The sequence below is a fragment of the Anoxybacillus sp. ST4 genome (assembly GCF_019448545.1).
GTDB lineage: Bacteria > Bacillota > Bacilli > Bacillales > Anoxybacillaceae > Anoxybacillus > Anoxybacillus pushchinoensis.
The window spans coordinates 169942-227612 of the sequence record NZ_JAHZOE010000001.1 but is presented as its reverse complement, the minus strand read 5'-3'; the positions used below and the strand labels follow the sequence as shown (position 1 = coordinate 227612).

62 protein-coding genes, 1 pseudogene and 1 riboswitch (2 of these 64 only partly in view) are annotated in these 57671 nt (G+C 43.0%); of the genes and pseudogenes, 55 read left to right on the top strand and 8 right to left on the bottom strand.

The features are described 5' to 3' along the window. The 8 genes and pseudogenes from K1I44_RS01305 to K1I44_RS01270 form a co-directional block, all read left to right on the top strand. Positions 1–1187: the 3' portion of a recombinase family protein gene (locus tag K1I44_RS01305; RefSeq protein WP_219985025.1), read on the top strand. 493 nt of this gene lie to the left of the window's left edge; 1187 of the gene's 1680 nt are visible here — the last part of the coding sequence; its start codon lies off the left edge, out of view; it ends in the stop codon at positions 1185–1187. Between the two features lie 33 nt (positions 1188–1220). Beyond that, positions 1221–1382: pseudogene (locus tag K1I44_RS01300) on the top strand (competence type IV pilus major pilin ComGC); the annotation flags it as partial. Beyond that, positions 1375–1812: a competence type IV pilus minor pilin ComGD gene (comGD, locus tag K1I44_RS01295; protein ID WP_219985024.1), complete on the top strand. Its 438-nt coding sequence runs from the start codon at positions 1375–1377 to the stop codon at positions 1810–1812. The pseudogene K1I44_RS01300 and the gene comGD, both read left to right, overlap by 8 nt. Further along, complete coding sequence (gene comGE / locus K1I44_RS01290) at positions 1796–2104, top strand: competence type IV pilus minor pilin ComGE (protein WP_003394056.1); 309 nt, start codon at positions 1796–1798, stop codon at positions 2102–2104. The genes comGD and comGE overlap by 17 nt, the downstream gene beginning before the upstream one ends. Then, the gene (comGF, locus tag K1I44_RS01285) at positions 2101–2523 is read left to right on the top strand and encodes a competence type IV pilus minor pilin ComGF (RefSeq protein WP_003394059.1); all 423 of its coding nucleotides are present in this window, start codon (positions 2101–2103) and stop codon (positions 2521–2523) included. Before comGE ends, comGF begins: the two co-directional genes overlap by 4 nt. Beyond that, the gene (comGG, locus tag K1I44_RS01280; protein ID WP_003394062.1) at positions 2495–2911 is read left to right on the top strand and encodes a competence type IV pilus minor pilin ComGG; all 417 of its coding nucleotides are present in this window, start codon (positions 2495–2497) and stop codon (positions 2909–2911) included. The genes comGF and comGG overlap by 29 nt, the downstream gene beginning before the upstream one ends. Before the next feature lie 13 nt (positions 2912–2924). Then, positions 2925–3431 (top strand): shikimate kinase, encoded by a 507-nt coding sequence (locus tag K1I44_RS01275; protein ID WP_219985023.1) that lies wholly within the window; start codon positions 2925–2927, stop codon positions 3429–3431. Positions 3432–3457: 26 nt separating this feature from the next. Beyond that, positions 3458–3646, top strand: a complete 189-nt coding sequence (locus K1I44_RS01270; protein WP_003394067.1) for a YqzE family protein — start codon at positions 3458–3460, stop codon at positions 3644–3646. Between the two features lie 14 nt (positions 3647–3660). Here K1I44_RS01270 and K1I44_RS01265 read toward each other — a convergent pair whose 3' ends face one another. Together K1I44_RS01265 and K1I44_RS01260 are read right to left on the bottom strand one after the other, a co-directional pair. Next, positions 3661–4431, bottom strand: coding sequence for a YqhG family protein (locus K1I44_RS01265; RefSeq protein ID WP_219985022.1), 771 nt, complete (start codon positions 4429–4431; stop codon positions 3661–3663). Beyond that, entirely contained in the window at positions 4418–6070 is a 1653-nt protein-coding gene (locus K1I44_RS01260; protein WP_219985021.1) for a DEAD/DEAH box helicase, read from the bottom strand. Before K1I44_RS01260 ends, K1I44_RS01265 begins: the two co-directional genes overlap by 14 nt. A gap of 187 nt (positions 6071–6257) precedes the next feature. Continuing rightward, a riboswitch (glycine riboswitch) is annotated at positions 6258–6346 on the top strand. 141 nt (positions 6347–6487) lie between these two features. Between K1I44_RS01260 and gcvT the strand changes: the two genes are divergently transcribed. Genes gcvT through gcvPB form a run of 3 tightly spaced genes read left to right on the top strand, consistent with a single transcriptional unit; the run spans position 6488 to position 10393 of the window. After that, positions 6488–7582 (top strand): glycine cleavage system aminomethyltransferase GcvT, encoded by a 1095-nt coding sequence (gcvT, locus tag K1I44_RS01255; RefSeq protein WP_003394073.1) that lies wholly within the window; start codon positions 6488–6490, stop codon positions 7580–7582. Positions 7583–7599: 17 nt separating this feature from the next. Continuing rightward, entirely contained in the window at positions 7600–8946 is a 1347-nt protein-coding gene (gcvPA, locus tag K1I44_RS01250) for an aminomethyl-transferring glycine dehydrogenase subunit GcvPA (protein WP_003394075.1), read from the top strand. Continuing rightward, positions 8939–10393 carry an aminomethyl-transferring glycine dehydrogenase subunit GcvPB gene (gene gcvPB / locus K1I44_RS01245; protein WP_003394077.1) on the top strand — a complete coding sequence of 485 codons (1455 nt, stop codon included), beginning with the start codon at positions 8939–8941 and terminating at the stop codon, positions 10391–10393. Before gcvPA ends, gcvPB begins: the two co-directional genes overlap by 8 nt. A gap of 26 nt (positions 10394–10419) precedes the next feature. On the opposite strand, the gene K1I44_RS01240 is transcribed toward gcvPB, so the two are convergent. Continuing rightward, on the bottom strand, positions 10420–10791 hold the full coding sequence (locus K1I44_RS01240) for a rhodanese-like domain-containing protein (RefSeq protein WP_219985020.1): 372 nt from the start codon (positions 10789–10791) through the stop codon (positions 10420–10422). A 127-nt stretch (positions 10792–10918) separates the two neighbouring features. On the opposite strand from K1I44_RS01240, the gene K1I44_RS01235 reads away from it, so the two are divergent. From K1I44_RS01235 to K1I44_RS01215, 5 genes are all read left to right on the top strand, one after another. Continuing rightward, entirely contained in the window at positions 10919–11755 is an 837-nt protein-coding gene (locus tag K1I44_RS01235) for a lipoate--protein ligase family protein (RefSeq protein ID WP_219985019.1), read from the top strand. Positions 11756–11915: 160 nt separating this feature from the next. Further along, positions 11916–14477 (top strand): vitamin B12-dependent ribonucleotide reductase, encoded by a 2562-nt coding sequence (locus tag K1I44_RS01230; RefSeq protein ID WP_219985018.1) that lies wholly within the window; start codon positions 11916–11918, stop codon positions 14475–14477. 108 nt (positions 14478–14585) lie between these two features. Further along, positions 14586–15611 (top strand): spore photoproduct lyase, encoded by a 1026-nt coding sequence (splB, locus tag K1I44_RS01225; RefSeq protein ID WP_219985017.1) that lies wholly within the window; start codon positions 14586–14588, stop codon positions 15609–15611. A gap of 68 nt (positions 15612–15679) precedes the next feature. Beyond that, entirely contained in the window at positions 15680–16108 is a 429-nt protein-coding gene (gene mntR / locus K1I44_RS01220) for a transcriptional regulator MntR (RefSeq protein WP_003394093.1), read from the top strand. A 74-nt stretch (positions 16109–16182) separates the two neighbouring features. Then, the gene (locus K1I44_RS01215) at positions 16183–17061 is read left to right on the top strand and encodes a patatin-like phospholipase family protein (RefSeq protein WP_003394095.1); all 879 of its coding nucleotides are present in this window, start codon (positions 16183–16185) and stop codon (positions 17059–17061) included. Positions 17062–17084: 23 nt separating this feature from the next. Here K1I44_RS01215 and K1I44_RS01210 read toward each other — a convergent pair whose 3' ends face one another. Further along, on the bottom strand, positions 17085–17426 hold the full coding sequence (locus K1I44_RS01210; protein ID WP_219985016.1) for an SA1362 family protein: 342 nt from the start codon (positions 17424–17426) through the stop codon (positions 17085–17087). 20 nt (positions 17427–17446) lie between these two features. Further along, on the bottom strand, positions 17447–18376 hold the full coding sequence (locus K1I44_RS01205) for a DUF1385 domain-containing protein (protein WP_219985015.1): 930 nt from the start codon (positions 18374–18376) through the stop codon (positions 17447–17449). A 115-nt stretch (positions 18377–18491) separates the two neighbouring features. Between K1I44_RS01205 and K1I44_RS01200 the strand changes: the two genes are divergently transcribed. From K1I44_RS01200 to efp, 4 genes are read left to right on the top strand one after another with little or no spacing between them, the layout of a single operon-like run. Beyond that, complete coding sequence (locus K1I44_RS01200) at positions 18492–19055, top strand: YqhR family membrane protein (RefSeq protein ID WP_219985014.1); 564 nt, start codon at positions 18492–18494, stop codon at positions 19053–19055. A 37-nt stretch (positions 19056–19092) separates the two neighbouring features. After that, positions 19093–19542, top strand: a complete 450-nt coding sequence (gene aroQ, locus K1I44_RS01195; protein WP_219985013.1) for a type II 3-dehydroquinate dehydratase — start codon at positions 19093–19095, stop codon at positions 19540–19542. Then, positions 19542–20603: a M24 family metallopeptidase gene (locus tag K1I44_RS01190; RefSeq protein ID WP_003394105.1), complete on the top strand. Its 1062-nt coding sequence runs from the start codon at positions 19542–19544 to the stop codon at positions 20601–20603. Before aroQ ends, K1I44_RS01190 begins: the two co-directional genes overlap by 1 nt. Before the next feature lie 19 nt (positions 20604–20622). Beyond that, positions 20623–21180: an elongation factor P gene (gene efp / locus K1I44_RS01185; protein WP_219985012.1), complete on the top strand. Its 558-nt coding sequence runs from the start codon at positions 20623–20625 to the stop codon at positions 21178–21180. A gap of 42 nt (positions 21181–21222) precedes the next feature. On the opposite strand, the gene K1I44_RS01180 is transcribed toward efp, so the two are convergent. Next, on the bottom strand, positions 21223–21738 hold the full coding sequence (locus tag K1I44_RS01180; protein WP_077428740.1) for a GNAT family N-acetyltransferase: 516 nt from the start codon (positions 21736–21738) through the stop codon (positions 21223–21225). A 217-nt stretch (positions 21739–21955) separates the two neighbouring features. Between K1I44_RS01180 and K1I44_RS01175 the strand changes: the two genes are divergently transcribed. The 23 genes from K1I44_RS01175 (at position 21956) to spo0A (ending at position 41098) form a co-directional block, all read left to right on the top strand. Then, positions 21956–22228, top strand: coding sequence for a YqhV family protein (locus tag K1I44_RS01175; RefSeq protein ID WP_004889585.1), 273 nt, complete (start codon positions 21956–21958; stop codon positions 22226–22228). Between the two features lie 12 nt (positions 22229–22240). Then, positions 22241–23164, top strand: a complete 924-nt coding sequence (gene spoIIIAA, locus K1I44_RS01170; RefSeq protein ID WP_219985011.1) for a stage III sporulation protein AA — start codon at positions 22241–22243, stop codon at positions 23162–23164. Beyond that, complete coding sequence (gene spoIIIAB / locus K1I44_RS01165) at positions 23165–23677, top strand: stage III sporulation protein SpoIIIAB (protein WP_003394114.1); 513 nt, start codon at positions 23165–23167, stop codon at positions 23675–23677. 15 nt (positions 23678–23692) lie between these two features. After that, a complete protein-coding gene (gene spoIIIAC / locus K1I44_RS01160) occupies positions 23693–23899 on the top strand; it encodes a stage III sporulation protein AC (RefSeq protein WP_003394116.1) in 207 nt (68 codons plus the stop codon). A 6-nt stretch (positions 23900–23905) separates the two neighbouring features. Next, the gene (gene spoIIIAD / locus K1I44_RS01155; protein WP_171335196.1) at positions 23906–24307 is read left to right on the top strand and encodes a stage III sporulation protein AD; all 402 of its coding nucleotides are present in this window, start codon (positions 23906–23908) and stop codon (positions 24305–24307) included. Positions 24308–24311: 4 nt separating this feature from the next. Beyond that, positions 24312–25472 (top strand): stage III sporulation protein AE, encoded by a 1161-nt coding sequence (spoIIIAE, locus tag K1I44_RS01150; RefSeq protein WP_003394121.1) that lies wholly within the window; start codon positions 24312–24314, stop codon positions 25470–25472. A 15-nt stretch (positions 25473–25487) separates the two neighbouring features. Further along, entirely contained in the window at positions 25488–26057 is a 570-nt protein-coding gene (gene spoIIIAF / locus K1I44_RS01145; protein ID WP_003394123.1) for a stage III sporulation protein AF, read from the top strand. Between the two features lie 6 nt (positions 26058–26063). After that, on the top strand, positions 26064–26630 hold the full coding sequence (gene spoIIIAG / locus K1I44_RS01140; protein WP_003394126.1) for a stage III sporulation protein AG: 567 nt from the start codon (positions 26064–26066) through the stop codon (positions 26628–26630). Positions 26631–26642: 12 nt separating this feature from the next. Beyond that, positions 26643–27197 (top strand): SpoIIIAH-like family protein, encoded by a 555-nt coding sequence (locus tag K1I44_RS01135; protein WP_003394134.1) that lies wholly within the window; start codon positions 26643–26645, stop codon positions 27195–27197. Positions 27198–27387: 190 nt separating this feature from the next. Then, complete coding sequence (gene accB / locus K1I44_RS01130; RefSeq protein WP_003394135.1) at positions 27388–27879, top strand: acetyl-CoA carboxylase biotin carboxyl carrier protein; 492 nt, start codon at positions 27388–27390, stop codon at positions 27877–27879. Positions 27880–27892: 13 nt separating this feature from the next. Continuing rightward, complete coding sequence (accC, locus tag K1I44_RS01125; RefSeq protein WP_003394136.1) at positions 27893–29245, top strand: acetyl-CoA carboxylase biotin carboxylase subunit; 1353 nt, start codon at positions 27893–27895, stop codon at positions 29243–29245. A 22-nt stretch (positions 29246–29267) separates the two neighbouring features. After that, positions 29268–29663, top strand: a complete 396-nt coding sequence (locus tag K1I44_RS01120) for an Asp23/Gls24 family envelope stress response protein (protein ID WP_003394137.1) — start codon at positions 29268–29270, stop codon at positions 29661–29663. Between the two features lie 122 nt (positions 29664–29785). Continuing rightward, on the top strand, positions 29786–30172 hold the full coding sequence (gene nusB / locus K1I44_RS01115; RefSeq protein WP_003394138.1) for a transcription antitermination factor NusB: 387 nt from the start codon (positions 29786–29788) through the stop codon (positions 30170–30172). A 23-nt stretch (positions 30173–30195) separates the two neighbouring features. Next, a complete protein-coding gene (gene folD / locus K1I44_RS01110; protein ID WP_003394139.1) occupies positions 30196–31047 on the top strand; it encodes a bifunctional methylenetetrahydrofolate dehydrogenase/methenyltetrahydrofolate cyclohydrolase FolD in 852 nt (283 codons plus the stop codon). 23 nt (positions 31048–31070) lie between these two features. Further along, positions 31071–32411 (top strand): exodeoxyribonuclease VII large subunit, encoded by a 1341-nt coding sequence (gene xseA / locus K1I44_RS01105; protein ID WP_219985124.1) that lies wholly within the window; start codon positions 31071–31073, stop codon positions 32409–32411. Then, positions 32408–32620, top strand: a complete 213-nt coding sequence (locus tag K1I44_RS01100) for an exodeoxyribonuclease VII small subunit (RefSeq protein WP_003394142.1) — start codon at positions 32408–32410, stop codon at positions 32618–32620. The genes xseA and K1I44_RS01100 overlap by 4 nt, the downstream gene beginning before the upstream one ends. 9 nt (positions 32621–32629) lie before the next feature. Continuing rightward, on the top strand, positions 32630–33502 hold the full coding sequence (locus K1I44_RS01095) for a polyprenyl synthetase family protein (RefSeq protein WP_219985123.1): 873 nt from the start codon (positions 32630–32632) through the stop codon (positions 33500–33502). Between the two features lie 172 nt (positions 33503–33674). Then, entirely contained in the window at positions 33675–35567 is a 1893-nt protein-coding gene (gene dxs, locus K1I44_RS01090; RefSeq protein WP_219985122.1) for a 1-deoxy-D-xylulose-5-phosphate synthase, read from the top strand. Between the two features lie 3 nt (positions 35568–35570). Further along, positions 35571–36413: a TlyA family RNA methyltransferase gene (locus K1I44_RS01085; RefSeq protein WP_219985010.1), complete on the top strand. Its 843-nt coding sequence runs from the start codon at positions 35571–35573 to the stop codon at positions 36411–36413. A gap of 93 nt (positions 36414–36506) precedes the next feature. Next, the gene (gene ahrC / locus K1I44_RS01080) at positions 36507–36956 is read left to right on the top strand and encodes a transcriptional regulator AhrC/ArgR (RefSeq protein WP_003394146.1); all 450 of its coding nucleotides are present in this window, start codon (positions 36507–36509) and stop codon (positions 36954–36956) included. An 18-nt stretch (positions 36957–36974) separates the two neighbouring features. Then, the gene (gene recN / locus K1I44_RS01075) at positions 36975–38705 is read left to right on the top strand and encodes a DNA repair protein RecN (protein WP_003394147.1); all 1731 of its coding nucleotides are present in this window, start codon (positions 36975–36977) and stop codon (positions 38703–38705) included. Between the two features lie 114 nt (positions 38706–38819). Next, positions 38820–40097 (top strand): SpoIVB peptidase, encoded by a 1278-nt coding sequence (gene spoIVB, locus K1I44_RS01070; protein ID WP_219985009.1) that lies wholly within the window; start codon positions 38820–38822, stop codon positions 40095–40097. Between the two features lie 218 nt (positions 40098–40315). Next, positions 40316–41098 (top strand): sporulation transcription factor Spo0A, encoded by a 783-nt coding sequence (spo0A, locus tag K1I44_RS01065; protein WP_003394150.1) that lies wholly within the window; start codon positions 40316–40318, stop codon positions 41096–41098. 19 nt (positions 41099–41117) lie between these two features. On the opposite strand, the gene K1I44_RS01060 is transcribed toward spo0A, so the two are convergent. After that, a complete protein-coding gene (locus tag K1I44_RS01060) occupies positions 41118–41264 on the bottom strand; it encodes a YycC family protein (protein WP_003394152.1) in 147 nt (48 codons plus the stop codon). A 55-nt stretch (positions 41265–41319) separates the two neighbouring features. Between K1I44_RS01060 and K1I44_RS01055 the strand changes: the two genes are divergently transcribed. Continuing rightward, positions 41320–42054 (top strand): glycerophosphodiester phosphodiesterase, encoded by a 735-nt coding sequence (locus K1I44_RS01055; protein ID WP_219985008.1) that lies wholly within the window; start codon positions 41320–41322, stop codon positions 42052–42054. Here K1I44_RS01055 and K1I44_RS01050 read toward each other — a convergent pair. Further along, positions 42046–42300 (bottom strand): DUF2627 domain-containing protein, encoded by a 255-nt coding sequence (locus tag K1I44_RS01050; protein ID WP_003394167.1) that lies wholly within the window; start codon positions 42298–42300, stop codon positions 42046–42048. The genes K1I44_RS01055 and K1I44_RS01050 overlap by 9 nt on opposite strands. Before the next feature lie 124 nt (positions 42301–42424). On the opposite strand from K1I44_RS01050, the gene K1I44_RS01045 reads away from it, so the two are divergent. From K1I44_RS01045 to meaB, 11 genes are all read left to right on the top strand, one after another. Continuing rightward, positions 42425–44491, top strand: coding sequence for a sigma 54-interacting transcriptional regulator (locus K1I44_RS01045; protein WP_219985007.1), 2067 nt, complete (start codon positions 42425–42427; stop codon positions 44489–44491). Positions 44492–44618: 127 nt separating this feature from the next. Next, a complete protein-coding gene (yqiS, locus tag K1I44_RS01040; protein WP_003394182.1) occupies positions 44619–45521 on the top strand; it encodes a phosphate butyryltransferase in 903 nt (300 codons plus the stop codon). Between the two features lie 16 nt (positions 45522–45537). Continuing rightward, a complete protein-coding gene (gene bcd, locus K1I44_RS01035; RefSeq protein ID WP_003394188.1) occupies positions 45538–46641 on the top strand; it encodes a branched-chain amino acid dehydrogenase in 1104 nt (367 codons plus the stop codon). Positions 46642–46707: 66 nt separating this feature from the next. After that, the gene (gene buk, locus K1I44_RS01030) at positions 46708–47808 is read left to right on the top strand and encodes a butyrate kinase (RefSeq protein ID WP_003394189.1); all 1101 of its coding nucleotides are present in this window, start codon (positions 46708–46710) and stop codon (positions 47806–47808) included. A 12-nt stretch (positions 47809–47820) separates the two neighbouring features. Continuing rightward, entirely contained in the window at positions 47821–49242 is a 1422-nt protein-coding gene (gene lpdA / locus K1I44_RS01025; protein WP_219985006.1) for a dihydrolipoyl dehydrogenase, read from the top strand. Positions 49243–49256: 14 nt separating this feature from the next. Beyond that, complete coding sequence (locus K1I44_RS01020) at positions 49257–50255, top strand: thiamine pyrophosphate-dependent dehydrogenase E1 component subunit alpha (protein ID WP_003394191.1); 999 nt, start codon at positions 49257–49259, stop codon at positions 50253–50255. Positions 50256–50257: 2 nt separating this feature from the next. Continuing rightward, on the top strand, positions 50258–51241 hold the full coding sequence (locus tag K1I44_RS01015) for an alpha-ketoacid dehydrogenase subunit beta (protein ID WP_003394199.1): 984 nt from the start codon (positions 50258–50260) through the stop codon (positions 51239–51241). A 12-nt stretch (positions 51242–51253) separates the two neighbouring features. Next, entirely contained in the window at positions 51254–52564 is a 1311-nt protein-coding gene (locus K1I44_RS01010; protein WP_219985005.1) for a dihydrolipoamide acetyltransferase family protein, read from the top strand. A 154-nt stretch (positions 52565–52718) separates the two neighbouring features. Beyond that, complete coding sequence (locus K1I44_RS01005; RefSeq protein ID WP_219985121.1) at positions 52719–54710, top strand: methylmalonyl-CoA mutase family protein; 1992 nt, start codon at positions 52719–52721, stop codon at positions 54708–54710. Beyond that, entirely contained in the window at positions 54688–56877 is a 2190-nt protein-coding gene (gene scpA, locus K1I44_RS01000) for a methylmalonyl-CoA mutase (protein WP_219985004.1), read from the top strand. Before K1I44_RS01005 ends, scpA begins: the two co-directional genes overlap by 23 nt. Then, positions 56874–57671: the 5' portion of a methylmalonyl Co-A mutase-associated GTPase MeaB gene (gene meaB / locus K1I44_RS00995; protein ID WP_003394208.1), read on the top strand. Its footprint extends 276 nt past the window's final position; only the first 798 of its 1074 coding nucleotides appear in the window; the start codon lies at positions 56874–56876; the stop codon falls past the right edge of the window. Before scpA ends, meaB begins: the two co-directional genes overlap by 4 nt.

Here is a 57671-nt window from a genome sequence, read left to right as displayed (position 1 = left end):
GAAAATATGTCATGCCTGTGCCACTTTTCGGATATGAGTATGATGCAGATAAAGGCAAATATGTAGTCAATGAGGAAGAAGCAGAAATAGTGAAAGAAATATTCAAAATGTATACAGAGCAAAACGTTGGTACAAGAACAATTGCACACGAATTAAATCAAAGAGGGATTAAGACAAGAAGAGGGAAAAAATGGGATGGTACAGCAGTCAAAAGATTATTGATCAACGAAAAATATATAGGACAAGTGATTCTTAATCGATATACAAAACCAGATGTGACGTATTTAGGAAGAAAAATCGAACGAAATCCATCGGAATGGATTATTTTCGATAATGCAATACCACCAATCATCGACAAAGAAACATTTGAAAAAGCGCAAGAAATTCTTGAACAACGTGTTCGAGAGCTGCCGGACGGTACTAAAAAAGGTTCGAAAATCGTAAAAAATATATTTCACAAAAAACTAATATGTGCGAAATGTGGGGCGTATTTTACAAGGGTAACATCAACAAAAGAAAGGAAAAAGCTAAATACAAAAATCGTGGAATGTAATTATTTTTGCCGAAATCGGAGAATACGAGGTATATGCGATATGAAAGGGATTTCGCATAATACACTTGAGCGCGAAATAATGAAATTCTCTAAAGAAAAAATTATGCGCGATATGATAGCAAAAAGAGATAAGGAAGAGCAACTATATGAAATGCTCATGAAAATTCAGCGTAGAAAACGAGAAAATATTGAAAAAGAACGGCAACGTATTCAAAATCAAATCAACGATGTTAATAATCAGATAAATGTACTGCTTGATTCATTTATCAACCGCAATGAAACAAACGAACTTGTTATAGCTGCAACTCAAAGAAAAATTGAGCAACTAGAACAAAAACGACAAGAGTTAGAACAAGAAAAAGCGCGATATGATATATATCATATTGAACAAGAAGAATTACGCATCCAACGTAGTTACGAGAAAATTCAAGAAATGTATAAAAAAGAAACATATACTTTTGAAGAGTTGCTCAGTTTGATTTCAAAAATTAAGGTATATGAAGAAACGGATGAAGGAAGAGAGTTAGAATTTTTCTTCAACCTTCCAACTATGCTTGCATATGTTCTTGAAGATGAAGTTGAGGATGTTGAAACCGAAATAATGTTACACAGCTGGAAAATTAAAATTAAGTGATTTTTAAAAAAAAGGTTGCTATTCAAGACAATTATAAAGATGGTTCAGTCCCAAGTGAAAGCATACGAAATGGAACACGGTTCAATTCCGACAGTGCAACAGCTAGTAGATGGAAAATATATCGAAAGCGACCGTTGTCCAAATGGAAAAGCGATCGTTATTACGAGTGAAGGGAACGTTTTACAAAGTGAATGAACGAGGGTTTACGTTAATCGAAATGTTAATCGTTCTTTTTATTGTGACAACGATCATGGCTTTTACCGTTCCACCACTTCAACAAACAGTGGCCGAGCGACAGTTACAATATTTTTTAGAACAGTTTAGCAACGACATGCTATATGCACAACAATATGCGATGAGTCGGAAAAAGACGGTCACGATCATATTTCACTTCGACACATGCCGCTATCAAGTGAAAGAAGGAGGGACATTTGGGAAGGAATTGCTCGTTCGCTCCTTCCCATCCCCTTTTCAATTTCAACTCGCTACATTATCTCCGCCGCTAATGTATTATCCGAATGGTCATATCAATAAAGCAGGAACATTGCTTGTTGCATACGGAAATAAAAGGTATAAAATCGTTTTTCAATTAGGGAAAGGACGATTGTATGCACAAAAATTGTAACGGTTTTACGTTTTTTGAGCTGCTCGTTTCACTTAGTCTGTGGGGCGGTTTGATCGCGATCATCGTCGCTAATTGGACAATTATTATGGTAGAGCGAGAAAATAAAAAGATAGAAACAATTGCGAATCAAATTTTATATGAGGCAATGATGAATGGACAAGTTGACAATGAAACAGCTATTGTCCGGGAAAACCATACATTTTCGCTGTTTACGCGATCGAATGAACGGTGCATCCGTTGGGAAGATAGGTTGAAACGAACAAAAGAAAGATGTGAGCCGTTGTTGCAATGAAGAAAAGAGAAAAAGGTTTCACGTTAATTGAAGTATTGATGTCGCTAGCAGCTTTTTTTATTATTTTATCTTTATTGGTCACATTATTTCATTTAGCATCGAATCATACGATAAAACACGGAAAGTTTCACTACTTTGAATGGCTTGTTTTTATTCAGCAAGCGAAAATGGAAGTAAGGGAATCGAGAGACGTTCGTATATACGGGACGGCCATTCAATTCGATAAATGGACAGGAGAACGCGTGACGTATGAAAAGTATGGAACTCTCATTCGTCGCCGCGTAAACGCCACAGGTCATGAAATTATGCTTCAATTTATTCAGCATGTACGTTACGAAAAAGAGCAGGGGGGGATTCGTATTCACGTGCTAACAGATAAGGGGGATTCGTATGAGGCGTTTATTCCGTTTTTTCGCTAACGTCGAAAATGAACGAGGTGTTATTTTTCCATTTACTATTATGTGCGCATTATTGATCAGCGCTCTTTTTCTTCATTCTGTCGCATTGTACAATACAGAAATACAGTTTTTCGAAGAAGAAAAAAAGTGGTATGAAGCAGATTATTTGATGAAACAGACGCTTTCTCATATGAAACAAACGCTTGCAAATGCACCGGAAAACGTGTCATCATTAAGCAAAACGGTATCATTTTCGTACGGTCAAGCGACATATACAGCAAAAAGAGGTAGTGAAGTTGTTTGGCTTGTCACTATATCATGTGTGACGAATGCGCAATTTCGTTATGACGTCCAATGTCAATTTGATGCATCCACAAACGACATAACTGAATGGAAAGAATTGTATTAGTGAGGGAGAGAAGATGAGAGCGATTTATTTAACAGGATTCATGGGAGCAGGGAAGACGACGGTTGGAAGACGATTAGGGGAAGTATTAGGTGTCCCGGTCATTGATACAGATACGTACATCGAACAGCAAACTGGCAAGACGATTGCCCAAATTTTTTCGGAAGAAGGGGAAGGAACATTTCGGGCGTATGAACGGGAAATATTAAGACAGTTGCCAACAGAACATGTGATTGTTACGACAGGCGGTGGAATTGTCATTCAGGAAGAAAATCGTCAGTTTATGCGCGCCCATGGTATTGTCATTTACTTGCATTGTGAATTACATGAACTGTTTCGTCGTCTAGCTGATGATGCTACGCGGCCATTGATCATGAAAAATAAGCAGGAACAAATAAAAAAGTTATTTGAACAAAGACTCCCTTGGTATAAGGAAGCGCATATGACGATTGATACAACAAATCGCACGGTAGATGATATTGTACAAAGCATTGTGTTCATGCTTAAAACGCCTCATTTTTGACGATACTAGCGTTGAGGTGATGAGCGATGGCCGGAAACGACTACGTCAAATTTATGACGGAACAAGTTGTACGGTATTTAGATCAACCGAAGGAAGAACGGAAAAGAAAAAGACAGGAAAAAAAACAGTTAAAAAAACAACAAAAGCAGCCGTTCTTATATCGTTGGTTCGGTGTCATTCCATATGCAGTTATGCTTTTATTTAAGCGGAAATAAGGCTATGTTTAGCCTTATTTCGCTTCCAAATAAAATAGGCCACCGTTAATGATAGAAATGTGAATGTTCGGCTCATATCTTTGGCGCAACGCTTCTTTCTCGCTTTCATATTCTTCTCTTTTTTCCTCTACACCTTCGTAAAAGTGTTGCAATAGCGCTAAATCTTCTTCCCAGCGCGCCCGCGCTTCGTTTGCCCACTCATGCGTTTCTGATGTAATGATGCGCTCGATGTACGCCTCAAGTCGCGCAAGGCCATGAATCGGTTTAATGAGCGGAGAAATCGTAAAGCAATAATCAGGTACAGTGGCGGCCCATTTTTTTTCTTTTAACACATCATAAAACGCCTCAACGATCGTTCCGCTAATAAGATGAATAGCTAACGACAATAAACGATCTTGTTTCCGATCGCATTCATATGAGATGAGTACGTTCACGTGAAGCCAAGGATGAAGCGCAACGGATCGTCCGCTTACTCGTTCGTAAAGGCGAACGAAACGACCATTCATTTTAGCGACAGAAAAAATTTGATGAAGGCGTGGGGAGCCGAAATGAATGTACTCCCCTTTCTCATGCGTAGATTGTTTTGTGATGAGCGATAGTTGCAACGGTTCGCCACTCGCGCCAATTCGTTCGACGTAATGCCAATAAAACGGGCGATTCATTAATTGTTTGTCCATGTCGACAGTCAATTGAACGCGTATATGCCCATCGCTGCGCTCTAAAACGGGACAATGGGTAGCCGCGAAAAAACGTTCGAGAAATGATTGAATATCATGTTGCTGCATGGGCGCTATCCTCCATATTTGTTAAAATTTCCACGACATTTTGCATTTTTATTTTAAGTTCCCCTTCGCTTTTCGACTGGGCAATGATCCGCTCGACATGATTTGAGAACGATGGAGATGTTAGTTTCATTAAAATATCGTCTAGTTCGCCAACGACCCGTTCAAACAAACGAATTTTTTCATATAGCAGCATAAATACATGTTCTTCGACCGTATGGCGCACGACGAAATTGTAAATGTTCACATCTTTTGTTTGACCGAGACGATGAACGCGTCCGATTCGTTGTTCAAGACGCATGGGATTCCACGGCAAATCGTAGTTAATGACATGATTACAAAACTGTAAGTTAATCCCCTCCCCACCAGCTTCTGTGGCGATAAGCACTTGTGCGCGATGTTGGAATAGCTCTTTCATCCAATCTTTTTTACTTCGTTTAAACCCACCGCGAAACGGTACGGAAGAAATGCCGTGTTGTTTGAAAAACCATTGTAAATACAATTGTGTTGCTCGATATTCCGTAAACACAATGACTTTATCATTTATTTTTTGAATGAGTTCAAGCGCTTTTTTTGCTTTTGTATGTTCCGCGATACCGTTCATCTTTTGTAGTAATGTACCGATCGTTGCTTCTATGTCAGGTTGTCGTTCAAGCATTCCTTTTAACGTACAAAAAAGCGCTTCTTTACTGCTGCATATTTCACGCAGCAAAGTGATGTGTGATAACGATGCATCTGAAAAAAGAGGTTGTGCGCGTTTTAATTGTTGAATGGCCTCATATACGTTTCGCTCCGCTTCGGAAAAATCGATAAAAACTGTTTCAACATGCCGTTTTGTCCATTCAATTCCCGTATCATGACGACGATGACGAATCATCACTTTGCGAATAAGCTCTTTCAAATGAGCATCATCATGTAGCGTACGCAATTTTCCGTATCTTTTTTGAAATTGTTCAGCATTTCCTAAATGTCCTGGTTTCAGGAGAGAAACGAGGTGGAAAATTTCTTCAACACGGTTTTGAATCGGTGTTGCCGTTAACAATAAGCAAAATTTCTTTTTCAATCCTTGAACGAATTCATAGTTTTTCGTTTTATTGTTTTTTAATTTATGCGCTTCATCAATAATGACAATATCATAAGCTTGTTCGTAAATGATTTCTCGATGGGGGCTTTTTTTCGCTGTATCAATCGATGAAACGACGACGTCGCATTGCTCCCATACGTAACTTTTCTTTTGGGCAACGGCAGGAATAAAAAATTTTTCGTTTAATTCTTGCACCCACTGTGAAACGAGTGAAGCAGGAACGAGAATAAGCGCTTTTTTTACAAGACCGCGAATCATATATTCTTTTAAAATTAATCCGGCTTCAATTGTTTTTCCGAGTCCGACTTCATCAGCTAAAATGGCTTTCCCGTTCATTTCTTCGACAACTTGGCGCGCCACTTCATATTGATGAGGTAAAATTGTCATATGCGGCAAATGTTTTGGAGCTTGTAGCCCATCAAACTGAGGAATAGCTAAAGCCTCGGCAGCTTCGCGTGCCAGTTCGTACAATTCCCAGTTTGCCCACGGACCATCGCGTTCCATGCGCGTAATAAATTCATCCTTCCAACTTCTCTCCCAATGTATTGTAACGTTCATAATTATCCCTCATTTTCCGAACATTTTTTGTTTGAATTTCGTTTAATTTACGTATTTTATTTATAAAAAGATGTTGCGACAAACGAGAAGTTATAAGATAATAAAAAACGTAAGAAAGTTTGTAAAATTATTTTATTTATACGTTTACGTGTAGTTTGGCACAAGGAAGACAATTGTATACAGGCGGATGACAACAAGGGGAGAGACTACGGGATGTAGCGCCGAAGGAGCAAGTGGAAACACGAATCTCTCAGGCAAAAGAACTCTTGTTTGACGCGGCTCTGGAGAGCGTTCACGCATGTGAACCACCCACGAGGACACCTATGCATATAGGGAAACTTTCAGGTGAAAGGACAGAGACTACCATATGACAATATGGGGGTCGTCTGTCTTTTTTTATGAACAAGGAGGGAGCATATGTTAAAAAGAACGCCGTTATTTCCTTTGTATGTAGAGCATGGCGCAAAAACGATTGATTTCGGTGGTTGGGAATTGCCGGTGCAGTTTTCAAGCATTAAAGAAGAACATGAGGCAGTAAGAACGAGAGCAGGATTATTTGACGTGTCACATATGGGCGAATTTGAAGTGAAGGGGAAGGATAGTCTTCCTTTTTTACAAAAAATGATGACAAATGATGTTGCCAAATTAACGGACGGTCGCGCCCAATATACGCTCATGTGTTATGAAGATGGCGGAACGGTTGATGATTTGTTGATTTATAAAAAGGCGGACGATCATTATCTCCTTGTAGTGAATGCTGCAAATATTGAAAAAGATTTTGCATGGCTTCAGGAGCATGTATTTGGTGATGTGGAAGTCGTCAACGTTTCCGACGATATCGCACAATTAGCGCTTCAAGGACCGCTTGCTGAGAAAGTATTACAAACATTAACAGCTACTGATTTGTCTGCAATGAAATTTTTCTCTTTTGCTGATGGTATACGTGTTGCTGGGGTTGAAGCGCTCGTATCGCGGACAGGATATACAGGGGAAGATGGATTTGAGATATATTGTCGGGCAGAAGATGCGCAAACCGTTTGGCGTACCATTTTAGAGGCAGGAAGAGAAGAAGGTGTAATTCCGTGCGGACTTGGTGCGCGTGATACGCTTCGCTTTGAAGCATGCTTACCGCTTTATGGACAAGAGTTGGCAAGTGACATTACGCCGATTGAAGCTGGGCTTGGATTTGCGGTCAAAACGAATAAAGACGTCGACTTTTTCGGAAAAGAAGTATTGAAGAAACAAAAGGAAGAAGGAACGGCACGCAAGCTCGTCGGTATTGAAATGATTGACAAAGGCATTCCGCGTCACGGATATGCGGTATATGTAAACGGAGAACAAGTTGGGGTCGTGACGACAGGAACGCAATCGCCAACGTTGAAAAAAAATATCGGTTTAGCACTGCTTTCAACAACATATACCGCGCTTCATACAGAAGTGGAAGTCGATATTCGCGGAAAACGATTAAAAGCGAAAGTGGTGGCGACACCGTTTTATAAGCGCACAAAATAATGTGAGGAGAGAGAGTCATGCTTCATCGTTATTTGCCAATGACGGAAGAAGATAAACAACAAATGCTACAAACGATCGGGGTACAGTCCATTGATGAACTGTTTGCAGATATCCCTGAAAGCGTCCGTTTTCAAGGGGAGTATAACATTAAGCGAGCCAAATCAGAGCCGGAGTTAATGAAAGAACTCATGGCGCTTGCTGCGAAAAACGTCGATATTAAGACGCATCCTTCATTTTTAGGTGCAGGGGTGTACGATCACTATATTCCAACGATCGTTGATCACGTTATTTCACGTTCAGAATTTTATACTGCGTATACACCGTATCAACCGGAAATTTCGCAAGGTGAGCTACAAGCTATTTTTGAATTTCAAACGATGATTTGTGAGCTGACGGGTATGGATGTCGCGAATTCATCGATGTATGATGGCGGAACGGCGCTAGCTGAAGCTGCGCTATTAAGCGCCGCGCATACGAAAAAGAAAAAAGTGTTGTTATCTAGCGCAGTGCATCCAGAATATCGCGAGGTTGTGAAAACATACGCCAAAGGTCCGGGGCTAGAAGTGGTAGAAATTCCGTATGAAAACGGTGTGACAAATATTAGAGTGCTACAAGAAGCGATGGATGAAGATGTGGCATGTGTCATCGTACAATATCCGAACTTTTTTGGACAAATTGAACCGTTAAAGGATATTGAGCCAATCGCTCATGCACATAAAGGAATGTTTGTTGTCGCAAGCAATCCGCTTGCTCTAGGAATATTGACACCACCTGGTCAGTTCGGGGCAGACATCGTTGTTGGCGATGCACAAGTCTTTGGCATTCCAACGCAATTTGGCGGTCCGCATTGCGGTTATTTTGCAGTAAAATCGGCGCTCATGCGCAAAATTCCAGGACGTCTCGTCGGACAAACGACAGATGAAGAAGGCCGCCGTGGTTTTGTGTTGACGTTACAAGCGCGCGAACAACACATTCGCCGCGATAAAGCAACATCAAATATTTGCTCTAACCAAGCGTTAAATGCGCTTGCTGCATCGGTAGCCATGACCGCCCTCGGCAAACGTGGCGTCAAAGAAATGGCGACGATGAACATTCAAAAAGCGCACTATGCGAAAGAAGCATTCGTAAACGCTGGTTTTCATGTCGTGTTTTCAGGGCCGTTTTTCAATGAGTTTGTCGTCCGTCTAAACAAACCGGTAGCAGAAGTAAATAAAAAGCTATTGGAGAAAGGAATCATCGGAGGCTATGACCTTGGTCGTGATTATGCGGAACTGCAACATTGTATGTTAATTGCGGTAACGGAATTGCGGACGAAAGAAGAAATTGACACGCTTGTAAAAGAATTGGGGGATTATCATGCATAAAGACCAACCGCTTATTTTTGAGTTAAGCAAGCCGGGACGCATAGGGTACAGCTTGCCCGAGCTAGATGTACCGGCGATCGACGTCGCACAAGTGATTCCAAACGATTACATTCGCCAAGAAGCAGCAGACCTCCCAGAAGTATCAGAGCTTGACATTATGCGCCATTATACAGCGTTATCCAAACGCAATCATGGAGTCGATTCTGGCTTCTATCCGCTTGGGTCTTGTACGATGAAATATAACCCGAAAATAAACGAAAATGTTGCCCGTTTTGCTGGATTTGCCCACATTCATCCGCTTCAGCCGGAAGAAACGGTACAAGGGGCACTTGAATTAATGTACGACTTACAGGAACATTTGAAAGAAATTACCGGTATGGATGCGGTGACGTTGCAACCAGCAGCTGGCGCGCACGGCGAATGGACAGGGCTTATGATGATTCGTGCTTATCATGAAGCAAACGGTGATTACAACCGAACGAAAGTCATCGTCCCTGATACAGCCCATGGAACAAACCCTGCTTCAGCAACGGTGGCGGGATTTGAAACGGTCACGGTCAAATCGACAGAAGAAGGGCTCGTTGATTTAGACGATTTACGTCGCGTTGTCGGCCCGGATACAGCAGCACTCATGCTTACAAACCCAAACACGCTCGGATTATTTGAAGAAAACATTTTAGAAATGGCAGAAATCGTGCATGCTGCAGGTGGAAAGTTGTACTATGACGGTGCGAATTTAAACGCCGTGTTAAGTAAAGCAAGACCGGGGGACATGGGTTTTGATGTCGTGCATTTAAACCTTCATAAAACATTTACCGGTCCGCATGGTGGTGGCGGTCCCGGTTCAGGTCCAGTTGGTGTGAAGGCTGAGCTCATTCCATTTTTACCAAAGCCAACAGTCGAAAAAGGAGAAAACGGCTACTATTTCGACTATGACAGACCGCAAGCGATCGGACGTGTGAAGCCGTTTTATGGAAACTTTGGCATTAACGTTCGCGCCTATACGTACATTCGCTCGATGGGCCCAGACGGCTTAAAGGCTGTAACAGAATATGCGGTATTAAACGCAAACTACATGATGCGCCGCTTAGCGGAATATTACGATTTGCCATACAACCGTCATTGCAAACATGAATTTGTCTTGTCAGGCAAGCGACAAAAGAAATTAGGAGTGCGCACGCTTGATATCGCCAAGCGTTTGCTTGATTTCGGATATCATCCGCCGACGATTTACTTCCCGTTGATCGTCGAAGAGTGCATGATGATCGAGCCGACAGAAACCGAGTCTAAAGAAACGCTCGATGCCTTCATTGATGCGATGATTCAAATCGCAAAAGAAGCGGAGGAAACGCCGGAAATCGTTCAAGAAGCGCCTCATACAACGGTTGTGAAACGTCTAGATGAAACAACTGCTGCTCGCAAGCCCATTTTACGCTATCAAAAATGAGGTGCCAAGCATTTTTGCTTGGCACCTTATTTTTTCTTCACTTTTCCTGTCCACATTTTGAAGCCACCTTTTAAGTGGTATAAGTCACGATATCCTTTTCGGTATAGCATTTGGGCAGCGCGGCCACTGCGGAGTCCGCTTTGGCAATATAAATAAATCGGTTGATCTTTACGCAATTCCTTCATGCGGAAACGAAGCTGTGAAAACGGAATATTGCGCGCCCCTAAAATATGACCAGCAGCATATTCATCTGGTTCACGCACGTCGATGAGTTGTGCTTTTCGGTAGCCGGCCCGAAATTCTTCTTCCGTAAGCGTCGTAACAATTTTCTTTTGGTAAAAGTATGTAATGACCGCGTACACAATAATTGCTCCGAGAATAATAAGAACCGTTGTCATGATGCCCCTCCTTTTTTTCATCGTTGCCACGTCTATTATATAAATGTTTTGGACAAGAAGCAAAGCATTTTCCATTGACTTATGACGTTTGGTACACTATAAAATGATAGAGGAAAGGGTGGGGTAGATGGAAAAAGAAGTATGGCGATTCATTGACTCAGGCAATTGTTCCCCGGCGTTTAACATGGCGCTTGATGAGGCGCTATTGGAATGGCATAGTGAAGGGAAAATTCCACCGACGATCCGTTTTTACGGTTGGAATCCACCGACGCTTTCAATTGGATATTTTCAAAAAGTTGAAAAAGAAATCGATATGGAAGCAGTAAAGACGTATGGACTTGGCTTTGTCAGACGGCCAACAGGTGGACGGGGCGTGCTTCACGATCGAGAGTTGACGTATAGTGTGATTGTGTCAGAGGCGCATCCAGCCATGCCGCAAACGGTGACGGAGGCGTATCGCGTCATTTCGCAAGGCATTTTAGAAGGTTTTCGCTTTTTGGGCCTTGATGCGTATTTTGCTGTACCGAAGACAGAAGAAGAAAAAGCGGATTTGAAAAACCCACGTTCGGCCGTTTGCTTCGATGCGCCTTCTTGGTATGAGCTCGTCGTCGAAGGAAGAAAAGTGGCAGGGAGCGCACAAACGCGACAAAAAGGCGTCATTTTACAGCATGGCTCCATTTTATTGGATTTAGACGAGGAGATGCTGTTTCGTTTGTTTAAATATCCGAATGAGCGGGTTAAAGAGAGAGTGCGACAAAATTTTAAACATAAGGCGGTCGCCATCAACGAGTTAACGGGGCGCAACGTGACAATCGATGAGGCGAAAGAAGCATTTTTTAAAGGTTTTGAAAAAGGTTTGAACATTCAGCTTGAGCGGTACGAATTAACCGATGATGAGCTTTCTTACGTTCAGCAATTGGCAAGGAATAAATATGAAACGGATGAATGGAATTTTAAACGGTAAATTTTCCTCTTGACAAACAAAAAAACACTTGACTTAATTATCAATATGTAGTATGTGTTTTGTAAAAAATCATACTACATATTGATTTTTTTATTGATTCTTGTTGTCGATATATGGTAGTTTAATGTAGTAAGATTATGTTGGTAGAGGAGAGGTAAACATGACGGTTGCGTTTTCTGAAAAAATGATGGTGAATGTGGACAAGTTGAACGAAGACATTCGCCTGTTTCCGCAAGTGCACCCGATTACTCCTGAGATGCACATTACATATAAAGGTGTGTCACGTTTAGTTATGCTCGATCGTTATTCGTTCAAGGATACGGAAAAGTTGACGTTAAGCGTCGGTGATTTTGTCGTTTTGACGGTAAAGGAAGATCCGAAGTTTCCGGCGCGTGGTCTTGGATTTATTGTCGAGCTTGACTGGGAAAAGAAAAAGGCGCATGTACTTGTTGAGGAAGAGTATCGCCATGTGTTGGAAGGAGAAGAGGCGAAAACAGGGATCGTTGTTCGCTCCCTCGATGTCATTGAAAAGCCGTTAGAAATTTATTATGAACAAATTGCGAAGCGGAACGCAACCGGGCTCGCTGCGGTGGAACAAACAGAAGAAAAGCGGCAAGAGTGGTTTGAAAAATTTTATGAACAGCTCGTCAACCTTCATTTTGTTCCAGCTGGTCGCGTATTGTACGGTGCAGGTTCTGGAACAGAAGTGACGTACTTTAACTGTTATGTTATGCCATTTGTGAAAGATTCGCGCGAAGGCATTTCTGAGCATCGCAAACAGGTGATGGAAATCATGAGCCGGGGCGGTGGTGTAGGAACGAACGGTTCTACCCTTCGTCCACGTAACACACTCGCGCGCGGAGTGAACGGAAAATCGTCCGGGTCCGTATCATGGCTTGACGACATCGCAAAATTAACCCATCTTGTCGAACAAGGTGGTAGTCGCAGGGGCGCACAAATGATTATGTTAGCCGATTGGCATCCGGACATTATTGAATTCATCATTTCCAAAATGCAAAATCCGCGCATTTTACGCTATTTACTTGAAAATACGGAAGACGAAGGCATTCAAAAAGCAGCGAAAGAAAAATTAAAATTTACGCCACTTACTGAACAAGAACGCGCAATGTATCAAGGGATTGTTAATTATAAAAACATCCCGGGTTACGGCGGTTTCACGGAAAAAATCATTAAAGATGCGGAAGAAAAGTTGCGCACAGGTGGCACGTATAGCGTCCACAATCCAGACTTTTTAACAGGAGCGAACATTTCTGTTTGTTTAACGAAAGAGTTTATGGAAGCGGTAGAGAAAGATGAAGAGTATGAATTGCGCTTTCCAGATGTTGAGACGTATTCGGAAGAAGAAATGCGCATCTACAACGAAAAATGGCATGAAGTCGGCGATGTGCGCGAATGGGAGAAAATGGGCTATCGCGTTCGTGTTTACCGGAAAATTCGTGCGCGCGAGCTATGGAAACTCATTAACATTTGCGCAACGTATTCTGCCGAACCAGGTATTTTCTTTATCGACAACGCCAACGACATGACGAATGCAAGAGCGTACGGGCAAAAAGTAGTCGCAACAAATCCGTGTGGTGAGCAGCCCCTCGCACCTTATTCTGTGTGCAATTTAGCCGCGATTAATTTGGCAAATATGGTCGATAAAGAAAAGAAGGTCGTTGATTATGAAAAATTAAAGCGTACGGTTGAAGTTGGCGTCCGTATGCAAGATAACGTTATTGACGCAACCCCGTATTTCCTTGAAGAAAATAAAAAGCAAGCGCTTGGGGAGCGTCGCATCGGTCTTGGCGTCATGGGACTAGCTGACTTACTTATTTATTGTGAAAAAGAGTATGGCTCCAAAGAAGGTAATCAGTTAGTTGATGAGCTGTTTAAAACGATTGCAACAACGGCATATCGGGCGTCGATTGAACTTGCCAAAGAGAAAGGAAGTTTTCCGTTTTTAGTTGGCGAAACAGAAGAAGAAACGATGAAGTTGCGCGAAGCGTTTATTCACACCGGTTATATGAAAAACATGCCGGAAGATATTCGCCAAGATATTTTAAAATACGGTATTCGTAACTCGCATTTATTAACGGTCGCTCCGACCGGGTCCACAGGGACGATGGTTGGCGTGTCCACAGGGCTAGAACCATATTTTTCGTTTTCTTATTATCGAAGTGGTCGTCTTGGTAAGTTTATTGAGGTAAAAGCGGATATCGTCCAAGAATATTTGGACAAACATCCAGAAGCAGATCCAAATAACTTGCCGCATTGGTTTGTGACAGCGATGGATTTATCGCCAGAAGCTCATGCAGACGTGCAATGCATCATCCAACGCTGGGTTGATTCTAGCCTCTCGAAAACAGTGAATGCCCCGCGAGGCTATACGGTTGAGCAAGTACAAAAGGTGTATGAGCGGTTATGGCGAGGCGGTGCAAAGGGCGGCACAGTTTATGTCGATGGTAGCCGTGACGCGCAAGTATTGACATTAAAAGCAGAAGAAAATGTGGTCGAGGAGCAGCTTGAATTAATTCCAGAAGAGCCGAAAAAACGAGCGGTGGCGCTTGTTGAAACGATTCCAGATTTGCGCGCAACGGACGTGACGATTGGATCGGAAGTTGGCAACATTTGTCCGGTGTGCCGCGAAGGAACAGTTGAAGAAATTGGTGGTTGCAACACATGCACAAGTTGCGGCGCTCAATTAAAATGCGGCTTGTAATGTAAAAAAGGGACGGAAAAATCCGTTCCTTTTTCTCTTATGCCGGATAACAAAAATTGCATTTCATCACCTCATAACAATCAACCATACTAACATTGAGGTGATTGGATGAAGCCATTTATTCCACAGCTTGTTTATTTTGAACGTGAGGCGCTTGACTACCCTCTTGGGCGAGAACTAAAGGAAAAATTTCAAAGGATGAATATTGACATTCGCGAAACAACATCCCACAATCAAGTGCGCGGCATCCCAGGGGATACAGAGCTTCAACAATATCGCAATGCCAAATCAACACTCGTTGTCGGCGTCAGGCGTACCCTGAAGTTTGATACGTCCAAGCCATCAGCAGAATACGCCATTCCCCTCGCGACAGGCTGTATGGGTCATTGCCATTACTGTTATTTACAAACGACGCTTGGAAGTAAACCATACATTCGCGTATACGTAAATCTTGATGATATTTTTGCCCAAGCGAAAAAATATATTGACGAGCGTGCTCCAGAAATTACGCGCTTTGAAGCAGCATGTACATCAGATATTGTCGGCATCGACCATTTGACGCATGCGTTAAAACAAGCGATCGAATTCATTGGAGAGACGGAATACGGTCGGCTTCGTTTTGTCACAAAATATGAACACGTCGACCATTTGCTTGATGCGAAGCATAACGGAAAAACGCGCTTTCGCTTTAGCGTCAATTCCCGTTATGTCATCCAAAACTTTGAACCAGGAACGTCTTCATTTGATGCGCGGCTAGAGGCAGCGCGAAAAGTCGCCCATGCCGGTTATCCGCTCGGTTTTATCGTTGCTCCCATTTATATGCATGACGGGTGGGAAGAAGGGTATTTTGAGCTATTTGAGCGGTTGCATACGCATTTACAAGGCATTGACCGAACGAATTTAACGTTTGAATTAATTCAACATCGCTTCACCAAGCCTGCGAAAGCAGTCATTCAAAAAAGGTACCCGAAAACGAAGCTAGATCTTGATGAGACGAAACGAAAATATAAATGGGGGCGATATGGCATCGGAAAGTATGTATATATAGATGAAGACGCAACAAGATTGCATGACACGATCCAATCTTGTATTGAACAATTTTTTCCTGAAGCAACAATTGAATATTTTACGTAAATAGTTGTCATGCTTGGTAAACATGTTATAATCATAATGATTGCGATGTTTGTTTAGGAGGGGAACGTATGCCAACACCAAGCATGGAAGATTATATTGAACAAATTTATATATTAATTGAAGAAAAAGGGTACGCCCGTGTATCAGATATTGCCGAAGCGTTATCTGTTCATCCCTCCTCTGTGACAAAAATGGTTCAAAAACTTGATAAAGATGAATATTTAGTATATGAAAAATACAGAGGGCTTGTATTAACGCCAAAAGGTAAAAAAATTGGCAAGCGGCTCGTGTATCGTCACGAATTGCTCGAGCAATTTATGCGTCTTATCGGTGTAGCTGAAGAAAATATTTACCGCGATGTCGAGGGAATTGAACATCATTTAAGTTGGAATGCGATCGATCGCATTGGCGATTTAGTACAATATTTTGAGGAAGACGAATCACGTCTTGAAGCGCTTCGCAACATTCAAAAACAAAACGAGCAAGAACAGGCATGACGCTTGTTCTTTTTTGTTTTTTTATGCTCAATGTGCTCCTTTTCTCATACATATATGGCGAGGGGGGGAGGAGCGTGGAAATTGATGGCGTATTTTCTGGTGGCGGAGTAAAAGGATTTGCTTTAATTGGAGCATATGAAGCCATTGAAGAAAAAGGATTTCGTTTTAAGCGGCTCGCCGGTACGAGCGCTGGGGCACTCATTGCTTCGTTTATTGCGGCTGGATTTACAAGTAAAGAAATATTAAAGATGATGGAAGAGATGAATTTAACAGATTTTCTTGATGAGCGACAGACGATCATTCCTTATGCCTGGTTAAAATGGCTTCTTCTTTATTGGAAAATGGGGCTTTATAAAGGGGAAAAACTTGAGCAGTGGGTAGCCGAACAGCTTAGTAAAAAAGGGGTGTACACGTTTGCTGATTTGCCCCATGAACGATTGCGTGTTGTCGCTTCGGATTTAACGAACGGAACGATACTTATTTTGCCGGATGATTTACCGAAGTACGGCATTGATCCTCTTCGTTTCCCAGTCGCAAAGGCAGTAAGAATGAGCGTTGGCATTCCTTACTTTTTTGAACCTGTGCGACTAAAGACAGAAGAAGGAAAGCATATTGTCGTAGATGGTGGATTGTTAAGCAATTTTCCGATTTTCTTATTTGACGAAGAGCGAAAAAAAAGACCCGTTCTCGGCATAAAATTGAGCGCAAGGCAAGGACAAAAAGCAAAGAAGAAAATTGATAATGCGATTGAATTGTATGAAGCGTTGTTTCAAACGATGCGCGAGGCACACGATGAACGATATATTTCACGCCGTCATGAAAAAAACATTATTTTTCTTCCTGTAAAACATGTTGTCGCAACAGATTTTTCGATGACAGATGAAGAAAAAAAGAAGCTCATTTCGTTTGGAAAAGAGCGGACGGAACAATTTTTAAAAACATGGACGTATTAAACGTATGAAAGAAAAAAATCGGGTTAAAAAGAGGCCCGATTTTTTTTCTTTCCCTTTTTGCCTTCAATTACTGTTAAATGGGTGGCGTGCTTTTTCTTTAAAGCGGTTGGGCGCGGTTGTTTTTTCGACGTCGGCTTCGTTTTTTGATGGTGGAGTTTTTTCGATTGTTTAACCGCTTTTTGATATGAATGATCGAAACGCTGTCTTTGTATCCATTTGTATATGGCGTAAAAAACAGCTACGATGAGCACGATGATCATCGCTTGTTTCAACAATCGAATCGGATCGTTCCATAAACGATAAGTCAAGCCAAATATAGCTAATACAATAAGCAAAGTAATAAGTGGGAATGGGCGCCGACGCAATCGATCCACCTCCTTTATCGTTACACCACTTCTTCTTGCTGTTTCGTCGCTTCTCCCTCTAATTCAAGCAACCGTTGAAATGATGCGATCGCCACTTCTACTTGATCATCAGTCGGTTCTTTCGTGGTGAGTAGTTGCAACCATAAACCCGGATAACCGAGCCAACGTAATACAGGAATATGCCGCAATGCATTTGTTGCTTGTAGCACTTCAAAGGATAGCCCTAGCACGACAGGAATGAGTGCTAATCGGTTCAATACTCGCACCCAAAGCGGCTCTGTTGGCACGAACATGTAAACGAATACGCCGATGAAAACGGTGAATAAAATGAAGCTACTGCCGCAACGATAATGAAGGCGCGATTGTTGTTGTACATGTTCAACGGTCAGCGGCAAACCATGCTCGTAGGCATTAATTACTTTATGTTCTGCTCCGTGATATTGAAACAGTCGTTTTACAAGTGGCGTGAGCGAAATAAAGTAAATATAACCTAGAAGTAAAAGAAGTTTAAAAAACCCTTCAACAAGAATTTGAGCCATATTCGATGAAAAAATCGGTCTCGTTAACTCAGCTAAAAATACAGGAATAAGTGTGAAAATAAATTTCCCAAATAGGAACGATAAAACACCGATTAGCGCCACGCCTAAAATCATCGTCCATTTCGATGGCGATTCCGCTTGCAAAGTTTCATCTTCATGTGGATCAAGATCATATCGTTCACTTGAAAACTGCAAATGTTTTGACCCGTTTGCGCTTGCTTGAATAATCGCAAAAATGCCGCGAAGAAACGGAATTTTTTTCAATGAAGCAAGCGTCTTGTTTGTTTGGCGCGGAACGTGAAAATATTCTATCGACCCGTCTTTTCGACGAATAGCTGTGACGGAATGATTGCGCCCTGCAAACATCACACCTTCAATGACTGCTTGCCCGCCGTATACGTTTTTGTTCATGAGAAGACACCAACCTATTTTCTTTTTTCTTATATTCTACAAGAAAACGATAAAAACCTCTAGGTCGATGTATCGTTTGTATTTGTATTGTTGCCAAAAATGAGAAACAATACACATGAGATCCAACATTTTGGACAAGATAAAAACGGAGGTGATTGATGTGCAAACAAAAACGAAACGAGACGCACAACTCGAACAAAATAAAAGGGAAAAGCCAATGCCTGTGCTAGCAAAAGTCGCGTTGATCGGCTTCATTGGAGGTGTGTTTTGGGGCTTTCTCGCATATTGTGCTTATTTTTTTCATTTTACAGAAGTGGCGCCAAATTTCATTTTGCAGCCATGGGCAGTCGGTGATTGGAAAAACGGGGCGCTCGGTCAGACGATTGCCATATTGTGTATCGGACTCGCTTCCGTCATCGCTGCATTTGCATATTACGCCTTTTTAAAAAATAAGCAAGGCATTTGGCCAGGCGTCGCTTTCGGTCTCGCACTATGGGTTCTCGTATTTTACGTACTGAATCCTATATTCCCACAATTAAAAGCTGTGCCGCAACTTGAACGAAACACCGTTGTAACAATGGTATGCTTTTACATTTTATATGGTGTATTCATCGGATATTCCATTTCTTTTGAAGTGGCGGAGATGAGGCGACAAAAACAGGCTCATGTGGTAAAATAACCTCATATATGTTACAAGCAAAGGGGGGAGAGGGGGAATGATTCGATTCCTCCTTTTAAACGGTCCAAACTTAAACCGTCTCGGCATGAGAGAGCCGCACATTTACGGACATACGACACTTGCGCAACTAGAAAAACAGTTAACGGAATTTGCAGGTGAATACGGGGCGGAATTAACGTGTTACCAAAGCAATTATGAAGGGGCGTTAATTGACCAAATTCATCGGGCGGAATCGTTATATGACGGCATTATTTTTAATCCAGGAGCGTTTACGCATTATAGCTACGCGTTGCGCGACGCCATTGCGAGCGTGAGAACGCCCGTTATTGAAGTACATATTTCAAACATTCATGCGCGGGAACCGTTTCGTCACCACTCTGTCATCGCTCCTGTGACGGTGGGACAAATTGTCGGACTTGGTGTGAGCGGATACCGATTGGCGATTTTAGCGTTGCTCGATATGGTTGAAGGGAAGGGGAAATCATAGTGGAACAATTGAAAAAACTTCGTGAACAATTTTCAGCGTATGGGATTGACGGTTTTCTTATTACAAACGAATATAACCGTCGCTATATGACAAATTTTACAGGTACAGCAGGCGTTGCTTTAATTAGCGAAACAGATGCGGTATTTATTACGGACTTTCGCTATGTCGAACAGGCGATGCGCCAAATTGAAGGATATGAAATTGTCCAACATACGCAAACGCTTATTGAAGAAGTAGCAAAACAAGTGGAGCGATTAGGTATTAAAAAGCTCGGTTTTGAACAAGATGACATGTCGTATGCGACGTTTTCATCATATGCAAAAACAGTAAAAGCAACGCTCGTTCCGGTTTCCGGTGCGGTTGAAAAGTTACGCTTGATTAAGTCGGAAGCAGAGATTAAGATATTAAAGGAAGCAGCCGAGATTGCCGATGCCGCCTTTCGTCATATTCTTGATTTTATTCGCCCGGGTGTGCGCGAAATGGACGTGGCGAATGAGCTAGAGTTTTTTATGCGCAAACAAGGGGCAACGAGTTCATCGTTCGATATTATCGTTGCATCTGGTGTGCGTTCAGCGTTGCCTCATGGGGTGGCAACAAATAAAGTCATTGAAAAAGGCGAGCTCGTCACGCTCGATTTTGGCGCATATTACAATGGGTATTGCTCGGACATTACGAGAACGATCGCAGTTGGGGATGTAAGCGACGAGCTAAAGCGTATATATGACGTCGTGTTGCAAGCGCAGCTTCGCGGTGTTGAACATATTCGTCCAGGAATGACAGGCCGAGAGGCAGATGCGCTTACGCGCGATTACATTTCTGCTTGCGGATTCGGTGAATATTTTGGTCATTCAACAGGCCATGGGCTCGGTATGGAAGTACATGAAATGCCGGCGCTGTCGATGCGTTCGGATACTGTGCTAGAGCCGGGGATGGTTGTGACGGTTGAACCGGGTATTTACATAGCAGGATTAGGCGGTGTTCGCATTGAAGATGACATCGTCATTACAGAAAACGGCAATGAACGGCTCACTCTTTCGCCAAAAGAACTGATCATTTTATAGACGGTAGGAGGAAATGAACATGATTTCAGTAAACGATTTTCGCACAGGTTTAACGATTGAAGTAGATGGTGACATTTGGCGTGTCATCGAGTTCCAACATGTGAAACCAGGAAAAGGGGCGGCGTTCGTTCGTTCCAAACTTCGTAACTTGCGTACAGGAACGATCCAAGAGAAAACATTCCGCGCAGGTGAGAAAGTAAGCAAAGCACAAATTGACAATCGCAAAATGCAATATTTATATGCAAACGGCGATCAGCACGTGTTCATGGATATGGAATCATATGAGCAAATTGAGCTTCCGGCTAAACAAATTGAGCATGAATTGAAGTTTTTAAAAGAAAACATGGAAGTGTTCATTATGATGTACCAAGGCGAAACGATTGGTGTCGAATTGCCAAACACAGTTGAGTTAAAAGTTGTTGAAACAGAGCCAGGTATTAAAGGTGATACAGCATCAGGTGGTTCTAAACCAGCAACGTTAGAGACAGGTCTTGTCGTTCAAGTACCGTTCTTCGTCAACGAAGGCGATGTATTAATTATTAACACAACAGACGGCACATACGTATCACGTGCGTAATGGAAAATTGTAAAAATTGAGAAATTCAGCTTGTTGGCTTTGTCAACAAGCTGAATTTTGTATATGGGATTTTTTAAGTTTTAGCACCATTTGAATTGTTTTTAACGTATGACCATTAAATTCCTCAACAAACTCTTTCACAACTTCAAAACCTTTAGCTTCATAAAAGGTCTTTCCGATTTGATTATCTTTTTCTACATTTACATAAATTTTATTTATACCGTCTATGTCTTGTATTCCTTTTTGCAACAAAGCTGAACCGATTCCTTTGCCTTGGTGTTCTGGATGAACATAAATAGCCCATAACTCCACATTTCCATCTTCTCTTACTGAAGAAAAGTTAGCAAACCCCACAATGTTATTTTCTACTTCAGCTACAAAAAGAGTAGAGTATTGTAATCGTTGTTTCATGCGCTCGTCACTGTAAGCTGATTTTAAAAAATTTTCTTGCACATCCGAAGGGATAACACCCTCATATGTAGCATTCCAAGTTATTTTCGCTATATATTGAACTTGTTTTATATCTTCTCGTTTCATTTTGCGAATGACGTATGCCATCTTGATTATTCCTTTCATTTGTTATTTAGCATATCGCTTGATGCTTCACCATGAATCTTTCCAAATGGTTATGAGCAATCCCTTCTTTTTGTATAAAAATTGTATACATATCCTTCTCATCTGTAAACATCTTTCTCTATAAATTTTCCTCTCTATACTTCTGAATTGTCTCATTTCTGCATACGTTGTACTAGCACTGTTGTACAAGGAGGATGCGATGAAAACTGATGCAACGGTTTGGACGATGGCAGGGTTACGTTTTTTATCTGCAGCGATTGAGTTAAGCGCAGCGATCGTTATGTTGTCGTTCAACGACGTAAAAAAGGCGCTTGCGGTCAACACATTGCTTGCGGTTGTCGGTCCGACGATTTTTTTCGTTGTCATGATGATTGGGCTTGTGGCAGTAGCGAATGAGCTATCATTATTTAAACTCGCATGGATCGGCGCTGGAGTTGTATGTATATTGATCGGTATTTATGTCGTGAAATGAGGGGGGAAGAGAATGCAAGCAGTGTTGAATATATTGCCTAAAACGCTTGTTGATGCCATTCAATCGTTTTCCATTTTTCCCCAGTCTACGATTGAAGAAATTCGCATTCGTATTCATCGGCCGCTGGAAGTCATTGCTGGTGGGAGGTCGTACATATGTCCGCATGTTGTACAAACGGAAGAAGGTGTCGAACTATTAAATAAACTAAGTCAATATTCTCTTTACACAATCGGGGAAGAGTTAAAAAAAGGCTACATCACGATTCAAGGTGGGCATCGCGTTGGTTTAGCCGGAAAAGTGATTGTAGAAGACGGAAAAGTAAAAGCGATTCGACATATTACGTCATTTAACATCCGAATGGCCCGTCAACAAATCGGCATAGCTGAGCCACTTCTTCCTTACTTATACGACGGACGATGGATGAATACGATCATCATTGGCGCACCGCAAACAGGAAAAACAACACTCCTTCGCGATATTGCACGCATCGTCAGTAGCGGAGTGACAGAGCAGCATATTGCTCCTCGAAAAGTTGGCATTGTCGATGAACGATCAGAAATTGCTGGGTGTGTCAAAGGCATTCCGCAATTTACATTCGGATGCCGTGTCGATGTGCTCGATGCGTGTCCAAAGGCAGAAGGGATGATGATGATGATTCGTTCCATGAGCCCGGACGTTCTTGTTGTTGATGAAATTGGGAGCGAAGCAGATTGTATCGCGATTTTAGAAGCGGTTCATGCAGGAGTGGGCTTATTTATGACAGCGCACGGTCGACATATAGACGATATAATGAAGCGCCCGTCATTGCGCCCGATTATGGAACAAGCTGTGTTTGAGCGCTTTGTGGAATTAACAAATGTCGGTCTCCCCGGAACAATTCAAGCGATTCGCGATCGTAGCGGGTGCGACATATACCGAGAGATGAGCGTGATGTAAATGAAATGGATCGGAGCTGTGTGCATTATATTAGCGACAACATGGTCAGGGTTTGAAGCGTCCCGCCTTTTGCGTGAGCGTACAAGGCAATTACGCCAATTAAAAATGGCGTTGCAATCGCTTGAGGCGGAAATTATGTACGGACATACGCCGTTAACGGAAGCGGCTATACGACTTTCACAACAACTATCACGACCGCTGTCATGGTTATTTGAAACATTTGCACAAAAGTTACAAGAAGGAACGATGAGCGCCCGTCAAGCATGGGAAGAAAGTTTACAGGAAGTATGGAAAATGACTGCATTGAAAGAAGGCGAGCTCGAAATTATGAGACAGTTTGGCGAGACGCTCGGACAATACGATCATGAAATTCAACAAAATTATATTCGTTTAACGATGGTTCATTTAGAGAGAGAAGAAGGGGATGCGATTGAAAAACAACAACGCTACGAAAAAATGATGAAAAGTTTAGGTGTATTAACGGGCATTCTCATCGTGCTTTTACTCATATAGAGGAGGACATTCAAAATGGGTGTTGACGTCGATTTAATTTTCCGCATTGCTGGAGTAGGCATAGTCGTTGCGCTGTTGCATACGATTTTAGAAGGATTCGGAAAAAAGGAATATGCTCAATGGGTGACATTATTAGGTTTTATTTACATTTTGTTTTTAGTCATTTCGATCGTTCAAGATTTATTTCAAAAAATTAAATCGGTTTTTTTGTTTCAAAGTTAGGAGGGAATACCCATTGATATTTTACAAATTGTCGGGCTTGGATTAATTGCGACGTTTTTAGTAACGATTTTAAACGAACATAAATCGAACATTTCTCTTTTGTTGACCGTATTTGTCGGGACCGTTATTTTTTTATTTTTACTTGATCGCATTCAAGATATTTTTCGTATGGTTCAGACGTTAGCAAACGAAGCGCGCGTTCAAACCGTATACGTCGAGACGATTTTAAAAATTATCGGTATCGCTTACATTGCTGAATTTGGCGCACAAATTTCAAAAGATGCCGGACAAGGGGCGATTGCTGGGAAAATTGAACTTGGTGGAAAAATTTTAATTTTAGCGATGGCCATTCCGATTTTGACTGCTCTCATTGAAACGATTTTAAGTTTTCTTCCGATGAAGGGGTGATGATATGAGGCGCGCTCCAATTTTATTTTTCTTTCTCTTTTTTTTCTTGCCTTGTATTGTACAAGCATCACCAACGACGAATGAGCTAGTGAAACGACAAGCGGAACAAGTGGGCGTAGAGTCGATTAAACAATATTGGGACCATATTGTTCAACAGTATGGAGGATTGTTGCCAGAAAGTCAAAAAGGTTCTTTTTGGCAGTTTATAAATGGGGAGAAAGAGCTGTCGCTAAGCGAATGGTTGCGAGCGTTTATCAAATTTTTATTGTACGAGCTTATGGCGAATGGAAAGTTGCTTGGCACGCTTATTTTATTGACGGTGTTTAGCCTGTTTTTACAGTCGCTACAAAACGCTTTTTCACATCATGCTGTCAGTAAAGTCGCACATGCGGTTGTTTATATGGTACTTATGATTATCGCGTTAAATAGTTTTCATGTTGCCGTGACATACGCAAAGGAAGCTATTCAGACGATGACAAGTTTTATGATCGCTCTTTTGCCCATTTTACTTGCGCTTATGGCGTCGTCAGGTGGCATTGTATCCGTAGCTTTTTTTCATCCGATCGTCTTGTTTTTTATGAATATGACAGGAACGATGATTGAACATTTTTCGTTACCACTTTTGTTTTTAGCGACAATTTTAAGCATCGTCAGTTTATTAAGTGAACATTATAAAGCGACCAAATTGGCAGATTTGTTGCGCAACATTAGCATCGGTTCGCTCGGTATGATGCTTACCATTTTTTTTGGCGTGCTGTCTGTTAAAGGTACTACGACAGCAATTGCCGACGGGGTTGCTATACGGGCAGCAAAATTTGTGACAGGAAACTTTATACCTATTATCGGACGAATGTTTACCGATGCGGCAGACACAGTCGTAACAGCTTCTGTCTTATTAAAAAATACAGTCGGTTTGTTTGGTGTTGTGTTACTGCTTCTTATCGCAGCGTTTCCGGCAATCAAAATTTTAGTCATCGCTCTTATTTATCAACTAGCTGCAGCGATATTACAACCGTTAGGTGGAGGCATCGTCATTTCCTGCTTGAGCGTGATGAGTAAAAGCATCATGTATGTGCTCGTGGCGCTCATGATCGTATCGCTTATGTTTTTCTTAAGTATGACCGTTATCATTGCAGCAGGAAATTTAACGATGATGGTTCGTTGAGAGGAGAATGGGACTGTGGGACTATTGACTGAATGGATTTCGCACATCATTACATTTATTTTGCTCGCTGTCGTCATTGAACTTATTTTGCCAAACGGTTCATTCCAAAAGTATGTCAAAATGGTCGTCGGTTTGTTATTTATTTTCATCTTGTTTTCTCCGCTTTTTCGGTTATTTCACGGAGATGTAGATACGTGGCTTGCTTCCATTCAGCAACAACCAAACGAAACGTTTGAAAATGACATAGAAAAAAAGAAAAAAGAAATACAAGCCTCACAACGTGCATATATTTTAGAACAAATGGCTGTCCAGCTGAAAAACATAGCGGCTGAGGAGTTGATGCGCACATATGGTTTAATCGTTACAGACATTTCATTCACGATCGGGGAGTCGGAACAAAATCCCCCTCCGATTGAGTCAATTACGGTTGAGTTAGCCGAGGAAGCAGCTTCTGTCGTAAAGCCGATTCGCATTCAATCGACGACGCCACCGACAGATCGACATGATGACATCGCTCGCTTTTTAGCAAACATGTGGGAAGTTGACCCGCAAATGATTACAGTTCATCTCGAGAGGAGGGAGTAAGGAGGGGTGAAACAATGGATTGAAAAAAACGGCCTCATCGCGCTTACTTTAGTAGTTGGCTTGTCATTTATGCTATTTGGCAACGTGTTCAAATTTCCATCGTCAAAAGAAGTGCCGCAGGAACGAGCTGAAACAGTATTTCGTCAAACCGATGAAGAGAAAAAACTAAAACAAATTGCAGATTACGAAGAACGGTATGAACAGCAATTAAAGGAAGCGCTTGAAGCCATTGTTGGAGTAGGCGAAGTGAAAGTAATCGTGAATGTCGATGCTACAGAGCAAAACGTACTTGAAAAAAATGCTACCGTTCAGAAAAAGCGAACAATAGAGGAAGATAAAGAAGGCGGGAAGCGTCAAATTGAAGATGAGGCAACAGATGAAAAAATCGTCATCGTGCGCAAAGGAGACGAAGAAAAGCCGCTTATTTTACAAACGAAAAAACCCGAAATTCGCGGGGTGCTTGTCGTTGCTAAAGGAGCCGATCAAGTGCAAGTGAAAAAATGGATTGTAGAAGCGGTGACGAGAACGTTAAACGTTCCGAGCCATCGCGTTGCTGTTTTACCAAAAAAATAAGGGGGAACACATATGTTGAAAAAGCAAACCGTTTGGTTATTAACGATGTTTAGTTTAGTTGTCGTGCTATCGGTGTACTATGTCACGAGTCCACAACTTACAGAGCAAGTAGCATTTGAACAAAAATCAGAAGAAAAAGATTTAAAGCCGACAGATGAAGCGATGAAAGGAGAAACGGCAACCGAAGAAGAAGTGACGGTTGAACAAAGCAACACGGCAAGCGACGATTTATTTACAGCTCTTCGTCTAGAAATTGAAGATGAGCGAAGCAAGCTGCGCCAAGAGTTGAATGCTATTGTCGCTTCCAATAACGTCTCCGCTGAGGAAAAAAGTAAAGCAATTGATCAGTTGCAACAGCTATCGAATGTTGCAGAAAAAGAAGCTGTGCTCGAAACGTTAATTAAATCAAAAGGATACGACGACGCACTCGTTCGCGTCCATGAAAATCAAGTGCATATTACTGTAAAGGCAAAAGAACATTCGAAAAAGGCAGCGAATGAAATCATTCAGCTCGTTCAAAGCGAACTCGGTCGCGTGCAAGACGTAGCTGTTCGATTCCAAAAATAACCGGATATCCGGTTATTTTTTTTCGGTTGAAAACTGATTTTATAATACTATATAATAATAATTGTTTTTATGACCAGATATAAATTTTCTAACATTTTCTTATCATTTTATTGAATAATGGAAAAGGTGTGTCGTATCATGGTATTGTATAATCTTTTTCTACAAATGATGGGGCGAGGGGTGTAAGTCGATGTTGAAAATTCAAGAAATTCGCGAATTAATCCGATTAGTAAACGAGTCAAACATTGTGGAGTTTGTATACGAGCACGATGGCTCCAAAATTAAAATGAAAAAAGCTGGAGCAGCTGAACAAGTCGTCGTTGCTCCACCGAAAGTAGACGTGCCGCCGGCAGCTGTTGTTCAACAACCAACACCAGTTGTCGAAAAAGTAGAAGTGAAAGAGGAAGTGAAGCAAGAAAAGCCGGCTGTTTCAACAGAAAATTTACATACCATTACGTCGCCGATGGTCGGTACGTTTTATGCGGCGCCATCGCCAGATGCAGCACCGTACGTAAAAGTCGGCGACAAAGTGAAGAAAGATACGATTGTATGTATCGTTGAGGCGATGAAATTATTTAACGAAATTGAAGCGGAAGTGGACGGGGAAATTGTAGAAGTGCTTGTGAAAAACGGCCAGCTCGTCGAGTATGGACAACCTTTATTCCTTGTGAAGCCTGAATAAAGGAGCGATGGTCATGATAAAAAAATTGTTAATTGCCAACCGTGGAGAAATTGCAGTTCGGATCATTCGGGCGTGCAAGGAGCTTGGCATCGAGACGGTCGCCGTATTTTCGGAAGCCGATCGTGAGGCGCTTCATGTACAATTGGCGGACGAAGCCTATTGTATCGGTCCGAAAACGTCTAAAGATAGCTACTTAAACTTCACAAACATCATGAGCGTAGCGACGTTAACTCAATGTGATGCGATTCATCCAGGATATGGATTTTTAGCTGAAAATGCTGATTTTGCTGAGCTATGTAGAGAATGTAACATCACATTTGTCGGACCGAGTCCGGAAGCGATTACAAAAATGGGGACAAAGGATGTTGCACGCGAAACGATGAGGCAAGCTGGGGTACCGATCGTTCCTGGGTCACAAGGAATTATCGAAAGCGTCGATGAAGCGATTGCACTAGCGAATGAAATCGGGTATCCTGTTATTATTAAGGCAACAGCAGGTGGTGGCGGAAAAGGCATTCGTGTCGCTCGAAATGAACAAGAGCTTATGAAAGGAATTACGATCACACAACAAGAAGCAGCAACTGCGTTCGGAAATCCAGGCGTATATATCGAAAAGTATATTGAAGATTTTCGACATGTGGAAATTCAAGTGCTCGCAGACACATACGGAAACGTCATTCATCTCGGCGAGCGCGATTGTACGATTCAACGCCGTTTACAAAAGCTGTTAGAAGAAACTCCATCTCCTGTGCTCGATGAACATATGCGTCAGCAAATGGGAGAAGCAGCGGTGAAAGCAGCACAAGCTGTTCAGTACACAGGCGCAGGGACGGTGGAATTTATTTACGATTATCGCAACCGTCAGTTTTATTTTATGGAGATGAACACGCGCATTCAAGTTGAGCATCCTGTAACAGAAATGGTAACAGGCGTTGATTTAATTAAAGAGCAAATTCGCGTCGCATCAGGCGAAAAGCTATCGTTGAAGCAAGAAGACGTTACTTTCAACGGTTGGTCGATTGAATGTCGCATCAATGCCGAAAACCCTTCGAAAAACTTTATGCCATCAGCAGGAAAAATACAGATGTATTTGCCGCCGGGTGGGTTTGGTGTGCGTGTCGATTCTGCTGTTTATCCGGGCTATACGATTCCGCCATATTACGATTCGATGATCGCAAAGCTTATCGTTCATGCGCCGACGCGCGAGGAAGCGATCGCTCGGATGAAGCGTGCCTTAAGTGAATTTGTCATCGAGGGAGTTCATACGACGATTCCGTTTCATTTAAAATTGCTTGAACACGAAAAATTTGTTGAAGGAAACTTTAATACAAAGTTTTTAGAAACATACGATGTAATGAACTCTTAAACGATAAAGGAGGGGATTCGTTATGTCTGAGCATGTATTAGAGATGGAAAATGGACATAACAGTTTAGGTAGAGTAGAGATTGCGCCGGAAGTGATTGAAGTCATCGCCGGTATTGCAGCTTCTGAAATTGAAGGAGTTGCACAAATGCGCGGCAACTTTGCGGCAGGTGTCGTTGAAAAATTAGGTAAAAAAAATCATGGAAAAGGTGTAAAGGTCGACTTAACAGATCGTGGCATCATCATCGATATTTATTGTGTGATGAATTTTGGCGTATCGATCCCAACTGTCTCACAAAAAATTCAAGAAAACGTTCGGCAAGCATTGTTGACGATGACAGGATTAGAGACAGCTGAAGTGAACGTTCATGTTGTCGGTGTTCAGTTTGAAACACCAAAAGTGGAGGCGGAAGTCGAGTAAAAGAAAAAGGGCAATCTCGTTTAGGAGATCGCCCTTTTTCGCTGTATGAGTGTTTTCTTTTATCGAAATATGGTATGATCATGATATGATTTTCGACAATATGATTAGAAAGGGTTTTGGTCATGAAACGGCATACAGCAAGAGAAAAAGCGTTGCAAGCATTGTTTCAAATTGACGTTGGAGGCATTGATCCACATGCAGCGATTGCAAACGTCGTTGAAGCAGAAACGGATCCATTTATGGAAATGATCGTTTTAGGTGTTGTTGAACATCAAAAAGAAATTGATGACTTATTGCGTCAACATTTAGAAAAATGGACGTTAGAACGCGTTGCAAACGTTGATCGTTCCATTTTACGAATGGCTGTATTCGAAATGAAATATATGGATGACATCCCGTTAAGTGTAAGTATGGATGAAGCTATTGAATTAGCAAAAGTGTTTGGTGATGAAAAATCAAGTCGCTTTATTAACGGCGTACTTGCAAAAATAAAAGAAGCATTGTCTTAAACAAATAAGGGGGAGAAGGGTTTATGGCAGCACAAATCATTAGCGGTTTTGAATTAGCGAAAGAAAAGCGAGCGCAATTAGCAAAAGAAGTGGAAAAGTTAAAACAAGCAGGCATTGAGCCGACATTATCCGTCATTCTTGTCGGAGATCATCCTGCTTCTCAATCGTATGTGAAAGCGAAACAAAAAGCATGTGAAGAAATTGGGATTCGCTCGATTTTACTTACGTTTCCAGCTGACATATGTGAGTCGTTTTTGCTAGAGCAAATTGCTCGTTTGAATGAAGATCGCTCGGTACACGGTATTTTAGTACAATTGCCGCTACCAAAACAAATTGATGAATTGCACGTCATTGAGGCGATTGCGCCTGAGAAAGATGTTGACGGTTTTCATCCGTTAAACATTGGACGAATGATGACGGGACAACGGACGTTTTTACCTTGCACACCGTATGGTATTTTATATATGGTTCAATCTTTGCAAGTTGACATTGCAGGAAAACATGTTGTTGTTGTCGGACGAAGCAATATTGTCGGTAAACCGGTCGGACAACTGTTTTTGCGCGAACATGCGACAGTGACATATTGCCATTCACGCACAAACGATTTAGCAGCGATTACGAGCCAAGCCGATATTTTAATCGTTGCTGTCGGAAAGCCGAAGCTCATTACGTCTCAACATGTGAAAGAAGGAGCAATTGTCATCGACGTTGGTGTTAATCGATTAGAAAATGGAAAGTTATGCGGAGATGTCGATTTTGATGATGTAAAAGAAGTAGCTAGCTATATTACTCCTGTGCCAAAAGGAGTTGGGCCGATGACCATTACGATGCTGTTAAACAACACGATTCAAGCAGCTCGTGAACAACACCAATAAGCGAGGTTTTTTCTGTGGCACAAATGAAGTATGTAACGGTTGCGGCGTTAACGAAATACATTAAGCGAAAATTTGAAGTCGACCCACATTTACAAGATTTATGGATTAAAGGGGAAATCTCGAACTTTACATACCACTCGCGTGGGCACATGTACTTTACTTTAAAAGACGAACAAGCGCGCATTCAAGCTGTCATGTTTGCCGGGTATAATCGTCAATTAACGTTTAAACCGGAGAATGGGATGACTGTACTTGTGCGCGGCGAAATTTCCGTATACGAACCGAGCGGCGCGTATCAAGTATACGTAAAAGAAATGCAGCCGGATGGCATTGGTGCGCTTTACTTAGCGTATGAGCAGCTAAAAAAGAAATTGGAACAAGAAGGATTATTTGCTGAGGCGCATAAAAAGCCGATCCCGAAATTCCCACAACATATTGGCGTTGTTACATCGCCGACGGGAGCGGCCATCCGCGATATTTTAACGACGATTCGCCGGCGTTATCCGTTAGCGAAAGTTATTTTATTCCCAACGCTCGTTCAAGGTGAACAAGCTCCGCTATCGATTGTTCAATCCATTCAAAAAGCGAATGAAATGGGGAACGTTGACGTGCTTATCGTCGGACGTGGTGGGGGATCAATTGAGGAACTTTGGGCGTTCAATGAAGAAATCGTGGCGCGGGCAATTTTTGCTTCTCGTATTCCGATTATTTCTGCTGTTGGACATGAGACAGATTATACGATCGCTGATTTTGTTGCTGATTTGCGTGCACCGACGCCAACCGGAGCAGCTGAGCTTGCTGTTCCGCATATAGCTGATTTGCTCTCGCGTGTGTCCGATCAACAAGCTCGCCTTATTCGAGCGATGAAAGAGCGCGTAAATGCGGAGCAAAAGCGATTGCAATCATTGCGTTCCGCGTACGCCTTTCGCTATCCGAAACGACTTTATGAACAAAAAGAGCAACAGCTCGACACGCTCGTTGACCGCCTGCGTCGACAAATGAACGATATGTTAAAGCAAAAAGGGAACCAACTTCAACAAGTACAGTTGACGTTGTTTGCCCATCATCCGCAGTCAAGAATCGAAAAAGCTGCGGATCGCTTGCGTACGCTAGAGCATACCATTGTTCGTAACATGAACGATGTGATGAAACAAAAAGCATGGTTGCTCACTACAAAACTAGCGAAACTTGATGCACTCAGTCCGCTAAAAATTATGGAACGCGGATATAGTTTAGCTTACGATGAGCAACAAACGCTCATTAAGACGGTACAACAATTGCAAGAAGGGGACCGTATTCACATTCGTTTTCAAGACGGACGGGCACATTGCGTTGTTTCGAATATTGAGGAGGGGAATATATGACGTTTGAAGAAGCGATGAACAAGCTCGAGGAAATTGTACAAAAGCTCGAAGAAGGGGACGTTCCACTTGAAGAGGCGATCCACTTTTTTCAAGAAGGTATGAAATTGTCGAAGTTTTGTCACGATAAACTACAGCAAGTGGAAAAGCAAATGGAATTCATTTTGAAAGAAGATGGGCAACTTGAACCGTTTATGGTGCAGGAGGAGTAAAAGTTGAAAATACAATCGCTATTGCGACAATATAAAGCGCAAATTGAACAACAGCTCCCGGCATATATTGAGCCGTTGCAAGCACCTGAAACAATAAAAGAAGCGATGTTGTATTCATTGCAAGCAGGGGGAAAGCGCATTCGTCCCCTTTTGTTGCTTGCCACGTTACACGCATTTCGTAAGCCGGTGGACATCGGCATTTCCGTTGCCTGTGCGCTCGAAATGATCCATACGTACTCGCTCATTCATGATGATTTGCCGAGTATGGATAACGACGATTTACGCCGCGGCAAACCGACGAATCATAAAGTGTTTGGGGAAGCGAATGCGATTTTAGCAGGCGATGCGTTGCTCACGTATGCTTTTCAAGTGATAGCAGATGATAAAAACACTTCGCCCGATGTCAAAGTTCGACTCATTTCGGAGTTGGCAAAAGCGGCTGGACCTGAAGGAATGGTTGGTGGGCAAGTCGCTGATTTAGAAGGGGAAGGGAAAACGATTAGCTTGCAACAATTGGAATATATTCATCGTCATAAAACAGGAAAACTGTTGCAATACAGCATTCGAGCAGGTGCGATACTAGGTGGGGCAACGGAACAACAATTAACGTTGTTAACGGCCTTTGCCGATCATCTCGGATTGGCGTTTCAAATTCGCGATGACATATTAGACATTGAAGGGGAAGAACAAAAAATTGGGAAAAAAGTAGGAAGCGATGTCGAAAATGATAAATCGACTTATCCAGCGCTGTTGACGCTTGACGGGGCAAAGCGTAAACTACGCGATCATATGACGGAGGCACGCACACTTCTTGAACAAACAGAACTCGACGCGTCGCTGTTACATTACATTTGCGACCTCATTGAAACGCGCGATCATTAATATCATTGAGGAAATAAACAACATGTGGTATAGTGGAAAAGAAATGTTAGCCGTTCACACGTTTGTGTAAGCGGCTCTTTTTTGCGTGTAAACATGTTTGCCTGTATAATTAAAACTACAAAAAACCTGTATTATATCAGTTGTTTAGCCTATATGAAAGAGAGTGGTCGCATTGGATCTTGAAGCGATTCAAAACCCGAAATTTTTAAAACGAATGTCGAATGAACAGTTAATTCAATTAAGTGAACAAATTAGACAGTTTCTCATTGAAAAATTATCAAAAACAGGAGGACATATTGGTCCGAACCTCGGTGTTGTTGAATTGACGATTGCGCTTCATAAAGTATTCGACAGCCCGAAAGATAAGCTCATTTGGGATGTCGGCCATCAATCGTACGTGCATAAAATTTTAACCGGTCGGGCGAATCAATTCGATACGTTGCGTCAATATAAAGGATTATGTGGCTTCCCAAAACGAAGTGAAAGCGAACATGATGTATGGGAGACAGGACATAGTTCGACATCATTGTCGGCTGCGATGGGAATGGCCATTGCACGCGATTTAAAAGGAACGAATGAACATATTGTTCCAATCATTGGAGATGGTGCGCTTACAGGTGGAATGGCATTGGAAGCGTTAAACCATATCGGACACGAGAAAAAAGATATGATCGTCATTTTAAACGACAATGAAATGTCGATTGCCCCAAACGTTGGTGCATTGCATAATGTACTTGGGCGGTTGCGAACAGCCGGGAAATACCATTGGGTAAAAGATGAACTAGAGATGTTATTAAAGAAAATCCCAGCTGTCGGTGGAAAGCTTGCTGCAACTGCAGAACGAGTCAAAGATAGCATTAAGTATTTGCTCGTTTCAGGTGTATTTTTTGAAGAGCTAGGATTTACGTACTTTGGACCGGTGGATGGCCATAACTTTGAAGATTTGTTTGAAAACTTACATTATGCGAAAAAGACGAAAGGTCCTGTTCTCGTTCATGTGATAACGAAAAAAGGAAAAGGATATCACCCAGCAGAAAACGATAAAGTCGGAACGTGGCATGGCACAGGACCTTATAAAATTGAGACGGGGGATTTCATCCAATCAAAGCCATCTGCTCCATCGTGGAGTGCACTTGTTAGTGAAACCGTTCGTAAATTGGCGCGCGAGGATCGCCGCATTGTCGCGATTACCCCAGCAATGCCGGTCGGATCGAAGCTCGAAGGGTTTGCTAGCGAATTTCCTGAGCGCATGTACGACGTTGGAATTGCAGAACAACATGCGGCAACGATGGCTGCTGGTTTAGCGACGCAAGGAATGAAGCCGTTTTTAGCGATTTATTCAACGTTTTTACAGCGGGCGTATGACCAAGTTGTCCACGATATTTGTCGCCAAAACTTAAACGTATTTCTCGGCATTGACCGTGCAGGGCTTGTTGGGGCTGATGGTGAAACGCATCAAGGGGTGTTTGACATCGCATTTTTGCGCCACATTCCAAACATCGTATTAATGATGCCGAAAGATGAAAATGAAGGGCAGCATATGGTATATACAGCGATTCAATACGATGCGGGACCGATTGCGATGCGTTTTCCGCGCGGCAACGGTCTTGGCGTCCCGATGGATGAGCAATTGAAAACTATCCCAATCGGCACGTGGGAAGTGTTGCGGGAAGGGACGGATGTCGCTATTTTAACGTTTGGTACGACGATTCCGATGGCGCTTCAAGCAGCCGAACGTCTTGCGCATGACGGCATTTCTGTGCAGGTGGTCAATGCTCGCTTTATTAAGCCGCTTGATGAACATATGTTGCATACATTGCTGAAAAAAAGTATGCCGCTACTTACAATTGAAGAAGCTGTGCTTCAAGGTGGGTTTGGAAGCGCTGTGCTTGAATTTGCCCATGATCACGGCTACCATGGAGCAGTCATGGATCGAATGGGCATTCCGGATCGTTTTATTGAGCACGGGAATGTGTCGCAACTTTTAGAAGAAATTGGGTTGACGACAGAACATGTGATGGAGCGCATTTGTTTATTAACTCCGAAAAAAAGAAAAAGGGCATGAGAGATGAAAGGGAAGAAAGAACGTTTAGATGTACTACTTGTAGAGCGTGGGTTGGCTGAAACGCGCGAAAAAGCAAAGCGGACGATTATGGCTGGGCTCGTTTATTCAAACGAAATGCGGCTTGACAAGCCAGGGGAAAAAGTCCCCGTTGACATTCCGCTTACGGTAAAAGGAAATGCATTGCCATATGTCAGTCGAGGGGGACTGAAATTAGAAAAGGCGTTACGTGCATTTTCGCTTCAAGTAAAGGATAAAATGATGATCGATATTGGCGCATCAACAGGTGGATTTACGGACTGTGCGCTGCAAAATGGAGTGAAGTTGTCGTACGCTCTTGATGTTGGCTACAACCAATTGGCGTGGAAATTACGACAAGATGAGCGGGTTGTTGTGATGGAGCGGACGAACTTTCGCTACGTGACACCGAGCGATTTCCACGTCGGTTTACCAAATTTCGCGACGATCGATGTATCGTTTATTTCTTTGAAGCTTATTTTTCCTGTGTTAAAGACGATTTTAGTGCCTCATAGCGATGTCGTTGCGTTAGTCAAACCACAGTTTGAGGCTGGAAAAGATTTAGTTGGGAAAAAGGGCATCGTTCGTGATGCGCGCGTTCACGTACAAGTGCTTGAAACGATCATCGCATTCGCTCAACAAGAAGGATACGACGTGATGGGGCTCACGAACTCCCCTATTACAGGCGGCGATGGAAACATTGAGTTTTTACTTCATTTACGTTGGGAAGGAAAAGAAAAAGGAGAAAATTGTTTAACTGTTTCTCCGGAAGAAGTTGTTCAGGTGGCGCATGCTGAACTGAAAGAAAATAAAGAACATGCAGGGGAATAACAGACGGTTATTCCCTCTTGTTTGCCCACGAATCGTTCGGTAACATAGAAGTATAAATATGCAAATGTTATACACACGAGAGAGGTGTTTTCGTTGAATAAAGGACAACGTCATATTAAAATTCGTGAAATTATTTCCAATCATGATATTGAAACGCAAGATGAGCTTGTTGATATGTTGCGAAAAGAAGGATTTAACGTGACACAGGCGACTGTATCCCGAGATATTAAAGAACTTCATTTAGTGAAAGTTCCGATGATGGATGGCCGATATAAATATAGCTTACCGGCGGATCAACGGTTTAATCCGCTACAGAAATTGAAGCGAGCACTGATGGATGCATTCGTAAAAATTGATGGGGCTGGCCATTTGCTTGTGATGAAAACGTTGCCGGGCAATGCGCATGCTATCGGAGTGTTGCTGGATCATTTAGAGTGGAATGAAATTGTTGGAACGATTTGTGGGGATGATACGTGTTTAATTATTTGTCGCACGCCCGAAGATACAGAAGTCATTTCGAAACGATTATTGGACATGCTGTAATAAAGGTGTGAGTCGAACATGTTAGCAGAGTTATCTATTAAAAATTTTGCCATTATTGAATCGCTCTCGCTCTCATTCGAAAAAGGATTAACCGTTTTAACAGGAGAAACAGGGGCGGGGAAATCAATTATTATTGACGCTATTCATTTATTGATCGGTGGGCGCGGTTCAGCGGAGTTTGTTCGATATGGGGAGGCGAAAGCAGAAATTGAAGGACTTTTTCTGCTTGAACAAGACGACCATCCGTGCTACAACAAATGCGCTGAACTTGGCATCGATATAAGCGACGGCATGATTGTGCTTCGCCGTGAAATTACGGAGAGCGGGAAAAGTATTTGTCGCATTAACGGGAAGTTAGTAACGATTGCAACGTTACGTGAAGTCGGTGCAACACTTGTTGACATTCACGGACAACATGAACATCAAGAACTGCTCGATGAGAGTAAACATTTGCGATTATTAGATGAATATGGTGGAGAACGTATCCGAGAGGCGTTGGAAGAGTATGGAGCATTGTATGCGGCGTACGAGCGGGTGAAACGCCAGTTGCAGAAGTTGAACGAAAATGAACAACAAATGGCTCATCGGTTAGATTTGTTAACATTTCAGCTAGATGAAATTCAAAAAGCGCAGCTACAGCCAGATGAAGATGAACAGCTAATGGAAGAGAGACGTAAAATCGTTAACTTCCAAAAAATATATGAAGCGCTGCAAAGCAGTTATGAGGCGCTTTACGGGGAACAGCGCGGCCTTGATTGGATCGGTTTGGCGATGAACCATTTAGATCATGTCAGCGACTTGGACGCATCGCTAAAACAAGCGCAAGAAGTCGTATCGAACTGTTATTACTTATTGGAAGAAGTTGCTCATCAACTACGTGGGCAGTTAGACGGGCTAGAATATGATCCACTTCGACTTGATGAAATCGAAAGCCGTTTAAATGAGATTAACCATTTAAAACGCAAGTACGGTAAAACAGTGCGCGATATTTTAGAATATGCGGCAAAAGTGGAAGAAGAAATTGAAACCATTCAACATCGCGACGATCATATTCATAAATTGCAAGCTGAACTTCAATCGATTACTGCCGATTTGTTAGTTGAAGCAAAGCATATTAGCGAGTTGCGCATGCAATATGCTAAGCAGCTCATTGATAATATTCATCAAGAGCTGAAAGATTTATACATGGAAAAGACGACATTTGATGTCGTCTTTCGCAAGCGTCAAGGGGCATACGATGATCCGTTAGTGGATGGGGTTCCTGTCAAATTGCATGCAAGTGGCATAGATGAAGTTGAATTTTACATTTCGACGAATCCTGGTGAACCGTTAAAGCCGCTTGCTAAAGTTGCGTCAGGTGGGGAACTGTCGCGCATCATGCTCGCTTTAAAAAGCATTTTCTCAAAACATCAAGGTGTTACTTCCATTATTTTTGATGAAGTGGATACGGGTGTGAGCGGACGAGTAGCTCAAGCGATTGCAGAAAAAATTTATCGCGTCGCACGTCATTCACAAGTGCTTTGCATTTCGCATTTGCCCCAAGTTGCGGCGATGGCAGATACGCATTTATTCATCGCTAAAGAAACGGTCGATGGACGGACGAAAACGACCGTTGAAGCATTAAATGAAGAAGAAAAAATTAACGAAATTAGCCGCATGATTTCGGGAGTAGAAATTACCCAACTGACGAAACAGCACGCTCATGAGTTGTTACAACTAGCGGAAAAAATCAAAAATGAAACAGCATAAATACCAACATTGGCATTGTTTTTTCATTTCATTCGGTTATATTTCGATTGTTTCAGGCAACATTAAATAGTGTAGGATTCGGTGTGTACGTAGGAACGAGGAGAGTGAAGACATTTGGATTTTGACAAATTAAGAAAAGGAATAGGTGCATTTCTCCTTGTTTCTTTTATCGTTCTCAGTATGGCAACGCCATTTCAAAAATATGTAAAAATTCCGAAACAACTTGTTTTATTTCACGGGCAAACGGCTCATGTGCCTGCGTTTGGCCCCGTTCAAGCTGTAACAACGAATGCGGTTCATGTTCAACAAAAAGAAAAGTTAGCAATTAGCGGAGAACATGTCGGAGAAAGTGATGTTATACTGCAAATGGCAGGATTTCCGATTAAACAAGTCAATGTAAAAGTATTGCCAGACTTCAAAGTCGTTCCAGGTGGTCAATCGATTGGCGTGAAGCTGAATACGGTTGGTGTTCTCGTCGTGGGCCATCACTTAGTCGAAACGGAACAAGGGAAGCAGTCGCCGGGCGAAACGGCCGGCATCCAAGTTGGAGATGCGATTACGCACATCAACGGGAAAAAAATCGAAAAGATGACGGACGTGTCCCCGTTCATCGAAGAAGCGGGAAAGACAGGGAAGCCGTTGCGACTGACTGTTGCGCGTGATCGTCATACGTTTGAAACGACGCTCACTCCGTTAAAAGATAAACAAGACGAAGCATACCGCATCGGATTGTATATTCGTGACTCAGCAGCAGGAATCGGCACGATGACGTTTTATGATCCGAAATCAAACATATATGGCGCACTCGGTCATGTCATTTCTGATATGGACACGAGAAAGCCGATCGTCGTTCGCAACGGAACGATTGTTAAATCAACGGTAACAGCCATTGATAAAGGAAGAAATGGTAGCCCGGGTGAAAAGCTAGCGAGGTTTTCAAGTGATAAACAAGTCATCGGTGACATTAAAACGAACAGTCCGTTTGGTATTTTCGGCAAGCTCTCGAAACCGATTCAAAATGGCATTTTTGATGAACCAATGCCGATTGCACTATCAACAGATGTAAAAAAAGGGCCTGCAAAAATATTGACCGTTGTTGAAAAAGATCGTGTGGAGGCGTTTGATGTTGAAATCGTCAGCGTAACACCACAGAAATTTCCTGCTACAAAAGGAATGATTATTAAAGTGACCGATCCTCGTTTGTTAGAAAAAACGGGCGGTATCGTTCAAGGAATGAGCGGAAGTCCAATCATTCAAGACGGAAAATTAATTGGTGCGGTGACACACGTATTTGTTAACGATCCGACATCTGGATACGGCGTGCATATCGAGTGGATGTTGCATGAAGCTGGAATTAACATTTACGATAAAAGCAAGCAAAAAGCGAGCTAATATTAGCTTGCTTTTTGTTTTTCCACACAATTTGTCATATTTTATCATGACACGACGTAAGTATGTAGTGTAAAATGAAAGAAAAAGTGTACGTGCATGTTTTATGAAAAATATAAATTATTTGACTAATTTTGCAAAGCGAAAAAGGATTTTTGTCCATGGCGTCGAATTAAGCACGTATGTGACAAAAGATCATTGCTTTAGGGAGGAAGGATTTCGTGAGTACAATAAAAGTGTGTATTGTAGATGATAATCGAGAATTAGTGCACTTGCTTGAGGAATACATTACAAGCCAAGGAGACATGGAAGTTATTGGTGTTGCGTATAATGGACAAGATTGTTTGCAATTGTTGCGCGAACGCGATCCAGATGTATTGATTCTTGACATTATTATGCCGCATTTGGACGGGTTAGCTGTACTAGAAAAATTGCGGATAATTAAACAGCCGCTGCCTCATGTAATTATGTTGACAGCGTTTGGTCAAGAAGATGTAACGAAAAAAGCTGTTGAACTAGGCGCTTCTTACTTCATTTTAAAGCCGTTCGACATCGAACATTTAGTGAATCAAGTGCGCCAAGTATGCGGAAAAAAACCAGCTGTATTAAAGCGTCCACCACTTCTTTCACCAATTCGCGACGGAAAACCGAAAAACTTAGATGCGAGCATTACAAACATCATTCACGAAATCGGTGTTCCTGCACATATTAAAGGGTATTTATATTTGCGTGAAGCGATTGCTATGGTGTATAACGACGTGGAATTGCTCGGATCGATTACGAAAGTACTTTATCCAGATATTGCAAAAAAATATAACACAACAGCTAGTCGCGTAGAGCGAGCGATTCGTCATGCGATTGAAGTCGCATGGAGTCGCGGCAATTTAGAGTCGATTTCGTCTTTATTTGGTCATACGGTCAGCATGTCAAAAGCAAAGCCGACAAACTCTGAGTTTATCGCGATGGTCGCTGATCGGTTAAGACTCGAACATAAGGCGAGCTAAAAAAAAGGTAGTCGGATGGCTACCTTTTTTGTTGTTCGTTTTTTTCGATTTCGAGTAATTTTTGGATTAATACGTGTTGAGGCATGTGCATAATTTGTTCTATCGGCATATTTAACGCTTTAGATAGCTTTTGGGCTGTTTGTAACGAAATTTGTAACGGTCGCATAAGTGTCACCCCTTTCATATGTTAAGTATAAAACGTTTTTAAAGGTGGGAAAAGGATGGCGCATATTTTTGCTCATCGCGGCTCGGCAGGGACGCATCCGGAAAACACAATGGTATCTTTTATGGAAGCTGAGCGAGTGCAAGCAGACGGAATCGAACTTGACGTACAGCTTGCAAAAGACGGTGTTGTCGTTGTCATTCATGATGAAACGGTCAATCGCACGACAGACGGAACAGGATGGGTTGGGCAAATGACGTATCGTCAGTTGCGGAAATTAAACGCTAATTATAAATTTAAACAATACGGTTTTTGTCCGATTCCATCGCTACAAGAAGTGCTTGAGTGGGCACAAGGTAATTCGTTGCTCATCAATATTGAATTAAAAAACAACCTCGTGCCTTATGAACGATTAGAAGAAAAAACGATAGAGCTCGTTGAACGATATCGTTTAGCGTCACGTGTCATTTTTTCTTCATTTAACCATGAAAGTATGGCGACATGCCGTACGTTAGCACCGCACATTGAAACGGCTCTACTATATATGGAAAAGCTACATCAACCGTGGAATTACGCCCATACTTTACGCGCTTTAGCGCTTCATCCGTACCATCCGACAGTTGATCGATCGTTCGTTGAAGCGGCCCACGCGAATGATTTGCTCGTGCGTCCTTTTACAATCAATAAAGAAGAATGGATGAAAAACATGTTTCAATATAAAGTGGATGGTATATTCACTGATTTTCCTGAAAAAGCGAAACATATACGTGAAAAAACGCTTCGATCACTCTGAATCGAAGCGTTTCTTTTTTTGAAAGCGAGCTTGTACTTTATTTCGCTTGCGATCGCGGTGTAAAATAAATCCCCCGATAAAACCGAGGCCAGCGATGAAGCAAATGAAACCGAGCAAGAACTGAACGACAAGCGATGGGATTGGTGCGTGTAAAATGCCGAATGCTGTATCGCGCATCCATTTAATTCCTAACGCTGCGATAAATCCAGGAATAAGCAAAATAAGTAAGGCGATCGTTCGTTGCATAAAACAAAACCCTTTCCATTCGTTCTGTTTTCATCATAAATGTTTTCGTTTGTTTGTCAAGAAAAGAAAAACAATGTATGATGAAAGCGTCTGCAAAAAATTGCAAACGAATAGGTGATGGGAAATGAAAAAAGTATTAATTGTTGGGGCAGGCAAAGGTGGAAGTGCACTATTAAAAATGTTTCATGAAACAAAATTGATGGATGTTGTAGCCGTTGTGGATCGAAATCATGATGCACCGGGAATAAGTATCGCGCGGGAGATGGGGATTCAAACGAGCAATAACTGGCGTGATGTGTTGACGGAACATATTGATATCATTGTCGAAGTAACAGGAGACGATCACGTGTTTACGGCGTTGCGCCAAGCTAGTCCTGCACATACGGTCGTCATTCCAGGTGACATCGCATATATTATTGCACAGCTCGTCGAAGAAAAAGAGCAATTGATCGCTACGTTGAAAACAGCGACAACAAAACATGACCTCATTTTTAACTCGACGCATGATGGAATGATCGTAATTGACGAACGCGGTTATGTGACGCATGTGAATCCGAGCGCAGAAAAAATGATAGGGAAAGCGAAAAAAGAAGTGGTTGGTACTCATATTTTACATGTCATTCCAGCTAGCGGTTTGCCGCGCGTATTACAAACGAGGGAAGTAGAGTTAAACCAAGAACTGTTATTAGAAAATGGAAAAAAAATGATTACGACGCGTATTCCGCTTATAGATGAAAACGGAAAACTATTTGGTGCTTTCGCAGTATTTAAAGATATTACAGAAGTTGTTCATTTAGCAGAAGAGGTAACAAACTTAAAAGAAATTCGCACGATGTTAGAAGCGATTATTCATTCTTCAGAAGAAGCTATTTCGGTCGTTGACGAGCATGGTAACGGCATTTTAATTAATCCAGCGTACACGAAACTGACCGGTTTGTCAGAAGAAGAAGTGATTGGAAAACCAGCGACAGCGGACATTTCCGAAGGGGAAAGCATGCACATGAAAGTGTTGAAAACACGCCGACCAGTAAGGGGTGTACGCATGAAAGTCGGTCCAAAAAAACGTGATGTCGTCGTCAACGTCGCCCCAATTATTGTTGATGGGATGTTAAAAGGAAGTGTTGGCGTCATTCATGATGTATCAGAAATTGAGCAACTAACTTCTGAATTGCAACGTGCGCGCCAAATTATTCGCACATTGGAAGCGAAATATTCCTTCGATGACATTGTTGGCACGTCAGAGGAAATGATGTTAGCGATTGAACAAGCGAAATTAGCAGCGAAAACACCGGCAACCATTTTGCTTCGTGGCGAATCAGGGACAGGAAAAGAATTGTTCGCCCATGCCATTCATAATGCAAGTGATCGAAAATATCACAAATTCGTTCGTGTGAACTGCGCTGCCATCTCTGAATCGCTGCTTGAAAGTGAGTTGTTTGGTTATGAAGAAGGTGCATTTTCAGGGGCAAGACGCGGGGGAAAAAAAGGATTGTTTGAAGAAGCGAACAACGGAAGTATTTTTTTAGATGAAATAGGTGAATTATCTGCCAATATGCAAGCGAAATTGTTGCGTGTTTTGCAAGAAAAAGAAATTGTGCGCGTTGGTGGCACAAAGCCGATCCCTATTAATGTGCGTGTTATTGCCGCAACGAATGTTCATCTCGAAAAAGCGATTGCCGATGGAACGTTTCGTGAAGACTTATATTATCGGTTAAATCGCATGCCGATTCACATTCCTCCATTACGTGCGCGCAAACAAGATATTCCGGCGCTATGTGAGCGGCTCATACAAAAACTAAATCAAGATTATGGACGGAATGTGGAAGGAATTACGGATGATGCGCTAAATGACTTGCTTTCATACGATTGGCCAGGAAATGTACGAGAGTTAGAAAATGTGTTAGGACGGGCTATGATTTTTATGAAATACAATGAAATGTTCATTGAACGAAAACATATTTCGTTGTTGCATAAACCGAAAGAGCACGAACATCTTTCGTCTCCAGAATGGACGCATGAGTCTAAGCCGTTAGCGGAATTAGTTGAACAGTACGAAGCAAAAGTGATTGAAAGCGTTTTACGCGCGTGTCAAGGGAATAAAACCGCTGCTGCTAAACAACTCGGCATTTCGATTCGAAATTTATATTACAAACTTGAAAAGTATGGACTTGACAAAAAAAGCATGCAATAATGTTCATAGTATGCAAAAAGTTGCAGTTAAAAATAAATAAAATAAAGCGTTTTCAATACCAAAAAAGTTGGCACGATTTTTGCGATAATAAAAAGTGACGAAAAAATAAAGGGGTTGAGTAGATGAGATGAAGCTACAATCGTTGATCACCAAAGCAACCCAATTTCCTGAAGCGACTGTAGCTGTGGCGGCAGCTGAAGATACAGAAGTGTTAAGAGCGGTCGCACAAGCTTTACAAGCGGGATTCGGGCGATTCGTTTTATATGGCGATGAGTCGGTTTTATCGCGCCTTGTTCCCGAGCATGTTCACGATGTACATCGCGATCATATTCGCATCGTTCATGCTTCGACAAAAGAGGAAGCAGCTCACATGGCCGTGAAAGCGGTACATGGAAAAGAAGCGAGCGTTCTAATGAAAGGGAACGTACCGACGGCAACCATTTTAAAAGCGGTATTAAACAAAGAGTATGGGCTTCGTACAGGCAATGTTTTGTCGCATGTCGCCCTATTTGATGTGCCACATTATGAACGGCCTATTTTTGTTACCGATGCCGCAATGAACATTACGCCTGATTTGCAACAAAAAGTAGAAATTATTATGAATGCGGTACAAGTGGCGAAAGCAGTTGGAATCAGTCATCCAAAAGTTGCTCCGCTCGCCGCTGTTGAAGTCGTGAATCCAGCGATGCCGGCAACGATTGACGCTGCCGCTCTTTCGTTAATGAACCAACGTGGGCAATTGAAAGACTGCATCGTCGATGGTCCGCTCGCTTTAGATAACGCCATTTCCGTCGAGTCTGCCCAACATAAAGGCATTCAAAGTTCGGTGGCAGGACAGGCTGATATTTTAGTTGTGCCAAATATTGAAACAGGAAATGTGCTTTATAAATCGCTCGTATACTTTGCCCGCGCACAAGTTGGAGCGATTATCGCAGGCGCAAAAGCGCCAATCGTCTTAACTTCTCGTGCTGATTCAGCAGAGAGTAAGTTATATTCATTAGCACTAGCAATTTGTGCAGCGAACAAATAACAAGGGGGAACGAAAGATGGAGATTTTTAAATATATGGAGCAGTACGATTACGAACAATTAGTGTTTTGCCAAGATAAAGAGTCAGGATTAAAAGCGATCATTGCGATTCATGATACAACGCTCGGTCCAGCGCTAGGCGGAACGCGCATGTGGATGTATGAATCAGAAGATGCGGCCATCGAGGATGCTCTTCGCTTAGCGCGTGGTATGACATATAAAAACGCTGCAGCTGGCTTGAATCTTGGCGGTGGAAAAGCGGTCATCATCGGGGATCCACGCAAGGACAAAAACGAAGCGATGTTCCGGGCGTTTGGTCGCTTCATTCAAGGATTAAATGGTCGTTACATTACGGCAGAAGATGTTGGTACAACAGTTGCTGATATGGACATTATTTACGAAGAAACAGATTATGTGACAGGTATTTCACCAGCGTTCGGTTCTTCTGGAAATCCTTCTCCGGTTACGGCGTACGGTGTTTACCGTGGAATGAAAGCGGCGGCAAAAGAGGCGTTTGGTAGCGATTCGCTTGAAGGAAAAGTTGTCGCAGTACAAGGTGTCGGCAACGTGGCTTACAATTTATGTCGTCATCTTCATGAAGAAGGAGCAAAGCTCATCGTTACAGATATTAATAAAGAAGCGGTGCAACGCGTTGTCGAACAGTTTGGCGCAACAGCAGTAGACCCGAACGACATTTACGGGGTAGATTGCGACATTTTCGCTCCGTGTGCGCTCGGAGGAATCATTAACGATCAAACGATTCCACAATTAAAGGCAAAAGTGATTGCTGGCGCTGCGAACAACCAATTACGCGAAGCAAGACATGGAGACATCATTCATGAAATGGGCATCGTTTACGCGCCGGATTATGTCATTAATGCTGGTGGTGTCATTAACGTAGCAGATGAGTTATACGGATACAACCGCGAACGCGCAATGAAAAAAGTTGAACAAATTTACAACAACATCGAAAAAGTCATCGAAATTGCGAAGCGTGACGGCATTCCGACATATCAAGCCGCTGATCGTTTAGCTGAGGAGCGTATTGCAAAAATGCGTCAATCACGCAGCCAATTTTTACAAAACGGTCAGCATATTTTAAGCCGTCGCCGCACGCGCTAAAAACACGTAGCGAAGCGAGGACGGATCGTTCTCGCTTCGTCGATGATAAAAATGGAGGGTCAAACATTGCAAGAACATTCATTTCGCATCTTAGTCATTAATCCGGGATCGACGTCAACGAAAATCGGCGTCTTTGATAACGAGCGCTCCATTTTAGAGAAAACGATTCGACATGATACGGAAGCGTTGCGAGCGTATAAAAAAATTATCGACCAATATGAATTCCGAAAGCAAACGATTTTAGAAACGCTCGATCATGAAGGGATCAACATTTCGAAACTTGATGCGGTATGCGGGCGCGGTGGCTTGCTCCGTCCGATTGAAGGTGGAACGTACGCCGTAAACGAAGCGATGCTGCAAGATTTAAAGCGCGGATACTCAGGTCAACACGCTTCCAATCTTGGCGGTATTTTAGCGCACGAAATTGCTTCAGCATTAAATATACCGGCATTTATTGTCGATCCGGTCGTCGTCGATGAGCTTGATCCAATTGCCCGCATTTCTGGTTTTTCACTTATTGAACGCCGCAGCATTTTTCATGCGCTCAATCAAAAAGCTGTCGCTCGCCGCGTCGCCAAACAAATGGGAAAAGCGTATGAAGAAGTGAATTTGATCGTTGCGCATATGGGTGGAGGCATTACAGTCGGCGCACATAAACAAGGACGTGTCGTTGATGTAAACAACGGACTAGATGGAGAAGGGCCGTTCAGCCCAGAGCGCGCTGGCACTGTACCGGCTGGTGATCTCGTCTCTCTCTGTTTTTCGGGTGAATATTATCGTGAAGAAATTATGCGCATGCTCGTTGGTGGCGGGGGGCTCGTTGGTTATTTAGGGACGAACGATGCGGTGAAAGTTGAACAAATGATCGAAAATGGTAATGAGAAAGCGAAACTAATTTATAGTGCGATGGCATATCAAGTAGCGAAAGAAATTGGAGCTGCAAGCGCAGTGCTAGCTGGAAAAGTCGATGCCATTATTTTAACGGGTGGCTTAGCGTATGGAAAACAGTTTGTGAAAGAAATTGCGGATCGCGTGCAATGGATTGCCGATGTTATCGTGCAGCCAGGGGAAAATGAATTGCAGGCGCTTGCTGAAGGGGCGCTTCGCGTATTGCGCGGAGAAGAAGAAGCGAAACAATATCCACAGGCGGTCAAAACAACGGTTTAAGGGGATGAAACGATGGCAAAAGAGTACGACGTAGTCATACTTGGGGGCGGAACGGGCGGATATGTCGCTGCGATTCGCGCTGCCCAACTCGGTTTAAAAACAGCAGTTGTAGAAAAAGGAAAGCTTGGTGGAACGTGTTTGCATGCTGGATGCATTCCGAGCAAAGCGTTGTTACGAAGTGCGGAAGTATATGCCCAGACGAAAGAAAGCGAAACGTTTGGTGTACTTGCTAGCGAGGTGCGTTTAGATTTTGCTAAAGTGCAAGCGCGCAAGCAAGCGATCATTGAGCAGTTGCATAAAGGCATTCACATGTTGATGAAAAAAGGGAAAATCGATGTGTATGAAGGGACAGGACGCATTTTAGGCCCATCGATTTTTTCACCGATGCCAGGAACGATTTCAGTTGAGATGAATGATGGAACGGAAAATGAAATGCTTGTGCCGAAGTATGTTGTTATTGCAACAGGTTCCCGTCCACGTACGTTGCCTGGCTTAACCATTGACGGTCAATTCGTTATGACGTCAGATGAAGCGTTGCGTATAGAGACGTTGCCATCTTCTATCATCATCGTTGGTGGCGGTGTAATCGGAATCGAATGGGCGTCGATGTTGAACGATTTCGGTGTCGATGTGACGGTCATTGAATACGCGGATCGTATTTTGCCGACGGAAGATCGCGACGTATCAAAAGAGATCGAGAAAATATTAAAGCAGCGTGGTGTGCGCATTGTTACAAAAGCGAAAGTATTGCCTGACACACTCGTTGTTGAACATGGTGTAACTATTCAGGCCGAAATAAACGGGAAAAACGAAACGTTTACAGCTGAAAAAATGCTCGTTTCTGTCGGACGTCAAGCGAACGTTGAAGGCATCGGATTAGAAAATACTGATATTGTCATCGAAAAAGGATTTATTCAAACGAACGAGTATTATCAAACGAAAGAAAAACATATTTATGCGATTGGCGATGTAATTGGTGGGTTGCAGCTTGCCCATGTCGCTTCACATGAAGGAATCATCGCGGTTGAACACCTTGCTGGACATACCGTTCATCCGCTCAATTATGAGATGGTACCAAAATGCATTTACAGCCGTCCGGAAGCAGCGAGTGTTGGTTTAACAGAAGAAGAGGCGAAAGCGAAAGGATACGATGTGAAAGTTGGCAAATTCCCATTTAAAGCGATCGGAAAAGCGCTCGTATATGGGGAAGCTGACGGATTTGTAAAAATCATCGCTGATGCAAAAACAGACGATGTGTTAGGTGTGCATATGGTTGGTCCGCACGTCACAGATATGATTTCCGAAGCTGGATTAGCGCGCGTGCTTGATGCAACACCGTGGGAAATTGCCCACACGATTCATCCGCATCCGACGCTGTCAGAAGCGATGATGGAAGCAGCGCTGGCCGTCGACGGAAAAGCGATTCATTTTTAAAGGAGGAATGAATGATGGCGGAAAATCGTCATAAACAACTCGGTTTAAGCGATGAAACCGTTTTGCAAATGTATGAAACAATGGTATTAGCGCGTAAAATTGACGAACGGATGTGGCTACTAAACCGCGCAGGTAAAATTCCATTTGTCATTTCTTGTCAAGGACAAGAAGCGGCGCAAGTAGGAGCAGCGTTCGCTTTAGATCGCACGAAAGACTACGTATTGCCATATTACCGCGACATGGGCGTCGTCTTAACGTTCGGTATGACACCGACTGAATTGATGCTTTCGGCATTTGCAAAAGCGGAAGATCCAAACTCTGGCGGACGTCAAATGCCTGGGCATTTCGGGAAGAAGAAAAATCGAATTGTCACCGGTTCTTCTCCTGTGACAACGCAAGTGCCACATGCCGTTGGTATTGCGCTAGCGGCGAAAATGGAGAAGAAAGATTTTGTGTCGTTCGTGACATTTGGTGAAGGGTCGTCAAACCAGGGCGACTTCCATGAAGGAGCAAATTTTGCTGGCGTTCATAAGCTGCCTGTCATTTTCATGTGCGAAAACAATAAATACGCCATTTCGGTTCCAATCGAAAAACAACTCGCTTGTGAAAAAGTATCAGATCGTGCGATTGGTTATGGTATGCCGGGATATACAGTTGACGGTACGGATCCGCTTGAAGTATATCGCGTCGTGAAAGAAGCGGCAGACCGTGCGCGGCGCGGCGAAGGGCCAACGTTAATTGAAACGGTCGCTTATCGTCTAACCGCTCATTCATCAGACGATGATGATCGCGCGTATCGTACGCCAGAAGAAATTGCTGAAGCGAAAGCAAAAGATCCAATTTACTTATTTGCGAACTACTTAAAAGAAGTAGGCGTATTAACGGATGAACTGGAAAAAGAAATTCTCGATCGCGTCATGAAGCAAGTGAACGAAGCGACAGACTACGCGGAAAAAGCACCATATGCACAACCAGAGCATGCGTTGAAATACGTGTACGCAGAGGAGGAATAAACATGCCTGTCATTTCATATATCGATGCCGTTACGATGGCGATTCGCGAAGAAATGGAACGTGACCCGCGCGTATTCGTACTTGGGGAAGATGTCGGAAAAAAAGGTGGCGTATTTAAAGCGACGCAAGGACTGTATGATCAATTTGGCGAAGAGCGCGTCATCGATACGCCGCTTGCGGAATCTGCAATCGTTGGTGTCGGCATTGGCGCAGCTATGTACGGATTACGTCCAATTGCTGAAATTCAATTTGCCGATTTTATCATGCCGGCTGTAAACCAAATCATTTCGGAAGCGGCGCGCATTCGTTATCGTTCAAATAACGATTGGAATTGTCCGATTGTCATTCGTGCGCCGTACGGCGGTGGCGTTCACGGGGCGTTATACCATTCTCAATCTGTTGAAGCGATTTTTGCGAATCAACCGGGACTAAAAATTGTTATGCCATCTACCCCATACGACGTGAAAGGATTATTAAAAGCGGCCATTCGCGATGAAGATCCAGTTTTATTTTTTGAACATAAGCGAGCATATCGTCTCATCAAAGGAGAAGTGCCGACAGACGATTATGTGCTGCCGATTGGTAAAGCAGATGTCAAACGTGAAGGAGAAGACATCACAGTCATTACGTACGGTTTATGTGTTCATTTCGCGCTACAAGCTGCTGAAAAATTGGCGCAAGAAGGCATTTCTGCACACATTTTAGATTTGCGTACTGTATATCCGCTCGATAAAGAGGCGATTATTGAAGCCGCAAGCAAAACAGGAAAAGTGTTGCTTGTGACAGAAGACAATAAAGAAGGAAGCGTCATGAGCGAAGTTGCTGCCATCATTGCCGAACATTGCTTGTTCGACTTAGACGCACCGATTATGCGACTAGCTGGTCCAGATGTTCCGGCTATGCCATATGCACCAACGATGGAAAAATTCTTTATGGTCAATCCAGATAAAGTCGAAAAGGCAATGCGCGAATTGGCGCAGTTTTAAGGAGGAGTCACGATGGCGATTGAGAAAATTACAATGCCACAGCTTGGTGAAAGTGTAACGGAAGGAACGATTAGCCAATGGCTCGTATCGGTTGGCACTCGTGTGAACAAATACGATCCGCTTGCGGAAGTGATGACAGATAAAGTAAATGCGGAAATCCCATCTTCATTTGCTGGTGTCATTAAAGAAATTATCGCAAAAGAAGGGGAAACGTTGCCGGTTGGTGCTGTCATTTGTACGATTGAAGTTGAAGGAGAAGGCACAGAAACGGCGGAAACGAAACGAGAAGAAGCACCGAAAACGGAAGCGCCGGCAGTGCCAGCACAAGCAGCAGCGCCGAAAAAACCAGCGGGAGAAAAAGGCCGCTATTCGCCAGCCGTTCTTCGCCTTGCCCAAGAGCACAACATCGACCTTGAACAAGTACAAGGAACAGGCATGGGCGGACGCATTACGCGCAAAGACTTGTTGAAATTGATTGAATCCGGCAACATCCCAACGCCAAGTCAAGCGTCAACAGCTCCGGTTCAAGCGCAAGCGTCTGTGCAATCGGTGCAAGAAGCACCAAAAGCGGAAGCTCCTGTTGCGGCAGCACCAAAACAAGCCGCTGCGCCTAACGTTCAACCGGGCGATATTGAAATTCCAGTTACACCGGTTCGGAAAGCGATTGCGACGAACATGCTTCGCAGCAAGCACGAAGCTCCACATGCATGGACGATGGTAGAAGTCGATGTGACAAACTTAGTTGCTTATCGCGATTCAATTAAAGACGAGTTTAAAAAGCGTGAAGGCTTTAACTTAACGTATTTTGCGTTTTTTGTAAAAGCAGTCGCGCAAGCATTAAAAGAATTCCCACAAATGAACTCGATGTGGGCAGGAGATAAAATCGTTCAAAAGAAAGATATTAACATTTCGATTGCTGTAGCGACAGATGATGCTTTATTTGTACCAGTCATTAAACATGCTGATGAAAAATCGATTAAAGGTATTGCGCGTGAAATTGCTGAATTAGCAGCGAAAGTGCGGGCTGGTAAACTCCGCCCAGAAGATATGCAAGGCGGTACATTCACTGTCAACAACACAGGTTCGTTCGGTTCAGTGCAGTCGATGGGCATCATTAACTATCCGCAAGCAGCGATTTTGCAAGTGGAATCGATCGTCAAACGCCCTGTCGTGAAAGATGGTATGATCGCTATTCGCGACATGGTTAACCTTTGCTTATCGCTCGATCATCGCGTGCTCGACGGCTTAATTTGCGGTCGTTTCCTAGCGCGTGTCAAAGAAATTTTAGAGCATGTAACAAAAGAAAATACGCCGATCTATTAATATCAAAAAGAGGGTAACGGTTCGTTATCCTCTTTTTGATATAAACGATTTTTCTTTTCTTCCTTACACCGATATACTACAATAAAAATGTAACGAATATTTTCAAAAATATGAAAAGAAAGCGTTTTAAAAACAAAGGGGGATGGGTGCTACAATGAAACAAGTATCGTTTCCGATTCCGAGCTATGATGAATGGAAACAAGAAGTGGAGCGATCGTTAAAAGGGAAACCGATCGATCAACTATACTCCACGACATATGAGCATATTCAACTAAAACCAATTTACACACGTGCCGATTTAGAAGGTGCGCATGTTGAACAATACCCAGGCTTCCCTTCTTATGTGCGCGGAACAAAAGCAGAGGGGTACATAAAAAAAGGATGGGAAGTGAGCCAACAATGTGCAGCTTCGACACCTGAACGATGGAATGCGCTCATAAAACAGCAGCTTGAACGTGGACAGACCGAAATTCATGTCGTATTGCCAAAGTTAAACTTTTCCGTTCAAACGCTCGAACAAGTTGGAGCAATGTTTTCAAATATATGTTTAGAAGACTACTCTCTTCGAATCGATACAGGAGCATGTTCCTTTCCGTTTTTTCCGTTATTGGTCGAGTATATAAAGGAAAGTGGACAACCGCTTGACCGCATAAGCGGAACGATTGGCATGGATCCACTTGGCACCCTTGCAATAACAGGAAAGCTTCCGGTGCCACTTGCTCATTTATACGATACAATGGCGGATGTGACGAAATGGGCAACAATGCATATGCCGCATGTGAAAACGATTATCATCCATGCCGATCCGTATCATAATGGAGGAGGCAACGCCATTCAACAGCTTGCCTTTGCGTTTGCGACGGCCGTTGAATATATAAACGAATGTCTCGAACGCGGATTGACGATTGATGAAGTTGCGCAACGCATCGATTTTTCTTTCCCTGTCGGATCGCATTTCTTCATGGAGATTGCAAAGCTAAGGGCAGCGCGGCTCATTTGGACAAATATCGTGCAAGCATTTGGCGGGAGCGAACAATCACAAAAACTTTTTGTTCATGCATGCACATCGTATTTCACGAAGACGGTATACGATCCGTACGTGAACATGCTTCGTGCAACGACAGAAGCGTTTGCGGCGATTGTCGGTGGAGTAGACAGCCTTCACGTTTCCCCATTTAACGAACCGTTTGCAACAGAAGATGAATTGGCAGCGCGCATCGCTCGAAACACACAGCTCATTTTGCGGGAAGAAGCGCATATGGGGAAAGTGATCGATCCAGCAGGCGGTTCATATTACGTTGAAACGTTAACTGCGCAAGTTGCCGAACAGGCGTGGAAGCTATTCCAACAAATCGAAGCACAAGGCGGGATGACAAGCGCGCTTCAACGCGGATTTGTGCAAACGGAAATTGAAAACATCGCGAAACAACGCGAACAACATGTGAAAAGAAGAAAAGAAAAAATCGTCGGCACGAACGTATACGCCAATCTGACAGAACCGCCAGCGCCGAAGCATGTATATACCCCTTATGGAAAAACGCATATGTACGTAGATGTGAAAACGATGGAAGACGCGCTTGCATTCGTTCAACGTCGAGCGATCGCTCAACATGTTATAGGTGAAAATGAAAGCCCGGCTATTACCGTTTCACCGATTCGCCAATGGCGTCTATCTGAGCCATTTGAACAGCTTCGTCAAGCGTCGGAACGCCATGAAGAAACAAGCGGTCAGCGTCCAACTGTACATCTCGTCAATCTCGGGGCGATTCCAAAACATAAAGTACGCGCTGACTTTATTACCGGCTTTTTTGAAGCAGGTGGTTTTGCAGTCATAAAAAATGACGGCTATATGACGGTAGAGGAAGCGGTAAATGGAGTGCTGCAAACAAACGGAACGCATTATATCATTTGCGGGACAGATGATGATTATGTAGATGCCGTTCCGCATATTGTGCGTCAAGTAAAAATGGGAAAAACCGATGTTCGCATATATGTCGCAGGAAAACCGTCACCGGATGTTGAGGTAACGTTTACGGAAGCAGGCGTCGACGGGTATATTCATATCGGTTCAAATTGCTATGATACGATCTTGGCGTTTATGAAAGAGATGGGGGTGAACGTGGATGACGAAAATACATTTTATTAATCGACCGCTACAATATGGAAAGCAAGTCGATGAACAAACGTGGAAAGAAGCGATCGAACGAAACGTACAGGCGACATTAGATGACCTCGTATTTCAAACGAATGAGCAAATTGCAATTAAGCCGCTATATACGAAAGAAGATATTGCGGATCTTGATTTTCTTGACTATATGCCAGGCATTCCACCGTATTTGCGCGGACCGTACCCGTCCATGTACGTGAACCGACCTTGGACGATCCGCCAATATGCCGGTTTTTCAACGGCTGAGGAAAGCAACGCGTTTTATCGCCGCAATTTAGCGATGGGACAAAAAGGTCTTTCGGTGGCGTTTGACTTAGCAACGCACCGCGGCTACGATTCCGATCATCCGCGCGTCGTCGGCGATGTCGGAAAGGCAGGTGTTGCGATCGATTCTATATTAGATATGAAAACGTTGTTCGACGGTATTCCGCTTGATCAAATGTCCGTATCGATGACGATGAATGGAGCGGTATTGCCGATTATGGCGTTTTATATTGTGACGGCTGAAGAACAAGGAGTTAGACAAGAGCAGCTATCCGGAACGATTCAAAATGACATTTTAAAAGAATACATGGTTCGCAATACGTACATTTATCCACCGGATATGTCGATGCGCATCATTGCTGATATTTTTGCGTATACGTCAAAACATATGCCGAAGTTCAACAGCATTAGCATTTCTGGATACCATATGCAAGAAGCTGGTGCGCCGGCGGACATTGAGCTCGCTTACACGCTCGCTGACGGGCTAGAATATGTGCGCACAGGCTTAAAAGCAGGCATCGATATTGATTCGTTTGCTCCGCGCCTGTCGTTTTTCTGGGCGATCGGTATGAACTATTTTATGGAAGTAGCAAAAATGCGTGCAGCGCGCGTCATTTGGGCGAAAATGATGAAAACGTTTCATCCGAAAAATCCAAAATCGCTCGCTCTTCGGACGCATTCGCAAACGTCTGGCTGGAGCTTAACGGAGCAAGATCCGTTTAACAACGTTGTGCGCACATGTTTAGAAGCGCATGCGGCGGCGATGGGACATACGCAGTCGCTTCATACGAACGCGCTTGACGAGGCGATTGCATTACCGACAGATTTCTCAGCGCGTATCGCTCGCAACACGCAGCTTTATTTACAAGAGGAAACAGGCATTTGCCAAGTCATTGACCCATGGGCAGGCTCGTATTATGTGGAAACGTTGACGAATGAATTGATGAAGCGCGCATGGGCGCACATTGAGGAAATCGAAAACTTAGGTGGCATGGCGAAAGCGATTGAAACAGGATTGCCAAAAATGCGTATTGAGGAAGCGGCAGCAAGACGGCAAGCGAGAATTGATTCCGGGGCAGAAACGATCATCGGAGTAAATAAATATCGTCCGGAAAAACAAGCGCCGATTGACATTTTAGAAGTTGATAATACAGCTGTTCGGGAACGGCAAATTGAAAAGCTAAAACAATTGCGTGCATCGCGTGATGAAGGGCGTGTCCAACAAGCGTTGCAAGCGATTACGAAAGCAGCGGAAACAGGCGAAGGAAACTTGCTTGAACTAGCGATCGAGGCAGCGCGTGCCCGCGCTACGTTAGGTGAAATTTCAGATGCGATCGAAAAAGTAGCAGGGCGACATCGAGCGGTTATTCGCTCCGTAAGCGGCGTATATAGCGCGGAGTTTACGAACGAGGAAGAAATTGCACGCGTCAAAAAAATGACCGATGAATTTTATGAATTAGAAGGAAGACGTCCGCGTATTTTAATTGCGAAAATGGGACAAGATGGTCATGACCGCGGTGCTAAAGTAATTGCAACCGCCTTTGCAGATTTAGGATTTGACGTCGATATTGGCCCGCTCTTTCAAACACCGGAAGAGACGGCGCGACAAGCAGTTGAAAACGATGTGCACGTCGTTGGAATCAGCTCTCTTGCAGCAGGACATAAAACATTATTGCCGCAGCTCGTTGAGGAGTTGCGAAAACTTGGACGCGAAGATATTATTGTCGTCGTTGGTGGTGTCATTCCACCGCAAGACTATGAATTTTTATATGAACATGGAGCTGCAGCCATTTTTGGACCAGGTACCATTATCCCGGTTGCTGCCCAAAAAGTGTTGCAGGAAATTTATGAACGACTCGGTTATGAGGAAGTGAGCGAATGAGCGAGGAGCGAACATCCAGACGAGAACGGACCGATGACCGACAAGCATGTATGAAAGAGGGAGATCACGGGAGACGATGGGTGAAACGAAAAGAACGTTCGGTTGAGGAATATGTGACAGGTGTATTAAACAACGACCGTACCATTTTAGCGCAAGCGATCACCCTCATTGAAAGTCATGCCGCAAAGCATACAGAAAAGGCTCAGCGCATATTGCATGAACTTCTCCCGCATGTAGGACAGTCGATTCGCATTGGAATTACCGGCGTTCCAGGTGCGGGAAAAAGCACGTTTATCGAAGCATTTGGACAATTTTTATGCGACAAAGGTCATCGTGTTGCAGTGTTAGCAGTCGATCCGAGCAGCTCCCTGACAGGAGGGAGCATTCTTGGCGATAAAACGCGGATGGAAAATTTAGCGCGCCATCCGCGTGCGTTCATTCGCCCGTCGCCATCTGGGGGAACGCTCGGAGGTGTGCATCGAAAAACGCGCGAGACGATGTTGCTTTGTGAAGCGGCAGGCTATGACATTATCATTGTTGAGACGGTCGGTGTTGGACAAAGTGAAGTTGCAGTGCGTGGCATGGTTGATTTTTTCCTATTGCTCGCTTTAACGGGCGCTGGTGATGAATTACAAGGAATGAAAAAAGGAATGATGGAGCTTGTCGACGCAATTGTTATTAATAAAGCAGATGGAGATAATAAAGCAAAAGCGGAGCTAGCGAAAGAAGAATATAACCAAATTTTACATTACTTACGTCATGCGACGAAAGGATGGGAAACGAAAGCATATACA

What these genes read in the sequence shown, in the direction of transcription:
- gcvT (WP_003394073.1), top strand. Translation starts at nt 6,488, where the DNA reads ATGTTAAAAAGAACGCCGTTATTTCCTTTGTATGTAGAGCATGGCGCA.
- splB (WP_219985017.1), top strand. Translation starts at nt 14,586, where the DNA reads ATGAAGCCATTTATTCCACAGCTTGTTTATTTTGAACGTGAGGCGCTT.
- K1I44_RS01120 (WP_003394137.1), top strand. Translation starts at nt 29,268, where the DNA reads ATGTCTGAGCATGTATTAGAGATGGAAAATGGACATAACAGTTTAGGT.
- bcd (WP_003394188.1), top strand. Translation starts at nt 45,538, where the DNA reads ATGGAGATTTTTAAATATATGGAGCAGTACGATTACGAACAATTAGTG.
- K1I44_RS01135 (WP_003394134.1), top strand. Translation starts at nt 26,643, where the DNA reads ATGTTGAAAAAGCAAACCGTTTGGTTATTAACGATGTTTAGTTTAGTT.
- spoIIIAE (WP_003394121.1), top strand. Translation starts at nt 24,312, where the DNA reads ATGAGGCGCGCTCCAATTTTATTTTTCTTTCTCTTTTTTTTCTTGCCT.
- K1I44_RS01005 (WP_219985121.1), top strand. Translation starts at nt 52,719, where the DNA reads ATGAAACAAGTATCGTTTCCGATTCCGAGCTATGATGAATGGAAACAA.
- K1I44_RS01205 (WP_219985015.1), bottom strand. Translation starts at nt 18,376, where the DNA reads ATGAACAAAAACGTATACGGCGGGCAAGCAGTCATTGAAGGTGTGATG.
- comGG (WP_003394062.1), top strand. Translation starts at nt 2,495, where the DNA reads ATGAGGCGTTTATTCCGTTTTTTCGCTAACGTCGAAAATGAACGAGGT.
- comGF (WP_003394059.1), top strand. Translation starts at nt 2,101, where the DNA reads ATGAAGAAAAGAGAAAAAGGTTTCACGTTAATTGAAGTATTGATGTCG.
- K1I44_RS01020 (WP_003394191.1), top strand. Translation starts at nt 49,257, where the DNA reads ATGGCGGAAAATCGTCATAAACAACTCGGTTTAAGCGATGAAACCGTT.
- K1I44_RS01260 (WP_219985021.1), bottom strand. Translation starts at nt 6,070, where the DNA reads ATGAACGTTACAATACATTGGGAGAGAAGTTGGAAGGATGAATTTATT.
- K1I44_RS01180 (WP_077428740.1), bottom strand. Translation starts at nt 21,738, where the DNA reads ATGGCATACGTCATTCGCAAAATGAAACGAGAAGATATAAAACAAGTT.
- mntR (WP_003394093.1), top strand. Translation starts at nt 15,680, where the DNA reads ATGCCAACACCAAGCATGGAAGATTATATTGAACAAATTTATATATTA.
- K1I44_RS01240 (WP_219985020.1), bottom strand. Translation starts at nt 10,791, where the DNA reads ATGACAACGGTTCTTATTATTCTCGGAGCAATTATTGTGTACGCGGTC.
- accC (WP_003394136.1), top strand. Translation starts at nt 27,893, where the DNA reads ATGATAAAAAAATTGTTAATTGCCAACCGTGGAGAAATTGCAGTTCGG.
- spoIIIAC (WP_003394116.1), top strand. Translation starts at nt 23,693, where the DNA reads ATGGGTGTTGACGTCGATTTAATTTTCCGCATTGCTGGAGTAGGCATA.
- K1I44_RS01085 (WP_219985010.1), top strand. Translation starts at nt 35,571, where the DNA reads ATGAAAGGGAAGAAAGAACGTTTAGATGTACTACTTGTAGAGCGTGGG.
- K1I44_RS01235 (WP_219985019.1), top strand. Translation starts at nt 10,919, where the DNA reads ATGGAAAAAGAAGTATGGCGATTCATTGACTCAGGCAATTGTTCCCCG.
- K1I44_RS01200 (WP_219985014.1), top strand. Translation starts at nt 18,492, where the DNA reads ATGAGATCCAACATTTTGGACAAGATAAAAACGGAGGTGATTGATGTG.
- K1I44_RS01060 (WP_003394152.1), bottom strand. Translation starts at nt 41,264, where the DNA reads ATGCGACCGTTACAAATTTCGTTACAAACAGCCCAAAAGCTATCTAAA.
- spoIIIAA (WP_219985011.1), top strand. Translation starts at nt 22,241, where the DNA reads ATGCAAGCAGTGTTGAATATATTGCCTAAAACGCTTGTTGATGCCATT.
- K1I44_RS01055 (WP_219985008.1), top strand. Translation starts at nt 41,320, where the DNA reads ATGGCGCATATTTTTGCTCATCGCGGCTCGGCAGGGACGCATCCGGAA.
- accB (WP_003394135.1), top strand. Translation starts at nt 27,388, where the DNA reads ATGTTGAAAATTCAAGAAATTCGCGAATTAATCCGATTAGTAAACGAG.
- K1I44_RS01230 (WP_219985018.1), top strand. Translation starts at nt 11,916, where the DNA reads ATGACGGTTGCGTTTTCTGAAAAAATGATGGTGAATGTGGACAAGTTG.
- K1I44_RS01265 (WP_219985022.1), bottom strand. Translation starts at nt 4,431, where the DNA reads ATGCAGCAACATGATATTCAATCATTTCTCGAACGTTTTTTCGCGGCT.
- K1I44_RS01045 (WP_219985007.1), top strand. Translation starts at nt 42,425, where the DNA reads ATGAAAAAAGTATTAATTGTTGGGGCAGGCAAAGGTGGAAGTGCACTA.
- xseA (WP_219985124.1), top strand. Translation starts at nt 31,071, where the DNA reads ATGAAGTATGTAACGGTTGCGGCGTTAACGAAATACATTAAGCGAAAA.
- scpA (WP_219985004.1), top strand. Translation starts at nt 54,688, where the DNA reads ATGACGAAAATACATTTTATTAATCGACCGCTACAATATGGAAAGCAA.
- K1I44_RS01100 (WP_003394142.1), top strand. Translation starts at nt 32,408, where the DNA reads ATGACGTTTGAAGAAGCGATGAACAAGCTCGAGGAAATTGTACAAAAG.
- spoIIIAB (WP_003394114.1), top strand. Translation starts at nt 23,165, where the DNA reads ATGAAATGGATCGGAGCTGTGTGCATTATATTAGCGACAACATGGTCA.
- aroQ (WP_219985013.1), top strand. Translation starts at nt 19,093, where the DNA reads ATGATTCGATTCCTCCTTTTAAACGGTCCAAACTTAAACCGTCTCGGC.
- folD (WP_003394139.1), top strand. Translation starts at nt 30,196, where the DNA reads ATGGCAGCACAAATCATTAGCGGTTTTGAATTAGCGAAAGAAAAGCGA.
- K1I44_RS01010 (WP_219985005.1), top strand. Translation starts at nt 51,254, where the DNA reads ATGGCGATTGAGAAAATTACAATGCCACAGCTTGGTGAAAGTGTAACG.
- efp (WP_219985012.1), top strand. Translation starts at nt 20,623, where the DNA reads ATGATTTCAGTAAACGATTTTCGCACAGGTTTAACGATTGAAGTAGAT.
- nusB (WP_003394138.1), top strand. Translation starts at nt 29,786, where the DNA reads ATGAAACGGCATACAGCAAGAGAAAAAGCGTTGCAAGCATTGTTTCAA.
- K1I44_RS01270 (WP_003394067.1), top strand. Translation starts at nt 3,458, where the DNA reads ATGGCCGGAAACGACTACGTCAAATTTATGACGGAACAAGTTGTACGG.
- K1I44_RS01050 (WP_003394167.1), bottom strand. Translation starts at nt 42,300, where the DNA reads ATGCAACGAACGATCGCCTTACTTATTTTGCTTATTCCTGGATTTATC.
- comGE (WP_003394056.1), top strand. Translation starts at nt 1,796, where the DNA reads ATGCACAAAAATTGTAACGGTTTTACGTTTTTTGAGCTGCTCGTTTCA.
- K1I44_RS01175 (WP_004889585.1), top strand. Translation starts at nt 21,956, where the DNA reads ATGAAAACTGATGCAACGGTTTGGACGATGGCAGGGTTACGTTTTTTA.
- K1I44_RS01015 (WP_003394199.1), top strand. Translation starts at nt 50,258, where the DNA reads ATGCCTGTCATTTCATATATCGATGCCGTTACGATGGCGATTCGCGAA.
- gcvPA (WP_003394075.1), top strand. Translation starts at nt 7,600, where the DNA reads ATGCTTCATCGTTATTTGCCAATGACGGAAGAAGATAAACAACAAATG.
- K1I44_RS01275 (WP_219985023.1), top strand. Translation starts at nt 2,925, where the DNA reads ATGAGAGCGATTTATTTAACAGGATTCATGGGAGCAGGGAAGACGACG.
- recN (WP_003394147.1), top strand. Translation starts at nt 36,975, where the DNA reads ATGTTAGCAGAGTTATCTATTAAAAATTTTGCCATTATTGAATCGCTC.
- gcvPB (WP_003394077.1), top strand. Translation starts at nt 8,939, where the DNA reads ATGCATAAAGACCAACCGCTTATTTTTGAGTTAAGCAAGCCGGGACGC.
- yqiS (WP_003394182.1), top strand. Translation starts at nt 44,619, where the DNA reads ATGAAGCTACAATCGTTGATCACCAAAGCAACCCAATTTCCTGAAGCG.
- lpdA (WP_219985006.1), top strand. Translation starts at nt 47,821, where the DNA reads ATGGCAAAAGAGTACGACGTAGTCATACTTGGGGGCGGAACGGGCGGA.